The following is a 57,313-nucleotide window of genomic DNA, read 5'->3' on the forward strand; positions in this document are numbered from 1 at the left end:
ATCAGCCTCTTTCATAATTTCTGTTTTGATGTCATCTACTGCACCACGCATTTTTCTTACGCCTGCACCCAGATCACGGGCGATAGACGGAAGTTTATCCGGGCCGAATAAAACCACGATGGCCAGAACGATGAGAGCCATTTCTCCAAAACTTAATTCCATTCTGTAAAAATACAAAAGATTCAATATAAATCTTAAGTTTAGGTATAATTTTAAAAATATTTTAAGATTTCTTTTTTTCGAATGCGTAATAGGTAATTACGACACTTACAGACATCATGATGAATGCCAGAAAAAACGGAGCACCCGGAAATCTGAATTCTGCATTTCTCTCACTGAATTTATAGAAGAGATAAGTCATTAAAGGTGGTCCTATTGCCGCTGTGATACTCATTAAACCCGTTAAAGCACCTTGCAATTCGCCTTGCTCTTTTGCATCAACATTTTTGGAAATGACAGACTGTAAAGCCGGGCCACAAATTCCTCCTAAACAGTAAGGAATCAAAATCACAAACATCATCCATCCTTCTGTAGCGAATGAAAAGAAAAGCATTCCTACTGCATAAAAAGCAAGTCCGAGATAAATACTTTTGTATTCACCCAATTTGGGAGTTGTATATCTTATCAAAACTCCTTGTACCAAAGCTACTAGAACCCCGACGACAGCCAGCGAAAAGCCAACCATTGCTGTGCTCCATTTGAATTCGCTTTGTGTGAAATAAGTCCAGTTGGTCTGCACGGCATGACCTGCAATGTAAATTAAAAAAAGACTGAGAACCAAACCGGAAAGTTCACGGTGTTTTAATAAAAATTTTAACGAGCCAATCGGATTAGCACGCTTCCAGTCAAACTCACGTCTTTTGTCTTTATCTAAACTTTCAGGAAGAATAAAATATCCGTAGAGAAAATTAACCAAACATAAAACTGCTGCTGCATAAAAGGGAACTCTCGGTCCGAAATGCCCTAAAACACCTCCAAATAAAGGTCCGATGATAAAGCCTAATCCAAAAGCAGCCCCGATCATCCCAAAGTTTTTTGCACGGTCTGTGTCTGTAGATATATCGGCAATGTAAGCACTCGCCGTGGTAAAGCTCGCTCCTGTAATTCCGGCAATCACCCTTCCGACAAACAAAAGCCAGATGGTAGGCGCCAAAGCAAGGAAAACGTAATCAACGGCAAAACCAAACAAAGAAATCAGAATTACTGGTCTTCGTCCGTATTTATCACTTAAATTTCCAATAACAGGCGAAAAGATGAATTGGGTAAATGCATACGCAAAGCCCAACCAGCCACCGTATTTTGCGGCTTCATTTACACTTCCATGGATGAGTTCTTCAATAAGTTTTGGTATCACGGGGAGAATGATTCCTATCCCGATTACATCGATTAAAAGTGTGATAAAGATAAAGCCGATGGCTGCGCTTTTCCTTGATTTTTCCATACCTGCAAAATTACTGAAAACTGAAAATGTGCGGTGTTTAATTTTGCATTTAGATTCAATTTAAATAAAAAAAAGACTGCCTTTAAAAAAAGACAGTCTGTATAACTTAATTGTAGTTAAATTTATTTTGAAGTCAATACTTCTTTATCAGAAGTAGATTTTCCTTTTACATCTTCTTCCTTACCTGTTTTCAGGAAGTCGTAAGCGATTGCTGATGCAATGAATACTGATGAGTAAGCACCGAAACCGATACCGATCAACAAGGCAAACATGAATCCTTTAAGGTTATCTCCACCAAAGATGAAGATCGCAAGAATTACCAATAATACAGTGAAAGTTGTATTGAACGTTCTACCTAAAGTACTTGAGATAGAGTCATCAAACAAACCTGCCAATGTAACTGATTTTTTCTCTCTTAAATATTCCCTGATTCTGTCGAAGATAATTACCGTATCGTTGATTGAATAACCCAATACTGTAAGAATTGCTGCAACAAAATCCTGATTGATTTCCATGTTGAAAGGCATAATATTGTGAAGCAATGAATACGCTCCCAAAATAATTACCGCATCGTGGAAAAGGGCAACAACTGCTCCCAAAGAGAACTGCCACTTTCTGAATCTGATTAAAATATAAATAAAGATACCTGCCAATGCAGCAACAACTGCTAAAATACCGTGTGTTTTGATATCGTCAGCTACAGTAGGCCCTACTTTTTCTGATGAAACAATTCCTGCGTGATCTTTATCTGCAGATTTGAATTCTTCTAAAGTAAGGTTAGCAGGAAGATTTGCTTTTAAACCTTCATATAATTTATTTTCCACAGTCTGATCTGCTTTCAGAGATTCGTCTTCGAAAAGATAATCTGTAGAAATTTTCAACTGTCTGTCGTTACCGAAAGTTTTTGCCTCAACAGAAGAATTTTTCCCGTCTTCAGTTTTGAAAAGTTTCACTAAACTTTCTTCAGCATCTTCAGCACTCACGTTTTTATCAAATCTTACCACATAATTTCTACCTCCAGTAAAGTCGATTCCGTATTTAAAACCGTTGGTAAAGATTGAAACTAAGCTGACAATTGTTAAAATAACTGAAACTGAATAAGCAATTTTTCTCTTTCCAATAAAGTCAATCCACGTATTTCTGAATAGATTTTTCGTAGGAGCCGTCCAAACTGAAAGTCCTTTCCCTTTTTCAAGTCTTGAGAAAATCATTACTCTTGATAATGCTACCGACGTGAATAAAGTCATGATGATACCAATACCTAAAGTGATCGCAAATCCTTTGATAGGACCCGTTCCGAAGAAGAATAAAACTGCTGCCGTAAGTAAAGTGGTAAGGTGACCATCGATAATTGCGTTTAATGCATGTTTAAATCCGTCTTTATAGGCCTGAAGAATACCTTTTCCGGCGAAAAGTTCTTCTTTCGTTCTTTCATAAATAATTACGTTCGTATCCACGGCCATCGCCATAGTAAGTACCATACCTGCGATACCTGGAAGCGTTAACGTGAAGTCACCGGAATCCATAATTCCGAAAATGTAGAATAAGTTGATGATCATCGCGATAACCGCATAAACACCAGCTCCACCGTAATAGAAAATAATATAAACGATGATAATAAGGAATGCAATTCCAAAAGACATCATCCCCGCATCAATAGATTCCTGACCCAATGAAGGACCAACAACCGTATCCTGAACCACTTTCGCACCTGCAGGAAGTTTACCTGCTCCCAAAACGTCAACCAATTCTTTGGCTTCTTCCTGAGAGAAGTTTCCTGAGATCTGAGTTCTACCGTTTGGAATAGCATTTACAACATTTGGTGCTGTATATACATTTCCGTCAAGCGTTACTGCTACCGGTCTTCCAACGTTTTTCTCGGTTAAAGTTTTCCATTCTTTAGCACCTTTAGAATCCATCTGCATATCTACTACTACTCTTCCAAGATCATCGTAGCTGATTTTTGCTGTTTCCACTGCTCCGTCTACCGGTGCTTTCTGGTTAATATTTCCTCTGATAGCATAAAGCACAAGATCATCCGGAGATGTAGCTTCAGGCTTATATCCCCAAAGGAACTGAGTATATTTAAGGTTGGCAGGTCTTAAAGACTGCGCCACTTTGCTTCTTAAAATTTTGTTTACAGTCGCAGTATCAGAAATTTTGATGTTTCCCACTCCGTTAGACTGAAGTTTTTCGAACTGTAAAAGTTTCATTAAATCGGTTTTCTTAGAAATCCCGATAGAATCACCTTTAGCAGAGATCATTGTGCTTAATGACTGGAAATAAGGAACAACTTCCTGAGCCTGCTGCACTTCCCAAAACTGAAGCTTTGCAGAAGTCTGAAGCATTTTCTTCACTTTATCTCTGTCTTTCATACCTGGCATTTCAACAGAAATTCTGGCTGTACCAGGCACTCTCTGAACGTTTGGCTGAATAGCACCAACCTTATCAATTCTCGTTCTGATTACCTCAAAAGCGGCATCTACAGAAAGATCAATTCTCTTTTTTACGATGCTTTTTACCTGATCGTCTGTAGTATTGTGCTTGATTTCCTGAAGATTTGTATTTCCGAAAATTTCTGCGTCTGCAAGTTTCAGATTTGCGCCTCTTGCTTTGTTTACAGCCTCAAACTGATCAAAAAAGTTGTCGATGTAAGATTTTGTAGAGTTTTTCTGCGCTTCATCTGTCTTGTTCAAAGCTTCGATCAGCACAGCATTTGTAGAATAGTTGGTTAAATCATTTACCAGATCTCTCTGATTGATTTCCAAAAGAACGTTGATCCCACCTTTAAGGTCGAGACCCAATTTCATCTCCTTGTCTTTGGCTTTAGCGTACGTAAGCTCTGTGTAACCAAGATTCAGAGTCTGCTCTTTCAGTCTCTTGATTTCCTTCTCGTTCCCATTCGCAGCTTCGATCTGCGATTCAATTTTACTGGCGTACCAGGTTGGTATTAGCTCATTTAAGCAAATCAACCCGAGGACAATAGCAATAATTGTAATAAGTCCTTTTCCTTGCATTTTATTGTAACTACGTTAAATTAAGTCGGCAAATATAACAATTTAATTGTATTTTTTTTGACTTTTTAACAACAGAAATCGTTTATTTTCAGATAAATTGACAGTATTCTGAGCCTCTTAAAAATACTTTCTATATTATTTTCTTTAAATAATTCAAATGGTACAGATTTTTCATCAATAATTTAACACACTAAAATCCAAATTATTATGAAAAAACTACTTTTTGCGGCGGGCATTATTTGTTTGTCACTTATATCTGCACAAAGTATCACTTTGCAGGAGTTTGCTACAGGTTTCACTGCCCCTGTGGAGATTGTAAATGCTAATGACACCAGGCTGTTTGTCGTTCAGCAGGATGGTATCATCAAAATACTTCAACCTAATGGAGTTACAAACGGTACGAACTTTCTCAATATCGGTTCGAAAATCACTTATGGTGGTGAGCGGGGACTTTTGGGACTCGCCTTTCACCCGCAGTATGCCACCAACGGTTTTTTCTTTGTTTTTTACAATGATACTGCCGGTAATCTTACTGTTGCGAGATACACGGTAAGTTCAAATCCGGATGTTGCAAATGCCTCGACAGAGAAAATTATAATCAGTATTCCAAAACCTTTTGATAATCATAATGGTGGAAGCATTCACTTTGCTCCGGATGGATACCTTTGGGTTGTAACAGGCGATGGCGGTAGTGGCGGCGACCCGAATAATAATGCCCAGAATAAGAATTCGTTACTGGGAAAAATGTTGAGATTAGACATTAATTCAACGGGGCCATACAATATTCCTCCGGGAAATCCTTTTGTTGGAATTGATGGTGCAGATGAAGTCTGGTCTTACGGATTGAGAAATGCATGGAAATTCTCATTTGATCTGACCACGGGAAATGCGATGATTGCCGATGTTGGACAGGGTGTTTTCGAAGAAATAAATTCGATGCCGATTACCCAGGCGGGAATCAATTATGGCTGGAGATGTTATGAAGGTAATGGTAATTTCAACACTGGAGGATGCGACCCACAGAGTTCAATGACTTTCCCGGTTGCTGTCTATGATCATACAGGCGGAAAATGCTCTATTACTGGAGGATATGTCTACCGCGGAACTGCCAATCCTGCATTGCAGGGAAAATACTTTTTTGCAGATTACTGCTCTACTCAAATTGGAATGCTGAATTCTGATAATTCTATCACATGGACGCCAGCTTTTACAGGAAATAATTTTTCAACATTCGGGCAGGATTCACAAAAAGAGCTTTACGTAGCTGCGGTAACCAGCGGAAAAATTTTTAAAATACAGTCAGGAACTTTAGCAACGGATGAAAATATGTTATATGATGAAGGAATTAAAGTTTATCCGAATCCTGCATCAGAAAGGATATTTGTAAACGCCTATAATCTTCAGAATATGAGTGCCGAACTGATGAGCAGCGAAGGAATAAAAGTTTTGGAACAGAAAGTTATCGACCACGAAAATGGGATCGACATTTCAGGAATTCCTGCGGGAGTTTATTATTTAATCTTGAAAAATGGCGATTTGAAATCTCACAGTCAGAGAATCATCATTAAATAAAATGAATGTAAAAAGCGATTCTTTCAGGAATCGCTTTTTATTTATATCGTCATTGAAAAAATTCTTGTTTCAGGTTTGTTTCTCATCATTCTGAGATCAAAAACCATCGCAACATTTCTTGTGAAAGCACGGCCTTTTTCAGTTATTTTCACTCTGGTGTCGTATACTTCAACCAAACCGTCATTCTGCATTTCAGAAAGCATATGCAGCGAATTTTTGAGTTCTGGGAAAGAATTCGTGTCGGTAAATTCAGTTTCGAGCTGACACATTAAATTTAAAATATGACGCCTCACCGAAAGATCCTCCTGATTCAGAATATGGCCTTTCACCACCGGAATTTCACCTTCCCCGACCATTTTCTGATACTCTTCCACTGTCTTTACATTCTGGGCAAAGGCATACCACGAATCTGAAATGGCAGACATCCCCAAACCAACCATCAGAAGTGTTTTGCTTGAAGTATAACCCATGAAATTCCTGTGAAGCTTACCCTGTTTCATCGACTGATAGAGATCGTCGTGTTCCAGAGCAAAATGATCCATTCCAACTTCGATGTAGCCTAAATCTTCAAGTAATTTTTTCCCATTTTCATACAGACGTCTTTTCTCATCACCGCTCGGTAGGTCATTTTCGTCAAAACCTCTCTGGCCCACACCTTTTATCCATGGCACATGTGCGTAGGAATAAAAAGCAAGTCTGTCCGGTTTCAGTTCCATTGTTTTACGGATGGTATTTTCCATCACTTCCCAGTTTTGATGCGGAAGACCGAACACCAAATCATGACTTATTCCACGATAACCAATTTCCCTTGCAAATTCTGTTACTTCTTTTACTTTTTCGTAGGACTGAATTCTATTGATGGCTTTTTGTACCTTCGGATCATAATCCTGAACACCAAAGCTCACTCTTCTGAAACCGAGATCGTACAAAGTCTGCAAATGCTCGCGTGTTGTATTATTCGGATGACCTTCAAAAGAAAACTCAGGATCTTCGGCAATCTCTACAGTTTCAAATATACCCTGAAGCATCGTTTTCAGATTTGCCGGAGAAAAAAATGTAGGAGTTCCGCCACCCAGGTGAAGTTCTTTAAGTTTTGGTTTTTCACTGAAAAGTTTTAAATACAAATTCCATTCTTTTAAAACCGATTCCAGATACGGAATTTCAACGCTGTGCTGCTTTGTAATCCTCTTGTGGCAGGCACAAAATGTACATAAAGCCTCACAAAAAGGAAGGTGAATGTAAATGGAAATCCCTTCTTCAGAATTGGATTCGTTAAAAGATCTGATCACCGTTTCCTTATACGTTTCCGGCGAAAAACTGCTCTCATCCCAATAAGGAACGGTAGGATAAGAAGTATAACGGGGTCCGGGAATATTATATTTATCGACTAAAGAATTCATGTAAAAAAAATTTGCACACCTGTCATCAAAACAGATATGCAAAATTACTCATTAATGCCGATATACAAAGAATGACAGTTGTTAGCCTTTCACCGAAATCTTATTTTGTAATCAGTCTAAATACTTCTTCGGCGAATTTTTCTCCCAAATCCAGATATCCTGCGCTGTTATAATGCCAGGTATCGCTGTATAGATATTTTTTTGTGGAACGAACAATGGCTGCTTTTTTATCAGTTTTTACAAATTTTTCTTGAGCTTCCTGAATGATTTCACCAAAAGCCCAAACTTTGCCATTTTCATTTTTCCCAGAGTCTGAAATTTTTCCAATCACAACAGCAATGTCATCTTTTCGCAACGAAGCGCGCATCAAATTCATAAGATCGTGAAGGTGACCGTAATATTTTTCTGCAACCTCTTTGGAAAGACCTCCGTCACTTTCGCCTTGCATCCACAAAATTCCTGAAGAAATGATCTCATCTTTTTTACCATCTTTATCAATATCCGATTCTTCCAAAGCCAAACTCAGCGTTTTTAGAAAATGATCGTACTGATTAATTCCATTCCTACCATTGAAATCTGCGTCCCAACACCCAAAATTTCCTGCTGCAAGACTGTCGATGGAAGTCCCTTCCCTGGCATACTTTACCAGTGCGATTTTATCATTTGGGAAAAGTTCTTTCATCTTTTTCGCAAAAGTAAGTTCTAAACCAAATCTGTCTGAAAGTAAATTGGTTTTTCCATCTGATATAAATCCTGTTCCGTGGCCGGGTTTCAGGACTTCCCATTTTCCCAGACCTCCATTTATTTCACCATCAGGAACCGAATTTCCATGAAAAATATAAACGTCTTTGAAAGTTTTTAAATCGTTCGGTAAATCTTTATTGTAACCGAAACCGTTCATATTAGATTGACCTGCCAAAACAAAAACCCTGATTTTTTGAGCCTGAAAAACGGTGGGAATTATTAAAAGAAGAAATATTTTGAGTCTGCCCATTGAAATTTAATTGAATGAAAAATTTAGCATTGATTTCACTTTGCGAAAATCTGAAATGATTGTTTCTTCTGGATTGGATTTTTGTGAAAAAATAAAAATCTCCCGATCACATTAATATTATTTAAACATTTTAAAATTTAAGCTTCATTAAAGAAATTTTATCTTTTCCCGCGAAAACAACTGTATTTTGATCTACCCATTTGCAGACAAAAAAACCTTTTTCATCTGAAATCTTCTTCCATGTTTTTCCGAAGTCTGATGAATATGAAATATGCTGATCACCAACGGAAATAATTTCTTTTCCTTTTGAATTGGGTTTAATTTTCACACAGGTGGTGTAGCCTGCGTTGTTTCCTGAAGCCTGAATCTGCCATGTTTTCCCTGCATCGGGGGAGGTCGCAATGTTGTTGATGTTTTCATTTTGTTTTGTGTAATCTCCTCCGACAGCAATGCCAAATTTATCTCCTGCAAAATCTATTGAGTAAATCCCCTGAGAAGAAATCCCCTGAACAAAAGGTGTTTCGAAGGCTTCCAGTTTATCGTTTTTGAGATTTAATCTTAAAACTCTTGATGAATTTCCGCCTGTTGCTACCCAAAGAAAATTTTCCCCACCCGAAATGTTGGTATTGCTCGATGCAAAAGCCGCTTCGCCAGTCTTCATCTTCAGGTGCGGATATTTTTTAGTCATAAATTTTCCTTTTACCATTTTAAAATCCATCAGCTTTAAATTTAAATCTTCCGAAGGATCTGAAAATGCATAGAACTTATTCTTATGAAAATACAAAGCATCGTAAAATGCAGTTTTGGCTGTGTCCTTATAAACAACCTGGTACTTCAGCGATTTTTTATCGATTTTAAAAAACTGAGCCGGACTTTCAATATTAATCGTGTAAAACGAATTCTGATCCTGCGCTAAAGTCCGGAACTGAAGTTGTTTTTCTGAAAGGGCAATCTGCTTTTTATTTGCAGGATTTTTCAGATCTACAAAACCAAATTTAGACTCAGTTCCGCTGTACCAGATTTTACCGTCGTAGATTTCCAGCGCTCTGATGCTGATCTCATCGGTTAATATGTTTTCAAAACTTTCGATCTTCTGAGCAGATGAGAACAGAGAAACCGTGAGGAACGTTGTGGTAATTAATTTTTTCATAATACTCAAATTTAGTCAAAAAAAAATTCCGCACTAGGCGGAATTTAAAATTTATTTTTTATTGTCAATATCGATGTCTACATCTTCCAAAGGTTTTTGTTCAGCTTTAAAAGTTTCGCCATAACCGCCATTCTGCAGTTTTGAATTTCTTTTACTATAAAGGAAGTAAATAATAAAACCAATGATCAACCATCCGAAAGAATACATCTGTGCTTCTTTGCTAAGGTTAAAAATAAGGTAAACGTTGATCGCGATTCCCAAACAAGCAATTACAGGCAGTGCAGGAACTTTGAAGCTTCTTACCATATTAGGTTCTTTCACTCTCAAAACCCAAACCGCTACACAAACCATTGTGAATGCGAATAAAGTTCCGAAGCTCGTCATGTGTGCCAGGTCGTTGATTGGAGTAAGTGATGCAACGATTGCAATCACAGTCCCCAAAATCATCAGGTTTTTTCTTGGCACTCCTGAAACAGGATTTACTTTAGAAAAAGTAGCAGGGATAAGACCATCCTTAGACATTCCAAGAAAGATTCTTGACTGTCCCATGATCATTACCATCAATACAGAAATCAAACCTACTGTAGCAGCGATGGTGATGATGTAACCAGCCCATGCCTGACCAGCAATATCGAATGCATAAGCCACAGGTGCTTTAATCGCATCAGGATATTTCCCTAAAGGATTGAAATCTGAGTAATGCATCATTCCCGTAAGAACAAGTGATACCAAAATATATAATACAGTACAGATAATCAGTGAAGTGATAATGGCAAACGGTACATCTTTTTTAGGATTAATCGCTTCCCCAGCCTGCGTAGAAACTGCATCAAACCCAACGTATGCAAAGAAAATTGCAGATGCTCCCGCAACAATTCCGGCAACGCCGTAGGCATTGTGGGTAACTCCGTTTTCAGTGATGGTTGTAGCATCAGGAATAAATGGTGTCCAGTTTTCAACATTGATGAAAAACAATCCGGCTATGATTACAAAGATAATTGCAGAAACCTTTAGAATTACAATAAAGTTGTTTGCTTTTGCAGCTCCTTTTGTTCCTCTTAATAAAATCCAGATTACAAAAAGAACGATTGCTAAAGCCGGAAGATTTAAGAAAAGTTTAAAATTTGCAATCTCTGGTGCAGCGTTGAAATTAGCAATAGTCTCCTTAAAACCTAATAATTTGTCTGCAGGCAGTTTTCCTTCCGCAATCTGTTTTGTAGCTTCACCGAACGCTTTGTGAGCAGTTCCGGGATCGGTAGTCATCCAGTAAGGTAAATGAAGGCCAAACATTTTCAGTAATTTTCCGAAATATCCTGACCATGATACGGCTACCGTCATAGATCCCATGGCATATTCGAGGATCAGTCCCCAGCCGATGATCCATGCAAAAATTTCTCCTACAGTTCCGTAAGCATAAGCGTAAGCAGAACCTTCAACAGGAAGAATAGATGCGAATTCCGCGTAACATAAAGCAGCAAAAACGCAGGCAATACCTGCAATAACGAACGATAGTGCTAAGGCTGGTCCGGCATTGTAGTAAGCACCGGTACCTGTAAGTACGAAAATACCTCCTCCGATAATAGCTCCGATTCCGATGGCAGTAAGGCTCCATTTCCCCAAGACACGCTTGAGCTCGCTCTTCTGAATATCAGCTTCATAAGCACTCATTGGCTTTTTAGCCCAAATTTTAGACATATAATTTAATTTAATTAAAGATTTACGAAAGTATAAAAAATTTAGAGAAATTAACGTTTGTTGCTAATTTTTAGAACAAAAACTTTAATTATCAACCATAAAAAATTGATTTTCACAAGTTTTAAAAATATTTCAACGAATATTTTTTTTGCGTATTTTTGAAGCGATGAATTTCTACGAGCTCTTTCTAAAACCTTATGAGACCTACACTTACGGACAGATTGTATTGGAATCTATTGCCTGTATTTTAGGAATTGTGAGTGTCTACCTATCGGTTAAAAAAAATATATGGCTCTACCCTACGGGAATTATCTCCACAGTCATTTACGTCTACATTCTTTTTAATTTTGGTCTTTTGGGTGACTGCCTCATCAATGTTTATTATACAGTAATGAGTATTTACGGGTGGATTTTATGGTCTAAAAATTCGGATGACCATATCCACGTGGTTGTTCAGAAGGCTACAAAAAGAGATTGGTTGTACAGCGTTATTCTGTTTGCTGTAAGTATGCTGTTGGTTACAGCTGTTTATTATTACAAACCTTTGATAGATAATAATTTCTCTTCTGACGGAATACGTTTTGGTCTTTACCATCTTGACTGGGGCAACTGGCTTGACGTTGTAACAACTTCAGTATTCCTAATTGGAATGTGGCTGATGGCAAAAAGACGCGTCGAAAGCTGGTATTTTTGGATTCTCGGAGATCTCATCTGCATTCCCATGATGCTCTATAAGGAGCTGGGAATTACTTCGGTGCAATATTTGGTATTTACCTTCATGGCAATCAACGGACTGATTGCCTGGAATAAAAGTTTAAAACAGTAAAATTTAAATACGATGAAAAATTTAATAAAAATTTCGCTAAGCGTCTTCGCTTTTATAAGTTTGAGTTCATGTACAGTGTACAGCGACCAGGGTGCCGGATATGGTGATCCTTATATGAATAACGGGGCTTATTATGCGCCGGGAAATTACTACGGAGACGGAGGATATTGGGGTAATGACGGATATTATTACAGAAATGATATTCATTATTATTATGATCAGGGAAGACCATACTATTTCTATGGAAATAACAGACAGAAGGTTTATGTAGAAAGAAATGCAGCTCCGAATACCGGGACGAGATCTGGAAATTACGGTTTCAACAATCCTAACTCCAATACAAATAATAATCCACGACAAAATACCGGAGGCTTCAGAAATAATCGGCAAAACCAGCAGTCGCAGCCAAGAAATAATGGTGGATTCAGAAACAACAGACAACCGCAGCAGAATCAGCAGACACAGCCGAGAAACAATGGCGGTTTCAGAAACAACACGACAACTCCTGCTCCGAATACCAATACGAATCAGAATTCAGGAGGATTCAGAAACGGAACGGACAGTAACCGACAGAATTCGACTCCGAACAACGGAAGTACAAACGGAAACGGATTCAGACGATAATAATTCTAAATAAAAAGCGAACGGTCTTTGGCCGTTCGCTTTTTGTTTTATTATGCGTAATTTTGCAGGCTATCTGAGACTAAAATAATCACGATGAAATTTTACAAATATCAGGGGACAGGAAACGACTTTATTATGCTCGACAACCGTTCGGGAGAATGGAATAATCTTTCTACAGCTGCGATTACCAAACTCTGTGACCGCCGTTTTGGGATTGGTGCAGATGGTTTAATAAAAATTAATACTGCAGAAGATGTAGATTTTGAAGTTGATTATTACAACTCTGACGGATCAAAAAGTTTTTGTGGAAATGGAGCACGTTGCTCAGTGGCATTTGCCCATTTTTTAGGAATATTTAATGATTCTAAAACTGTTTTTACTGCTATCGATGGTATTCACGAAGCTGAAATTAGCGGAGAAATTGTTAAACTGAAAATGAGCGATGTAAAAACGATTTCAAAAGACGGTAATGATTCGGTTTTAAATACCGGTTCACCCCACTACATCACATACGTAAATGACATTGCAGACGTGAATGTTTTTGAAAACGGAAAAGCCATCAGATATTCTGAAAATTATAATAAGGAAGGAATCAACGTTAATTTTGTGGAAGAAATTTCAGATGAACAGATTTTTGTCCGTACTTATGAAAGAGGTGTTGAAGATGAAACCTACAGTTGCGGAACAGGCGTTACTGCAGCAGCCCTGACTTATCTTGACAAAAATTCAGCTCAGGAAATTGCAGTAAAAACTCTGGGTGGTGATCTGAAGGTTTACGCAGAGAAAAACGGAGAATCATTCGAAAATATTTGGCTGGAAGGTCCTGCAAAACAGGTTTTCAGCGGAGAAATTAAATTTTAAAAAATCAAAAACACAATTACCGATTTATTTATTATGAGAAAAGCAGTTATCATCGTTGTACTTCTACTGATTGTTGTCGGTGGATTTTTCGGTTTTAAATTTTACAAAAAAAATTACGGAAACAACATCCAGAAAGATGGCTATGTTTTGATTCCTCATGGAGCAGAATTTAAGCAAATTGTAGATTCTGCTGCAAAATATGTGGATGACAAAGCTGCATTTGAATCGGTTGCAACTGAAAAAGATCTTCCGAAAAATTTCAAACCCGGACGTTATCATTTCAAAAAAGGAATGGGAAATTCAGATTTGGTAAATATGATAAAAGCTGGAAACCAGAGTGAAAACTCTTTCAGAATCGGCGACTTCGGTGATGTTTATCAAATGGTTGGTAAGGTTACCAAAAAAACTGAAACAGATTCTTTAAAATTCGTCAACGAACTTAACAAAATTGCTGTTGATAAGGGCTATACATCTGCGGAAGATTTGAAAAAACATTTTTTTATTGATACCTACAACTTTTACTGGACGGTAACGCCTGCCGAGTTTTTTAAAAAATTTGATGATCAGTATAAAGAATTCTGGAATGCCGAACGAAAAGCAAAGGAAGCTCAGTCGGGATTGAGCAGAGATCAGATTTATGCTTTGGCATCTATCGTTTTTAAAGAATCAGGAGGGAAACCGGATGAGATGAAAACCATTGCAGGCCTTTATCTTAACCGTTATAAGAAAGATATGAAACTGCAGAGTGACCCAACGGTTATTTATGCGATGAACAAGCAGAATAATTTTAAGGAATCTATTAAAAGAGTTTTGTATAAACACCTATCTACTCCATCGCCGTTTAATACATATGCTAACAAAGGAATTCCTCCGGGACCGATTTGTATTACAGACAAAAATTCTGTCGACGCTGTGCTGAATGCCGAAAAAAACGATTTCATTTTTATGTGTGCTGATCCTTCAAGACCCGGACTTCACAAATTCACCGACAATGCCGAAGAACATGCTGCAAACGCGAAAGTGTATCAGGATTGGCTAAACTCGAGAAATATCAAATAAGAAAAATTTTTAACCTTTTTTTAACAATTTTTAATTTAACAATTTGGGTTAAAATCCGTCTAATAGACTATAATAATAAACTAACTAAGCAGGTCTGCATTAATTTTTTTTTCTGACAATAATTTTTATTTTGACTGAAATTTTTGCATTCTGTATACAATTAAAATTTTATGAATCAAACTGAAATCATCAGTCTGTTTACAAAAAAGACTCTGGGACTGACCTTCGTTCTGTCTGCAGCGGCGCTTGCCTTTGCACAGGATAAAGTAAACGTGACAGGATCTGTTGTAAGCAAAGATAATCAACCTGTGCCTTATGCTTCGGTCACATTTGTTCACAAAACAAATAAGGCGCTGAGCGAAGGAGCACTAACCGACGAAAAAGGACAATACGTAATGGATATTACGCCCGGTAATTATGACATTACCATCGAGGCAATAGATTATAAGAAAGGTACCTTCAACAAACAGATTGCTACAGCAGGAAATGTGGGCGCTCTTTCTATCGAGCCTGAAGCAACATCTACCAACGCAAAAACACAGGACATTCAGGGAGTTGTGATAACAGCAACTACAAAACCTTATAAAGTTGAACTGGACAAAAGAACTTACGATCCATCTCAGGACATCGTAAGCAAAGGGGGAAGTTTGCAGGATGTATTATCAAACGTTCCTTCCGTTTCTGTGGATACAGACGGTACCGTATCGATGAGAGGAAGCTCCAACGTCCGTTTTTTAATTAACGGAAAACCTTCTGCCCTTCTCGGAATTGATGACGGTGCAAATGCTTTACAAAGTATTCCTGCAGATCAGATTGAAAGAATTGAGGTGATTACCAATCCTTCTTCTAAATTTGAAGCCAGCGGAACAGCCGGTATTTTAAATATTATTTTAAAGAAATCCAAAAAAACCGGTTTCAACGGAAGCGTAATCGGTACTTTGGGATATCTTCCTCAGACAAACCTAAATACCAATCTAAGTTGGAGAAAAGGAAATTTCACATGGTTTCTGAATGGTGGCGGTGGTTACAGAGAATCTAAGAATACCCAAAGAAACAATGCATATCTTACAACCGGTGATTTCAGAGAAACTCACAATGAATCTATTTCAAAAAGTAAAAACGACAACTATAATGCAACAGCAGGACTTGTTGTTGATCTAACCGAAAAAACATCCATCAATGCATCAGGTACATTACGAACTTTTGATGGCACTAACATTGGAAATATTGATTATGTAAATTACGGGTTTGACAACGCTATCACAACACGTAACAGAACGAGCAACGGAACCAATAACAATTTAGCATTTCAGGGGGATTTTGGTTTAGACCATAAATTTGATGATAAAGGACAGAATTTAGCTTTATCTCTAAGCTTACAGAGCAACAGATCAAACAACGACAGCGACATTTTTCAGACGCAAAACAATAACTTCGATTTACAGAATATTATTGGGCAGAAAACAAGAAATAAAACTTTAATAGGTAAAGCTGATTATGAATTACCAATTGGTGAAAATTCTAAGCTGGAAGCAGGGTACAGAATTGATATCAACGCAAACAATTATCAGAATCTGGTTACCCAAAGTACTTCTTCACTGCCTTTTATGCTTTATCTTGATGATTACACATATACAGCCAAATATGAGGAGATGTTTAATGCTGGTTATTTGCAATTTAAAAGTAAGATTGGCAAATTGGGGTATCAGTTAGGGGTAAGAAATGAAAATTCGAGAATTGATATCGATTATCTGAATTTAGCAAACAACGGTAAGACGACTGTAAAAAATTACAATAATCTTTTCCCAAGTGTATTCCTGAGCTACGAGATTTCTAAAGACAACCAATTTTTGCTAAACTATTCACGAAGAATTGACAGACCAAGATCATTCTTTTTGATTCCAAATCCGAGCTACAGTGATAATCAGAATATATTTGACGGAAACATAGATTTAAATCCTTCTTATGTAGATTCTTATGAATTGGGTTACAGTATCTCGAAAAGTAAATTTACCATCAACCCTACATTATATTTCAGACATCAGACTGATGATGTAAAGATGATTACCTACAGCCAGCAAGAGCCGATCAATGGAGTTCCAACAACGGTTTTTCATACAAAACCAGTGAATATTGGTAGCGATGACAGATTTGGTTTAGATTTAAACTTTAACTGGGATGCCACAAAATGGTTGAAATTCCTGGGAAATGTTGACTTATTTGGTTACAATACAAAAGGAAATTATTTTGATCCTTCTATTATGACCAAAGCGCAGTCTTTCGAAGGTAATGGTTTTGCAGTGAGAGCAAGGCTTACTTCTACAGTAAAAATAGATAAAACATTAAGTTTCCAGTTTCAGGGATTCTACAGAGGCGGACAGAAAACGCAGAGTGTTGACAGAAAAGATATGTACGCTCTTAATTTCGGAGCTTCAAAAACAATCTGGAAAGGTGACGGAACCATTTCATTCAATATCCAGGATATTTTCAATACAAGAGCAATGCAGTCTACCACTTACGGACCTGATTTCACAAGAGATTCTTACATGCAGTGGCAGCCAAGACAGTTTGCGCTTTCACTCACTTACAGATTCAAACAGGGTAACGAAAAAGTTGATCAGCCTAAACGTAAAAAAGACATCAACTCCAATGCTCAGGGTGATGACCAGCAGGGACCAATGTAAAAATTGGTTTTGACAATAATAAAAAAGAGTTCAGCAACATAAGTTACCGAACTCTTTTTTTGTCTAAAATCTGAAGATTATTTTGTTTCAAATTCGTTTTTTAATGCTTTAGCTTTTTCTGCTTCGTAGATTCTTTTTCTTAAATCACTCGTCGAAAATCTGTGATCCCTTTTGTTGTAGAAAATTTCAATTCCATTGTCAAGACAGTACTGTTTTCCTGTGAAATCTCTGTCTGCATAGTCATCTCCAATGATTCTTACATCAACTACAAAAGACTGTAAAATATCTTCAAGATCTTCTTCTGTATAATAAGGAATAATCTCGTCCACAGCGCTAACGCCTTTTAATTGAATATACCTTTCTACAATTGTCTGCGTAGGTTTGTTTTTGTTTGGTCTGTCGTGCGATGGGTCAATCTGAAGCCCAACAATAAGGTAGTCGCATACAGTTTTCGCTTCTTCCAGCATCTTAATGTGTCCTGCGTGAAGTAAATCAAATGAGGAAAATGTAATGCCTATTCTTTCCGTTTTCATGTATTTATATTATATTTTAATTTGTTCGTGATTCTAAATATTTTTGCCATTCCCAAACCGTTTTCAACGATTCTTCGAGCGGAGTTTCTGCTTTCCAATTGAGTTCTTCTTCTGCTTTATCGGCGTTAGCGTAAGCAATGGTAATGTCTCCTTCCCTTCGGTCGCAGATCTGATAAGGAACTGAAACGTCGTTCGCTGCTTCAAATGCTGTTACAACTTCTAAAACAGACGAGCCTCTGCCGGTGCCCAGGTTAAAAATATCAATAACCGAACCATCTGAATCATCATTTAAAAGTTTTTTCAATGCAGCTACATGCGCCTTCGCCAAATCGGTGATGTGAATGTAATCCCGCACTGCCGTTCCGTCTTCTGTTGGGTAATCATTTCCCCAGATGCTCAGTTTTTCTCTAACGCCCGCTGCTGTCTGCATTACGTAAGGAACCAGATTATTGGGAACTCCAATCGGCAGTTCACCTAAAATACCACTTTCATGAGCACCAATCGGGTTAAAATATCTGAGAAGTGAAATTTTTCTGTTATACGCTTTCGCAAAATCAACGAGAATTTCTTCTCCCATCTGTTTTGTTTTGCCATAAACACTTTCAGGCATTTTCAAAGGTGTATTTTCATTGATGGGCATCTCATCTGCCTGTCCGTAAACAGTACATGATGAACTGAAAATAAAATTTGAAAGGTTTCTTTCCTTAAATTCCTGAAGAATATTAATTAACGAAAACAAATTGTTTTCGTAGTAGTCAACCGGCTTCTGCTGACTTTCTCCCACTGCCTTAAATGCCGCAAAATTGATGCACCCATCAATAATGTGTGCATCAAAAACCTGATTGAGAAGTTCTTTTCTCTTTAAGTCGAAAGGATAAAAGATCGGTCTTTTGCCTGTAATTTCTTCAATATTATTTAAAATAAATTTTTCCGAGTGCGAAAGGTCATCTACGATAATGACTTCAAAATTATTATTAATAAGTTCTACAACGGTGTGAGAACCAATATATCCAAGTCCGCCGGTAACAAGTATTGCCATTTATATTTTTTATTTTACTACTTTGTCAAAGCTTGAAGCAGTTTTTGTCTGCTTTGACAAAGTTTTTTATTTATTATGATTTAATCTAAAATTTTCTGGATCTCCAAATAACTCTATTACACCTCCTGGATTTATCAGGAAATTATTTTTCAATACAATATCTCTGTATGAACAATATTTATATTTTTCTAATTCAGGACTGATACTCAGACAATTCTGATGAATATAAACAATCGTATTTCTTAACTGATCCTCCCCTGAAATCTTCAATCTTTTAAATGGTGATTCAAATAAATTTCCTGTTCTAACCTTATTAAAACGGTTAAACGCCTGCGAGTAAGAACTTATTAATTTACTGAACTGTTTGCTTATTAATGAATCATGCGAATGTAAACCTGTATCCTTAAAATTTTTTATTTTCAGTTCGTCAGGGAAATCGCTCTCAGATTTTATTTTAACTAAAAGATGAAAATGATTAGACATCAGACAATATGCGTAAATATGACAGACAGGTCTGAGGAAAAAATTTACTTTAGACAGAAAAAATCTATAATTTTCATCTGACAAAAAAGTTTTTTCACCATTTACTCCTTTGTTATAAATATGATAAAAACAATCCGGTTCCAGATTTTGGTTTCTGATTTCCATTTTTCAACATTTGTGTTTGTTCATTTTTATCTAAAAACTTTGTCAAAGCAACATCTCACGCTTTAAAGCTTTGACAAAGTAGCTTATTCTTTCACTCCAATTTCATCAATCTCAATCATTCTGAAATCATCAACCGCTTTACATCTGTTTGCCATCCATAAAAATCCAAAGGTTATCAAATATATTAAGAATATTACATTACCGGTCAGAGCATCATAATCAAAATCTTTTCTTACCAATACCGAATCAACGATTCCCAATGTGAATGTTGAGAGCAGAAAGATCAGCATTACAGAAAAAGCTTTAACTGCTTTTCTGTTTTTTATGATCAGAAAAATCAGCGAAACAGCAGAGGAAACCGCAATTGAAAATGTAGTTGCCGAAAATAAAATATCTCTGAAATTTGAAAATGCATTTGCGGAAGCTCTGTTAACCACGGAAAAGCTGAAAATACTTACCGTGACAAGATTGATGCAGAGACTTATCCAATAGACTGTTTTATACTTAAAAACTTTATTTTTCATTTATTCATAAACTCCAAAACAGCGTCCGTAATATACTTCAGCTGCTCATCATCCAATTCTGTATGCATTGGAAGAGAAATTACCTGATCTAGAAGTTTGTCTGTATTTACAAAATCGGCGTCGTTGCTTTCCTGATAATAAGCTTTCTGCTTTCTCAAAGCTACAGGATAGTAGATCATTGCAGGAATTTCCTTTTCAGTCAGAAATTTCTGAAGATCGTTACGTTGTCCGTTCAGAATTCTTAAAGTATACTGATGAAAAACATGACTTGAATGCTCTGCTCTTTTCGGAGTAAGAATATTTTCGTTTCCTGCAAAAGCTTCGTCGTAATAGTCAGCGGCTTTTCTTCTTGCATCGTTGTAGGTATCCAGATGTGGAAGTTTCTTTCTTAAAATTGCAGCCTGTACACTGTCTAATCTTGAATTAACGCCGACCTCATCGTGATAGTATCTTTCGTACATTCCATGATTCACAATACCTCTCAATCGGTGTGCAAGCTCGTCATTATTGGTGAAGATAGCACCACCATCGCCGTAGCATCCTAAATTTTTGGATGGAAAAAAAGAAGTGGTTCCCACAGTTGACATTGTTCCTGTTTTCTTAACGGAACCGTCTGAAAAAGTAAAATCGGAACCGATTGCCTGAGCGTTATCTTCAATTACAAAAAGATTGTTTTCTTCAGCAATTTTCAGAATCTCTTCCATATTGGCAGCCTGACCGAAAATATGAACAGGAATAATCGCTTTTGTTCTTGGGGTAATTGCTTTTTTTATGGCTTCGGGAGAAATATTAAAAGTATCGTAATCCACATCTACTAACACAGACTTCAGTTTCAAAAGATGAATCACCTCCACTGTTGCAGCAAAAGTAAAATCTGCGGTGATGATTTCGTCGCCTTCCTGCAGGTCTAAAGCCATCAATGCAATCTGAAGGGCATCGGTTCCGTTGGCACAGGGGATTACGTGTTTTACGTCAAGATAAGATTCCAGTTCGGTCTGGAAAGATTTTACTTCCGGACCGTTAATGAAAGCTGCAGAATCCATTACATTAAGTACAGCGTTGTCTACTTCGTTCTTTATTTTATAATACTGGCTTTGCAGATCAACCATCTGAATCTTTTTCATATGTAGATTTTTATTGTTTTTTAAAGGTCTTATAGAATCGCCGAATTACGTTGGATATGATTAAATGTAAGTTTCTGCGATTTTGTATAAAATATTTTCGTAAAAATACGGATTTTAATATCCTGTCAAAAATTTTATCCATTTTGTTTTATCTTTACTAAAAATAAATACATGAAAAAATCTATACTTGTTTTGGTTTTTGGACTTTCAGTTACGGTTTCGGCACAAACGGAGCTTGTTTTTGTGTATTTTAACGGCAAACCGAATAAGGCAGCATTCTATGCCAACCCTTTATCCGAACTCACCCAAAAATCAATTAACAGAAGAGCCGCTTTGGGTGTTCCGCTTAATGATCACGATGCACCTTTGGAAATCACATATGTGCAGGCTATCCAAAATCTTGGTGTTACAGTAACAGATAAATCCAAATGGCTGAATGGTGTTGCAGTAACAGTCGATCAGGCACAGGTCAATCAGATCAAAGCTTTGCCTTTCGTGCAGTCGGTGGAAAGTTTTGCTAAAAATTCTTCGCTTACCTTAAAAGTTCAGCAACAAAATAAATTTCAGGAAACAGAAAATATCAATACTGTTTTTAATTACGGTTCCGGACTGGATCAGATTGATCAGATCAACTTAAAACCGCTTCATCTAGCAGGCTATACAGGAACAGGAATTTCTGTAGCCGTTATCGATTCCGGATTTCCGAGTGTAGATAACGGAACTACATTTTCCAGACTTTGGACGAATAATCAAATAAAAGCGGGTTATGACTTTGTGACCAAGACCCCAAATATCTATGAACCCACCCTTAACGCGCACGGAACTGTAGTTTTGGGAGCAATCGGTGGCTTTGTTCAGGATCAGTTCGTTGGTTCTGCACCAGATGCTGATTTTTATCTCTACCGAAGTGAAAACGCTGCAGTAGAAATTCCTGAAGAGGAAATGTACTGGATTGAGGCTGCGGAAGAAGCCGACAGACAGGGAGTAGATTTAATTACAACTTCTTTGGGGTATGCTATTTTCGACGATCCGAAATACAGTTACACCTACCCACAAATGAATGGCACAACCTCCTTTATCGCAAGAGGAGCAGAAATCGCAGTAAATAAAGGGATTTTTGTGCTTTTTGCGGCAGGAAACTCAGGCGAACAGCCTTGGCATTATATCGTTACTCCGGCTGATAATTCCAAAGTTTTCACCATTGGAAGTGTGGACGGAGCAGGAACTTCATCGCCATTTTCTTCGTACGGACCCAATGCTGCCGGTGTTATTAAACCAGATGCTGCGGCAAGAGGAATGGCTACAGTTACCGTAAACGGAAGCACAACTATAACTGTAACAGGGACATCAATTGCTGCGCCCGTTGCTGCCGGTGGCGTTGCATGTCTCATTCAGGCATTCCCCACGATGAACAGAGATACGATGAGAAATTCATTACGCTCAACAGCATCACTTGCACCCAATTACACAGATCAGATGGGTTACGGAATTTTAAATTTTGGAAGCCTTTTTAATACGACTCTCAGCAGTTCTGAACTTGTAAAGATAAACAAACTGGCCATCTTCCCGAATCCTGTGAAGGATATACTGAATATCGCCTCAGAAAAAGAGGTTTTGTCTGTGCAGGTTTACGATAATTTAGGCAGAATTATTTCTACTGAAAAGGATAAAAAATCAATCAGAGTAGCTGACTTTTCTAAAGGCACTTACTATTTAAAAATTCAAACCGAGGATGGTGTTTTCTACGAGAAGTTTTTGAAGGAGTAGAAATATTTTTTTAACTTAAAATTTCACATATTTTAAATGAAGTTCAAGATTTTAATGTTTTTATTTATAATAATTTTTTCTGATGCTTATTCGCAACGGAAAGATACTGTATTTATAATTCTTCAGGATTCATTCTTTTCCCACAGTATAAATGATACTTTGGTAATTGATAAAAGATTGGGATGGATCGATAAAAAAAACATTGGAAAAATCTATTATCCAAATCTGGAAAATCTGCGTTGCCTCACAGGAGCAATTACAGATACAATTGTTATGGGAAAAGATATCGAAAGCGGTAAGTATATGATATCAAAGTCTATTTATCCTACACATATCGAGTCTGAAAAAGAAAACCTTCGAAATTACTTAAAGGTTGTTGACAGTTGCGATAATTTATATAAGACAGACGAATATCTAACAGATAAAACAGGTAGAATCTACATTGATTTTAATAAAGAAAGCCTTAGTAAAACAAAAATGTACAAATGCTATCATCAGAACCTGGCGAAAAGAAACATCAATTTATCACCCTACAGCTTTTGGCGAAACGATTCCATGTCAGACAAAACTATTGTTATGGACAGTGTGAAAACTAAAAATAAAATTACAGTCATTAAATCAGATGCAAGGATTTATAAAACACTTTCAGAAATTGAGAAAATTTGTAATTCAAAAGATCAGAGTCAAATAAAATGTTTCAGACTCTCTTCCGGAATCTATCCAAATATTGGACTTTCAGATTTTGAAAAACTGAATATGAGAAATTATGAAATTTACATCAATGAATCATTTGTTCCGGGGCATTTTCCTAAAAACAGTGATGGAGAGGAAAAGATTATGTTAAATCAGTACCATTTCAGAGAAAATTATAATCAGTACAGATAAAATTATTCTGAATCCCTTTAAATCAATTGATAGTTCGCCACCCAATCCGTATCAAAATAAATCCACCTATTTTGTACATGAAAGTTCCAGATAAAAAACCAACAGCCGGACAAATTTAATTCCTGACATTCAGACAAAAATTTTAACATTATTTTTAATGTAAAAGAGAGTTTAAACTCCTTCCCCAAACGTCAGCAGATTAGAATCAGGATCCAGAAGCGAAAATTCTCTTTGCCCCCAAGGTTTTGTCTGCAAATTTCCGTTAGGATGAATTTCTACATGATCATCTAACAGAGACTGGTAAAATGTATCAATATCAGACACTCTGATGTAAATCATGCCGTAATTTCCCTTTGGATCAATATCTACATAAAGAAAGAAGTGAATTTCAATCTGATCTTTCTTCAACATTAAATAATCAGGAAAATCATCAGATCCCAACTGTTCAAAACCCAATTTATCAATATAATATTTTTTAGTTTCGGCTTTATTGCGCATCGGAAGTTTTGGGTGAATCTGTGTGAGCATAATTTTTAAATTTAATTAAATGAAGTTCGGAATTCTAAAGGTGTCTGACTGGTTTTACTTTTAAACAGTTTGCTGAAAGACTGCGGATGTTCAAATCCCATTTCAAAAGCAATCTCACTCACCGACAGTTGTGTTGTAGAAAGCCTTTCCTTTGCCTTATCAATCAGTTTCTGATGGATATGTTGCTGTGTGCTTTGTCCTGTAAGAGATTTTAAAAGACTTCCGAGATAGTTCGGTGACATATTGAGTGATTCTGCAATTTCCTGCGCGGTTGGAAGCCCGTTTTCCAATAGTTTTCCGCTGTTGAAATAGGTTTCTATTTCATCTTCAAAGCGTTCCAGGATCTGGTGATTTCCTTTTTTGCGGGTGATAAACTGTCTTTTATAAAATCTTTCGAAATAATTCAGCATCACCTCGATCTGAGAAACAATAATATTTTGCGTAAAATCGTCGATATTGCTGTGATATTCCCGCTGAATATTTTTGAAAATGTTTAAAATAATTTCCTCCTCTTTTTCAGAAACAAAAAGTGCTTCATTTACGGCATATCCGAAGAATTCATAGTCTTTAATTTTTCTGGCTAAAGAAGTATTCCAAAGGAAATCGGGGTGCAGACACATAATGATTCCCGTGGGTTTCTCTTCATTTTTTGCAGGAACTTTGATCTCAACAATCTGTCCCGGAGAAACCATAGAGGCAATTCCTGAATCAAAATCGTACTGCTGCTGACCATACCTGAATTTCCCTGAGAGATCTCGTTTAAGACCAATACAGTAAAAATGCTGCAGCCAGGTAATGCTTTTTTCATCAGTCTGATAAGTAACATCAGTGTAATCAAACACGCTGATCAGAGGATGCTCAGGCTTTGGCAGACCACCAATTTCATGGAATTCTGCAATGGTATTTAAAGTAAGTATTTTCTTATTTTTCATAATAAAATAATATCAAAGATAGAGCAAATCTTCTCAGACTGCTCTATCTTTTGGTTTAAATTAAGCTTTAAAAATCAGTAGAATTACTTAAATCCAAATTAGAATTAATATCTGCATCCAGCATATTCATTTTTTCTTTGGCTAAACCTACAGCGTCAGTTCCCATTACAAAATGAACAGGTGGTTTCTGCATTTCGGCCAGTTGAATGAAAGCAGAAGCTGCTTTATCAGGATCTCCAGGCTGATTTCCATTAATTTCTTCTTTGTGTTTTGCCTCCACAGTTCTTGCCGCCGTATATTCCAAAATTGGATTTTCAGGTGTTGTCATCGACCCCGAATCAAGGAAATTTGTTCTGAAATAACCGGGATAGACAACGGTTGCATTGATCCCGAATTCTGCAACTTCATACGCAAGAGATTCAGTGAAACCGGCCACTGCAAATTTCGTTGCGCAATACACGCCCCACCCCGGAAAAGCTCCTGTAATTCCACCAATAGATGCAACGTTGATAATGTAACCTGAATTCTGATTTCTCAGGAAAGGCATTGCCTGACGGATTACATTCAGCGAACCGAAAACGTTGGTGTCAAAATTTTTACGGCTTTCTTCATCTGTTAATTCTTCCAGAGTTCCGAGCTGTCCGTATCCGGCGTTGTTGACGATAACGTCTACCCTTCCAAATTTCTCAACCGTTTCTGTTAATGCTTTTTTCACATTTTTTTCATCCAAAAGATCCATTTCCAAAGGAAGAAACTTTTCTGAGGACTGAATACTGTTTTCAAAACTTTTCAGTGATCTTGACGTTGCGGCTACGCTGTAACCTTCAGCTAACAGTTTCTGAACCAAAGCCAAACCTAATCCTTTTGAAGCTCCTGTAACGAACCATACTTTTTTTGTGCTCATAATAATTGTATTTGTTGTTAAATATTTACAGGACAAAGTTGAGATTATCGGTAAAGAAAAAATAAACCGATTCAACGGATTTTGTAGCCAAAATAATGCTGAAACTATATCCATTCAGAAAGAAATAAAATCTGCGGAATTTTATATATTCGTATGCAAAACATATTCGATGAAATATCTTTATTTTGATTTTAAATTATTTTTAATTCTCGCCTTCACGTTTATCATCATGACTGTGGCAGGAACTTTAAGTCATGAACTGGGACATTACGCTGTTGCAGAATATTTGGGATATGATGCAAGGATAGATTATCAAAGTATGCACACCGAAAATGATGTCAGGAGAAAATACCTTGATTCTACTTTTGAAAAATACTCTTTCGAAATTAAAAATAATCTGAGTTTTCCCGGGAAACAAAATTATGATACCAAAAGAAAAGAATACAGAAGTGACAGAATAAAAATCCTCGCAGGCGGACCTCTTCAAACTATGATTACCGGAACTATAGGATTTGTACTGCTGTTAGCATATAGAAAAAAAATTTTTTCTGTGAATAAAACAACTGTTACAGGTTGGCTTCTGGTGTTTTGCTCACTGTTTTGGTTGAGACAAACTGCTAACTCTTTTATGTGGACTGCTGGCTACATTTTTACAGGTGAAAAATCCATGAGAGCTGATGAGTTGCGACTTGCGAGGTATTTAGATTTTAATATCTGGACAATTCACAGCATTACCGGAATTCTTGGTCTGATCGTGTTGTTTACCATTCTCAGTCTGTTTCCTAAAAATCAGGTTTTAACTTTTATTTCGGCAGGTTTAGTGGGAGGTATTTTGGGATTTTATTTATGGCTTATGAAATTTGGACAATACATTTTACCTTAAAAAAATTAAACAGTCTGAAAATTTCAGAAATATTTCGCATTAATTCGGTATAGGATCGCTATATCATCGGTATATGATCGCTATATGCTTATCAAAGCTCAAAAAAATGTCGGAAAAAAATTAAACAGTGTTGTAGTATTGTTTTGCGTAATCAACCTCGTCAAGGTTATTTTCATATTGATTCTTTACCTCGCCAATATAAGAAATTATTACAAGTTCTCTTCTTTCACAGTTTTTCTTTTTCGCAAAAACATCCCATAAAAAAATGTTATAAGAGGCAAAATTATCGATGGGATTGTATATTTTGGCTCGTCTGCTAAATATTGAAAATATCCCCCAAAAGTATTTTTGACAGACACATTCACATCGACATCAAACTGCTGTTCAAAAAGCACTTCGTCATTATCTACTGACTGAAAAATAAAAATTAGTGGTGATTTGGAAGTATAGTTTTTTGCTTTAATATTCCATTTCCAAAAAATCTCATCATCATTTTCATCTATAGCCTTTATAATTCCGTCGTCTGAATCTATAATTTTAAAAACTTCATCATCATATTTTAATGACACCTTGATTTTATTTGTCGAAAATTTTGTTTTTGCATATTTGATATCACTCTCTAAAATTTTTTGATTATTTAATTTTTGTACCTGTTTGATTAAGCGTTTCTTAACTAAAGCAATTTCTTTTAAACTGACCATTGCAAACACGGTGTAAGTTTGATTTTTTGTCATTTCCTGCGGAGCATATACTGCTGTGTTTGTTCTAATATCATTTAGTAAAGATATTTTGTTCTCAATACTTTTATTGGTAATTAAAGAATCAGTATTCATTGCTAATGTATCCAGACTTGTCTGAGATGAATCTATTCCACTACTATCTGCAGAGTCTGCTAAAGATTCCACAGAATCATAAGACATGGTTGCAGAATCACCATTTTTGCATTCTGTGACCGCTAAAATAATTAGAACTATAAAAAGCGCTTTACGGATCAAGGCAATTAAAGTTTTCATAAATATTAGTTTTTGAGGTATTTATCAAATTTACATAGTTTTAAACCTCCAGACAATCGTCATTTTGTGGTATTTTGAAATAAAAAAACCCTTCAAGATTAATTGAAAAGTTTTTTACATAATAGTATCTGTCTGTGGTAAGTATACTATGAATTTCCTGCAAATACAGATTTAAAATTTAGATACGTTCCGATCTTAATCCGTAATAAAATTCTTCCTTGCCAGTTCCTTTCTCACACGGCTCAGACTTTCGGGGGTGATGCCAAGATATGATGCGATCATCCACTGCGGAACTCTCAACATCAGATCCGGATACATTTTTGTGAATTTCATATAACGTTCTTCAGCGGTTTCGCCCAAAAGAGAATTGATTCTGTCCTGCAGACTTTTTACATGCTTCTGTATGATGAGATCGTTTCTTTCAATGCTGTTGGGGAACTCTTCCAAAAGCTTGCTGAAAAAGTCAGGATTTAAAAATAAAACTTCAGAATCTTCTACCGCTTCAATAAAATACCTTGATTTTTCATTGAAATAAAGACTGCTTCTGTCTCCGATAAGCCAGTTCTCCGGAGCAAACTGTATGATGTGCTCTTTGCCGTTTTTATCGATGGAAAACATTCTCAGCAAACCTTTTTCTACAAAAAAAGTATTGCGGCAAACTTCACCTTCCTGCAATAAAAATTCGTGCTTACCTACTTTTCTGGATTCGTACTGAATGCTGCAGAGATTCACTTTCTCGGCAGGTACTTCGAATACATTGGCTAAATAATTCTGTATATTGCTCATGCTGTGATTTGGCTTATGGAAATATCCTGGTGTGAAGCTGAATTTTTTACTGTACCGTTCTGTAATACGAGGAGCTGAGGACTTTCATGTCTTACTCCCAAATCTTCTGCAATTTTATTGGAAACAGCACGGTGGGCAATCAGGTCTAAAAAATACAATTCGGCATCCAAATTTGTGTTTTCACGAAGTTCAGCTTCAAAATTTTTCAGCACAGTTTTGCTGATGAAACACCTTGTGGAATGTTTAAAAATGGCAACTGTTTTGTTTTGTGAAACTTCAATTGCTTTCTCTAAATCACTTTCGCTTTCAATTAATTTCCATAAAGGCAAACTGCTGTCGTTATCCTCTTTTTTATCGCCGAATATTTTACCGAATAAACTCATACACTAAATTGTTTTAAATGATGATTAAGATGTTTGTACTCCAGAAATCCCCAGTTTTCATCGGTCATTTTTCCAAATAACTCATGCTTTGAAAGCATTTTCCGGTGGCGCCTGAATTCTTCATACTCATCAAGCGTCTTCAGAAGCTCTCTTTTTGAAACATCAAAATCACAGTCAAAATTAATGATTAGTTTTTTAAAAGTAGGCATATTCGGTGGAATTCCGTTGTTGAAGGTTTTCATTTCGTATTTTGTAAGAATTCCTACCCAGCGAAAAAGGAAAAATGTTTTGGGAAGCACTGTTCTTTTCATCGGAACTTTAAGCACCTGACTGCAGTGCGTAAGCATCTGGGCAGCGGTCATCCTGCCCCATTTTCGTTCAGCGTCTGGTTTTAAAATTGAAATCCTCTGTTTAATCTCCAGAAAATCTTCCTGATTGTGCAGACTTTTTCTTACCACCCTTCTGTGTTTTTCAGATTTTCTATATGTGCAAAATGATGGTGGCAATGCCATGAATACATAGCCAGACAAATTCTCAAATTGTAATTCCTGCCCTGTTCAGGATGATGAAAAGTACGTTCAAACTGTCTGTTGGTGAGAGATCTCAAAAGATGATACCATCGCTGATGTATTCCTTTCAGCATTCTCATCGCCGGTTTGATGCTTAGTGATGCGCTGTCCTGAAGTTCTGCCCATTTGGCTTCGTGATACGTTTTGATCACAGGATTTTCTTCCGTTAAAGCAAGTTTAAATCTTATGAAAGCGTTGGCATGGCTGTCGGCAAGGTGATTGACCAGCTGTCGCACAGTCCAGCCTTTTTCACGGTATGGTGTATCGAGCTGCTCATCAGAGAAATCCTCAATCAGAGTTTTCAGTTTTGACGGAAAATTTTTGATTATTTTGATGTGTTCTTCCAGTTGGGTATCCGGAATTTCTTCAGGCTCATCAAATTGTCCGATTGGGAATCTTTTTAATTCAGGAATGCTCATGTGTTCGGTAATTTCAGTTTTTACAGTTTGAATTTGAATTCTGTGCTGTCATGTTTAAAAGCATCAGCCTTCTATTTTTATTTGAATAATTGACGAGTAGTACGACTCCGGTCAAAGTACAGTTTTAAAATTTCAGTGTACAGTGTCTATTTGTCCGATAAATATTATTTGGATAAATTTTTGAGTTTAGTCTGCTGTAAATTTATCAAAAATAAGAGGAGCTTTACAATGAATTTTGCAGTATTTTTATGCTTAAATATTAAATCTCCCATTTAAAAAATTATTAAATATGAAAAAAGCTCTGATCGTTGTAGATGTACAGAATGATTTCTGCGAAGGCGGCTCTCTTGCGGTTCCGAATGCCGGTGAAATTATTCCTTATATCAATTTGCTTATGGAGGAAAATCAGTATGACCAGATTGTTTTTACTCAGGATTTTCATCCGGCAAATCACAAAAGTTTTGCGTCGAACAACAACAGAAAAGTGGGTGAAAGCATTATCCTGAACAGTGTTCCTCAGTTCATGTGGCCGGATCACTGCGTCCAGGGAACTCAAGGTGCAGAATTTCACCCTAAATTAAATATCGAAAAAGCCACGCACACCGTTCAGAAAGGTACCAATTCTGAGATCGACAGCTACAGCGGTTTTCAGGACAACAATCACTTTATGAAAACGGGACTCGATGATTTCCTGAAATATCACGACATAAAACTGGTTGAAATTGTTGGACTTGCTTTAGATTACTGTGTGAAATTTACTGCAATGGATGCTGTTGCCAACGGATACGTTACCTGCGTTCATTTTAACGGTACCCGAGCCGTGAATGTAAGACCGGACAACGGTAAAGATGCAATCTACGAACTGCTCCAGAAAGGCGTGACCATTTTAGGTTAAAATAAAAAAAAATCTCCACTTCGGAGATTTTTTTTGGTCTATTGTTTTGATATTTTATAAAGCCTGCCGCCATCTGTAATGGCATATAAAGAACCGTCAATACCTTGGGTAACGTCTCTGAAACGCTGGTCTTCTGTAGCCAGAAGTCTTTCTTCACCATAGATTTTGTTGTCTTTTATGACGAGTCTCACAATGTGTTTACCTGATAAAGCTGCCACAAAAAGATTGTTTTGCCACTCCGGAATAAGGTTTCCTCTGTAGAACGTCATACCGCTTGGCGAAATTACAGGATCCCAGTAGTAAACGGGTTGCTGCATCCCAGCCTGCTGCTGAATTCCCGATCCGATGGTTCCGCCGTCGTATTCAATTCCGTAGGTTATCGTTGGCCAGCCGTAGTTGGCTCCTGCAGTAACTTTATTGATTTCATCACCACCTCTCGGGCCATGCTCACTCTGCCACAGTTCGCCCGTTGTAGGATGAATCGCCATCCCCTGAGGATTTCTGTGACCAATACTGTACAGTTCCGGTAACGAACCGCTTCCGGCAAAAGTTGGATTTCCTGCCGCCGGCTGGCCGTCTTTTGTAATTCTGATAATTTTACCGATTGCTGCACTTACCGATTGTGCCAAAGGTCTTGTAGATATGTCTGAACGTTCACCCGTACTCACAAGCAGATTTCCTGTGGAATCAAATAAAATTCTTCCTCCGTAATGCAGATTTCCGGCTGAAGCTGATGGATTTGCTCTGTAGATTACCGTTGGATTTTCGATAGCTGTTTCACTGGCTGAAAGTTTTCCTTTTGCTACAGCAGTCACAGTTCCTCCCGTTACATTTTCAGAAAACACCCAGTAAATCATTTTATTGCTTCCGAACTGAGGATCAAGACACAGTCCCAAAAGTCCTCCCTGCCCATTTGAATTAACAGAAGGAATACCTGTAATGGCTGCTCCCACTGTACCTGCGCTTGAAACAATACGCATCGTACCGGCTTTCTGGGTGATCAGCAATCTTCCGTCCGGCATTGAAGTGATTCCCCACGGCGCTGTTAAGGCTGACGAAATAACTTCTGTTTTTACAGGTGTAACTGTTTTTACACTGTTGGCTCTGGTCTGTCCTGTGAAGGCCGGTGCATAACCTGTATTTGCAGGATTGGTTTCTATAGGCGGATAAAGTGTTTCCATAACCTGATCCTCAGGATCCGGAAGATTTTCTTCCATTTCCGAAGTACAACTGAATGTGAAAAATGCGGCTGCAACCCAAAGGTGATTGGTTTGTAATTTCATAATAAATTGTTTTACGTGTTGGTTTAAATACCCCAACAGGTCAACAAAATTTAAGCCATTGAAATTTGAATTTCATTTAAATTAAAAAAACCTCCCAAAAAATGAGAGGTTTGTATTCATAAATCTAAAAAGTGTTTATACCAATAAAGATAAAGGACTTTCTAAATATGTTCTTAATGTCTGTAAGAATTGAGCTCCGGTAGCACCGTCCACTACTCTGTGGTCACATGCTAATGAAAGTTTCATTGTATTTCCTACCACGATCTGACCGTCTTTTACGATAGGTTTCTCAATAATTGCGCCTACTGAAAGGATTGCAGAGTTCGGCTGATTAATGATACTTGTGAAAGTTTCAATACCGAACATTCCAAGGTTTGAAATAGAGAAAGTAGAACCTTCCATTTCGTTCGCCTTAAGACCTTTGCTTTTCGCTCTACCTGCCATGTCTTTTACGCCTGCAGAAATCTGAGTGTAAGACATCTGATCTGTATTTTTCAGTACCGGAACTACAAGACCGTCAGGAATTGCTACTGCCACGCCAATATTGATGTTTCCTCTGTGAATGATCTTATCACCTGCCCAGCTTGAATTTACCTGCGGATGTTTTCTCAAAGCGATTGCTGTCGCTTTAATAATCATATCGTTGAAAGAAATTTTAGTGTCAGGAAGTGCATTGATTTCTTTTCTTGCCTCAATTGCTTTATCCATATTGATCTCCACCATTAAATAATAGTGAGGAGCAGTAAATTTGCTTTCAGAAAGACGTTTTGCGATGATATTTCTTACCTGTGAATTTGGAGTTTCAGAATCTTCACCCTGTACAAAGTTTACTGCAACCTGTGCAGCTGCGCTTGGTGCAGATGTAGATTGTGAGGCTGAAGCTTTTTCAGCAGGCTTGTAATTTTCTATATCTTTCTTAACGATTCTACCGTTTTCGCCAGAACCCTGAAGTGCATTAATGTCAACTCCTTTATCCTGAGCCATTTTTTTAGCTAAAGGCGAAATTGCCACTCTGTCTGAAGAAGAAGCGGAAGCCTGTGCAGCCGGTTTTTCCTCAGTTTTTGTTTCAGATTTTTGTTCTGCTGGTTTCTCAGAAGATTTTTCTGATGATTTCTCAGCTGGCTTTGAAGATCCAACGGCAGAAACATCAGTACCTTCAGGACCGATAATTGCCAACACGCTGTCAACAGGAGCTGCGCCACCTTCTTCTACACCTTGCTTTAAAAGAACACCATTAAATTCAGATTCAAAATCCTGAACAGCTTTATCTGTTTCGATTTCAGCAAGAAGGTCACCTTCTTTTACTGTATCCCCTACGTTTTTGTGCCATTTAGCCACCTTACCTTCAGTCATTGTATCTGAAAGTCTCGGCATTGTGATTACTTCTACGCCTGCAGGAACTTCTGCTGAAGTCTGCTCTACGCTTGTATCTTCGTTTTCAGTTTTAGATTCTTCTTCAGATTTTTTCTCTTCAGAAGCACCTTCAGCTGCAGGAGCACTTCCTCCCGTCAGTGAAGAAATATCTTCACCTTCTTTACCGATAATGGCCAAAACAGAATCTACAGCTGCACCATTTCCTTCTTCTACACCTACAAATAAGAGTGTTCCTTCGATTTCAGATTCAAAATCCTGTACTGCTTTGTCGGTTTCAATTTCGGCTAAGATATCTCCTTCCTTTACCTTATCGCCTACTTTCTTATGCCATTTTGCCACTTTTCCTTCCGTCATTGTATCGGAAAGACGTGGCATTGTAATTACTTCTGCCATGATCTATATTGATTTGAATTTTGAGATTCGAGATTTGAGATTAGGGAAACTCAAATTTCAGATTTCAAATTAATTTAATTTTATTGATTTTCAAATTTATCTAAAAACGGATAATTCTCCTGAGCGTAAACGTACTCGTAGATTTTTTCAGTATCAGGATATGGAGAGTTTTCCATAAACTCAATACATTCTTCCACGAAATCTCTTGATTTGTTATCCAAAGCCTCCAATTCCTCTTCTGTAGCCCAGCTGTTTGATAAAATTCTTGCTTTGATCAACTCGATAGGGTCATCGCCTTTAGCAATAGCAACTTCTTCTTTAGATCTGTATGGTTCAGCATCAGACATCGAGTGCCCTCTGAAACGGTAAGTTCTTGCTTCGATGAAAGTAGGTCCGTCTCCTCTTCTTGCTCTTTCGATAGCTTCGTAAGCAGCTTCAGCCACTTTTTCAGGATCCATCGCGTCTACAGCAAGACATGGCATTTCATAACCTAAACCTAATTTATAGATATCTTCGTGGTTGGCTGTTCTTTTTACAGAAGTTCCCATCGCATACTGGTTGTTTTCAACAACGAAAATTACCGGAAGTTTCCAGTTCATTGCCATGTTGAAAGTTTCGTGAAGAGATCCCTGTCTTGCAGCACCATCTCCGAAGAAACAGATGTTTACAGCTTTTCTGTCGAAATACTGATCTGCGAAAGCAATACCTGCTCCCAAAGGAATCTGGCCTCCTACAATACCGTGACCTCCGTAGAATCTGTGTTCTTTACTGAAAATGTGCATAGAACCACCCATTCCTCCTGAAGTACCTGTAGCCTTGCCACAAAGTTCTGCCATGATTCTTTTAGGGTCTACTCCCATTGCCATCGGGTGGATATGACATCTGTATGCGGTAATCATACTGTCTTTTGTTAAATCCATTGCATGCGTAAAACCTGCAGGAATAGCCTCCTGACCGTTGTACAAATGTAAAAAACCTCTGATTTTTTGTTTTAGATAGAGAGAACGGCATTTGTCTTCAAACCTTCTCCACATAGTCATATCTTCATACCACTTCAGGTACACCTCTTTAGAAAATTCCTTCATGCGTTAGCTTTTGCTTATATTTTACAAATAGTTGAGCAAAAATATAAAAAAAACTTTGTTTTTATTACATACACAGCAATTGTTTTTTTTGTTATAATATTATATTTACATTATCAAATTTTAAAATGGAAGAAAAACAAGCTTCACCTTTGCACAAAATATCCAGAATCATTTCCGATTTTTTTAATCCGCTGGTCTCCCTTATCATATTTTTCGTCTACATGAGCGTTCATAAGTACAGTCTGAATCAGGCGCTGAAACATTTTCTTCCTATTTTACTGATGGTAATAATCCCAGTAATAGCGTGGATTACCTACAATGTGAAAACAGGAAAATACACCAACATGGATGTATCCAACCGTGTGCAGCGCAAGACCCTTTACATATTTATCGGCATCTGTGTAGCGGCGTACTTATTTTATTCTTATCTGAAACATGGAAGATTTGATTTTGTAATGCTGTTTATTTTGGTTTTACTTCTTGCGTTACAGGTCAGTAATTATTTTATTAAAAGTTCAATGCACACTGCTTTCAACATTTTTGTAGCAGCGTTGTTTTTTAATATTGACACTTCAATGGGAATTGCATGGCTATTTGTAGCTGCTTTGGTAGGTTTAACGAGAATTATTTTGAAGAGACACACGCCAAAAGAGGTTGTTTTAGGCGCTCTTATCGCTTTTTTGGTTTCTTTTCTTTATCTTTATTGCGATATTCAATTCAGAACCTAAATATTTTTTATGAAAATCAATCACCTTACTTCTGCGGAAGAAAATCTGATGAAGCTTTTCTGGAAGCTTAATTCTTTTTATCTAAAAGATGTGATGGAGCATCATACTGAACCCAAACCGCATCAGAACACCGTTTCTACCTACCTGAAAATTTTGGTTGAAAAAGGCTATCTGAAAACAGAAAAAGAGGGAAGAATTTTTAAATACAGCGTTCTTGTACCTTTTGAAGATTACAGAAATTTTTTAATGAGGGAAATTGCCAACAACTTTTTCGACGGTTCCGGAAAAGAAATTCTGGCTTTCCTTTTCAGAGAGAACCTTGTTGCAAAGGATGATTTTAAAGAATATCTCGGAGAAGATATAGAAATAAAACCTCCAAAAATCAAAGAACCCAAACTGGAGATTGCAGAAGAAATTCTCAATCCTAAAAAAGATAAAAAAGCAAAGGATAAAAAGAAGAAAAAGAAAAAAGACTGACTGTAAGTTTTTGCAGTTGAAATCGAAGTGAAATTACTCCTGAATGATTCGTGATGATTTTAATTTAAAAAAATTCAAATATTCTGTTTAATCATAAAATTAAATTCAGTATTTATTATCAATCCTAAAAATACTGTTTATTTCAGCGTGCTGAGAATCCATTCCTGCTGACTGATAAAAACCCCGTTAAAACTATGGTAACAGTAACTACGGATATTCATTAAAAAAAAATGACAGACTTTATCAGCCTGTCATTTTTTATAAATCTTTATATTCTGGAGATAAAAAAAAAGCGGCTTAAAAGCCGCTTCTATATTTTACCAACGATTTCCGCCACGGTCGTTTCCACCACCGTAACTTCCACCTCCGTTACCTCTATTATTTCCGTAACCGCCGCCACCGCCGCTTCTGTTACCGCCACCGTAGCCACCGCCACCGCTTCTGTTGTTATCAAAACTTCTTCTTGGTTTATCTTCTCTTGGCTTAGCCTCAGAAACGTTTAACGCTTTTCCGTTAAATTCTTTCTCGTGCAAAGCTTCGATAGCCTGTTGTCCTTCCTCGTCACCCATTTCGATAAAACCGAAACCTCTTGAGCGACCAGTTTCTCTGTCTGTGATGATTTTAGCTGAAGAAACTTCTCCAAACTCTGAAAATAGATCTTGCAACTCATGTTCTTTAGTTGCGTAATTGATGTTTGAAACAAAAATGTTCATTGTAAAAAAAATTAAATTAGTAAAGATTTGGTATATAAAAGAAAAACAACATACAGTAATGAACAAATATTGATTCCAAATATAAACGTCTGCAAGATACAATTAAAAATTTCAAAACCAAATATTTTTTTATGGATTTGATATTATGTTAAAATTAGCATGTAATGCCTTATGTTCAGACTGTTTTGGTAAAGTTTTCAGCCTCTTTTTTAAATTGTTTTTCGTAAATTCGAAGTTATAATTGAGATTTAAGGATGAAAATTCATACTACAAACTATCAAAACACTTTTATTGAGGTTGCGGAAGACTGTCCTGTATCTGTTTCTCAGATCCCGCCTGCTAAAAAGATTGAAACCGCCGCTGAAATTCAATATAATTTAATAAAAAACAATCCTTACCTCTTTACTTCCGACGAAATCATTTTTGAAACTTTTGCACTGAAGAACAATTTGACTGATGCAGAAAAGCCAGATGAGCGCAACAAATTTTTCTCAAAAGGTCAGCCTTGTCTGAGATCATCTGCCCTTTCCAAAAGATATGGTTTTGGGATTCATCACGATCAAAACAGTAAAATCGCACTCGTTCCTGTGGAATCTGACGATTACAAAGAGCTTTGCGAAGACGCATCTGTAAAAAAAGTGAAAGCCATGCGCTCAAAAAAAATTATTTAAATCATTTTTAGCAATCATCAAAATTTTCAAAACTATTTACTAAACTATTAAACAACAATCGATAAAAAAATGAACTATCATACCAGAAAATGGGTGAAACCCGAAGACCTTAATCCCAACCAATCGCTTTTTGGAGGAAGACTTTTGCAGTGGATTGATGAAGAAGCCGCTTTGTACGCCGTAATTCAGCTTGAAAATAAGAAAATCGTAACAAAATTTATTTCAGAAATCAACTTTGTAAGTTCTGCAAAGCAGGGAGATATTATTGAAATCGGTATTGAAGTAACAAGATTTGGTTCTACATCGGTGACATTAGCCTGCCAGGTAAGAAATAAAATGACACACCAGACGATCATTACCGTAGACAGAATTGTAATGGTAAACCTCGATGAAGACGGAAATCCGGCACCTCACGGCAAAACCAAAGTAGAATTTGTAAAAGACAGGCTCAAGCCAAAGGAAAGTGATGAAGATTTTCATTAAAAATATGGTTTGCAACCGTTGTATTTCGGCAGTTTCGAAAATTTTTGAAGATGCCGGAATTGCCACCGTTTCAATCAAACTCGGTGAACTGGAAACTGAATTACCCGTCACCGAGGAAAATTTAAAAATAATAGAAAAGAATTTACAGCAAACCGGTTTTGAAAGAATAAAAGACTCCACACAGCAGATTATTGAAAAAATTAAAAATCTGATCATTACAAAAATCAGCAGTCTCGATATTGCAGACGATTTTGTGCTGTCTGAGTTTCTTTCATCCTCTCTGCACAAAGATTACAGTTTAATTTCAAAAACTTTTTCTCAGCATGAGAATGTGACTTTAGAACAGTTTTTTATTCTTCAGAAAATAGAAAAGGTTAAAGAATTACTGCTTTACAATGAATTTACACTCACAGAAATCTCGTCAAAGCTTGGCTACAAAAGTGTTCAGCACCTTTCTGCACAATTCAGAAGCATTACAGGCTTCACTCCTACTGAATTTAAAAAACTGAAAGTTCACAACCGACAAGCTTTGGATTTGATTTAAAATTAAAACTTTAATTCTGTAAACATAATCCTCAATTCTGTAACAGAATCCCATTTGCTTTCCTGAAATTTGTATTGTAAATTCAAAAAATGGAAAACAAATCTCATCAACATAAAAAACCGCATCCCAGCGAAAGAATTTCACCGAGCTCAGTCTACTACTGCCCGATGGAATGTGAAGGCGAAAAGGTTTATTTTCAGCAGGGAAAAAGGTGTCCGGTATGCAATATGTTTCTGGTTCCGGTTGAGGAAAAACTGGAAAAAGATCCCAATTACAAGCCTCAGTTTTCTTCAACAAATCTTCCCGAAAATTTTAAAGACAATATCGGGAAATACTACTGCCCGATGTTCTGCGAAAGCGACAAAGTGTACGACAGCGACATTGGCTGCCCAGTCTGCCACATGCATCTTGAAGAAATAACTGAGGAATTGGTTGAAATCGGTATGTCAGATGCTGGAAGTGATCAGTCATCAGAACACGAAACACGAAACACGAAACACGAAACTGACAATGCGGGAAAATACTACTGTCCCATGTTTTGTGAGGGCGATAAAGTCTATGATTCCAACGTTGGATGTCCGGTTTGCGGTATGGATCTCGTAAAATATCCTGATAAAGATGGCGATGATTCAGATGATACTTATTCTGTTTTAAAACGGAAACTTTTTATTTCTCTGGCATTTACAATTCCTGTTTTTATTCTTTCAATGGGTGCAATGCTGATTGACTTTCATTTTTCACACACCGTTCAGGGCTGGATTGAATTGCTTCTGACACTTCCGGTTTTGTTTTATTCTGGATGGTTTCTGATGAAAAGAGGTTGGATTTCTTTTAAAACATGGAATTTAAACATGTTCAGCCTGATTGCGCTGGGCGTCTCTGCAGCTTTTCTGTTCAGTATTATTGCATTGATTTTTCCGGATAGTATTCCTCATGAAATCCGTGGTCACAATCATGCAATTCCTCTGTATTTTGAAGCCGTTTGTGTGATTTTAACTTTGGTTATTTTAGGTCAGCTGATGGAAGCTCTGGCTCATAAAAAAACAGGTAATGCCATCCGCGAACTAATGAGTTTATCGCCTGATGAAGCCAATTTAATGATGAATGGTGAAGAAAAAAAAGTCCCTCTTTCCGAAATAAAAATCGGGGATATTCTTAAAGTAAAACCAGGTGAGAAAATTCCGGTGGATGGGAAAATTATTGAAGGAAATTCAGTGATAGACGAAAGTATGATCACGGGTGAACCAGTTCCTGTCGAAAAAAGTACAGATGCGAAAGTAAGTGCAGGTACCATCAACGGAAATCGGGTTTTTATGATGAAAGCTGAAAAAGTGGGTGATGAAACGCTGCTTGCAAAAATCATTAAAATGGTCAACGATGCCAGCCGAAGCAGAGCTCCGATTCAGAAACTGACTGATAAAGTGGCGAAAGTTTTTGTACCTGCTGTTATTTTAATCTCGGTTTTAACCTTTGTTTTGTGGCAGATTTTCGGACCTGAAGATCAGAAAACTCTGTTTGCTTTTGTAAATGCTGTCGCTGTTTTAATTGTTGCATGTCCTTGTGCTTTAGGTCTGGCAACGCCGATGTCTTTGATGGTTGGCATTGGTAAAGGAGCTAAAAATGGTATTTTGATTAAAAATGCCGAAGCACTTGAACAGATGAATAAAGTAAATGTCCTGATCACCGATAAAACAGGAACTTTAACCAAAGGAAAACCATCACTTGAACATATTGAAACGTTGAATAATAATGCAGATTTAATTTTAAATTTAGCGTATTCACTCAACCAAAATTCAGAACACCCTTTGTCGGATGCTGTAATCAAAAAGGCAAAGGATAAAAATATTGCTGCGGAAAAAGTCAGCAGTTTTGAAAATATTTCCGGCAAGGGCGTGAAAGGAATTATCAATGGAAAAACGGTTTATCTCGGCAACGAAAAACTTTTGAGTTCAAACCAAATTTCTGTTCCTGAAAATCTAAAATTGAATGCAGACGAAATTCAGTCGAAAGCACATACAATCTCTTTTCTGGCTCAGGAAAATGAAGTTTTAGGGTTCATCAGTTTCACAGATAAAATAAAAGAATCATCTAAAAAAGCTGTACGGCAATTGCAGGATGAAGGTATTGAAATCATCATGATGACCGGCGACAATGAAAATACAGCAAAAGCAGTTGCGGATGCATTAGGAATTAAAAATTTTAAAGCCAACTGTCTTCCCGAAGATAAGTTGAATGAGGTGAAAAAACTTCAGTCTCAGGGAAAAATAATAGCAATGACTGGCGACGGCATCAACGACTCTCCTGCTCTTGCCCAGGCAAACATTGGAATTGCCATGGGAACAGGAACTGATGTTGCCATAGAAAGTGCTGAAATCACTTTGTTGAAAGGCGATCTTCTGGGTGTTGCTCAGGCAAAATTGCTGAGTGAAAAACTGCTTAAAAACATTAAGGAAAATCTGTTTTTTGCCTTTGTTTATAATATTTTGGGAATTCCTGTTGCAGCAGGACTTCTTTACCCAATTTTTGGAATTCTTCTGTCTCCGATGATTGCGGCGGCGGCAATGAGTGTAAGTTCTCTGTCTGTGATTTTAAATTCATTAAGATTAAATGCTGTTGATCTGAAAATTAAATGATTTAAGTTCACAGATATCTAACGGAATTGCAGATATTTTCCAGACAAAAAAAGGCAATGAATCATTTGAAATTAAAATAAAAATGGAAAAAGAAAGGATTTATATCGGCTGCTCAGGTTTTTACAACAATGATTGGAAGGGTTCTCTGTTTCCTGAGGACGCCAAAAGCAAGGATTTTCTTACACTTTATTCGAAAGAATTTAACTGTGTGGAAATCAATTCTACATTTTACAGAAAACCAACAGCAAAAACATTATTAAAATGGTTTGACGAAACTCCTGATGATTTTAAATTCTTTATTAAAATTCCAAAGACAATTTCTCATGAAAAACGGCTGAAAGACTGCAGAGAAGAAATCCTTAATTTCTGCAATCATATTCAAAGTGGTTTAAAAAATAAGCTTGCGGGATTCTTATATCAGTTTCCACCGTCGTTCAAAAATTCCGGAGAAAATTCAGATTTAATAAAAGATAATTTAGATCCGAATTTTTTGAATGTCATTGAGTTCAGGCACGAATCGTGGTGGGAAAATGAAGTTTTCGAAACTTTAAAACTAAACAATATTGTTTTTTCCGGCGTGAGCTTTCCCTCTAAGCTTCCCGATGAAATAATTATCAATAGTTCTGATGTTCTGTACTACAGACTTCACGGAAAGCCAGTACTCTATAAATCTGAATACACAGAGGAATTTCTTGAGAATCTGGCAGCGAAATTTAGAGATAACAGTCTTAAATCTTATGTGTTTTTCAATAATACATGGGGAACAGCTGCTATAAAAAATGCTTTGTATCTGAAAAGAATTTTGGAAGAATAAAGCTGTATTTAAACTTAAATTCCAACAAAAAATCAGAAATTTGCAGTTATGAGTTTACAGGTAAATTACCAAAACATAAAAAGTCAGCTTCCCGATACTGTGGAATTGGTTGCTGTTTCAAAAACACATCCGGTGGCGGCTATTCAGGAAGTTTATGATTTCGGACAGAAGGTATTCGGTGAAAATAAAGTTCAGGAGCTGACAGAAAAATATCCGCTTCTTCCGAAAGATATTCAATGGCATCTGATAGGACATTTGCAGACCAACAAAGTAAAATATATTGCGGAATTTATCGACACCATCCAAAGTGTGGATTCTGAGAAACTTTTGAAGGAAATCAATAAAGAAGCTGCCAAAAATAACCGCACAATCAAGGTTTTGTTGCAGGTAAAAATCGCAGAGGAAGATTCAAAATTTGGTCTTAACATTTCAGAAGCTGAAAATCTGTTTCAAAAATTCATCAGCGGAGATTTTGCGAACATTGAAATTAATGGACTGATGGGTATGGCCACTTTTACAGAAGACGAAGATCAGATTAAAAAAGAATTTTCAGTTTTAAAAAACCTCTTCGATAAACTTAATGAAAAACATACTTTAAAAACCCTTTCAATGGGAATGAGCGATGATTTCCCTATTGCAATTGAATGCGGTGCCAATTCTGTACGTGTAGGTTCAGCGATTTTTGGAAGAAGGGATTATTCACAGTAAATCTTTTTGCTTATGTGTGTTTCAGTTTGAATTTTCCCGCAGATTTTCGGAGATTTAATGCGCAGATTTCCGCAGAAGTTTAACGATAGAGGTGTTACAATAATTTTCGGTGTTCATAATTTTTCAGTTCAGCGCTCTCTTTCTCAAAGGTAATTTCCAGAATATCTTCTGTTAAGATTGACAGATACCAGCGTTTTACATCAAAAGACTATTTAGGAACAATATTTGCTGATAATCCGGCAAAAATTAATTAAATTGCGACTATGCAAAAAATCCTTATCGTAGAAGACGAAAAAGCTATTTCCGGAGTACTTCACAGTATTCTTTCTGATGAACTGACCGAATATGAATTTGTGATTGCCGAAGACGGTCTCGAAGGAATTAAACATATTGAAAAAGAAGATTTTGCGCTGGTAATTTCTGATATCAAAATGCCGAAATTATCAGGAACGGAACTTCTGAAGCAAAGCATGGCGCTGAAACCTGAAAGCACTTTTATCATGATTTCCGGTCACGCCGACATCGATTCTGCGGTTTCCTGTCTGAAAGACGGAGCTTACGATTTTATCTCAAAGCCAATCGACATCAACAGACTGATTACGAGTGTGAAGAATGCTCTGGTAAAAGAAACACTTAAAAAAGAAAATAAAAATCTACAGAACGAAAATAAGACGCTCAAGAAGAAGGTTAATAAAAAATACCAGATGATCGGTGAGTCTGAACCTTTAAAAAAGATTCAGGAGATGATCGAAAAGGTGGCAGTTTCTGATGCAAGAGTTTTAATTACAGGTCCCAACGGCGCCGGAAAAGAACTTGTGGCTCACGCTATTCACAATTTGAGTGAAAGATCAAGAGGTCCGATGGTGGAAGTAAACTGTGCCGCTATCCCTTCTGAACTGATTGAATCTGAACTTTTCGGTCACGTAAAAGGTTCGTTTACAGGAGCAATTAAAGATAAGCAGGGAAAATTTGAACAGGCCAACAACGGAACTATCTTTTTAGATGAAATCGGTGATATGAGTCTGATTGCTCAGGCTAAAGTATTGAGAGCGTTGCAGGAAAGCAAAGTTTCACCGGTAGGAAGCGACAAAGAAATCAAGGTTGATGTGAGAGTTCTTGCAGCAACCAATAAAAATATGGCTAAGGAAATCGAAGCCGGAAGATTCAGAGAAGATTTGTACCACAGACTTTCTGTAATTGAAATCTATGTACCGCCGTTGGATGAAAGAAAAGCAGATATCAAGCTTTTAGTAGATCACTTCTCAGGACTGATCTCCGACGAGCACGGAACTGCACTTAAAAAATTCGATGATTCGGCTATCAAGGCTCTGGAAGCACTTTCATGGACAGGAAACATCCGTGAGCTGAGAAACGTAGTGGAAAGATTAATCATTCTTGGTGGAGCTACTGTTTCGCAGGAAGACGTTGCAAGTTTTGTGAGAAAATAAATTAATACTTAATTCTCTTAAATTATAAAAATTTGCAGTATTTATGCTGCAGATTTTTTTTTGTTATTATTATGAACTTTTTAAATAAAAATTACACGAAAGAAGCCCTCACACTGGCTCTTCCGGTAATGCTTACACAGGTCGGGCAGGTTTCTGTAAACCTATTTGACAACATTATTGTTGGTCGCCTTTTGGGAGCAGATGCACTGGCGTCTGTTTCTTTGGGTAACGCCGTATTTTTCTCAATGTTTGTTTTGGCATTGGGTTTTTCGTTTGCCATTCCGCCTTTGGTTTCAGAGGCGCATTCTCAGCATGATCACAAGACCATCAATTCGGTATTCAGTCATGGTTTTGTGATTAATATGACTGTCGGAATTATTCTGATGCTGGTTTTGTTTGCAGGCCTGCCTCTACTCTATCATTCGGGTCAGCCGGCAAAAATTATTCCTGATACGGTAGACTTTTTATGGATTATGGCAATCAGCATCGTGCCCTTCATGGCATTTCAGACTTTGAGAGAGGTTTCTGAAGGTCTGTCGTACACCATCGGGGTAACAAAGGCGACTATTATTGCCAATGTAATCAACATCGCTTTAAATTACGTTTTCATCAAAGGACTTTGGATTTTCCCCGAAATGGGAGTAAAAGGTTCTGCACTGGCGAGTCTAATTGCCAGAATATTCATGGTGGTTTTTCTGTATTTCGTCCTGATTAAAGAACCGAAAACCAGACAGTACATCAAAGATTTCTCATTGAAAGTAAGTGTATTTTCAAAGAATATGTTTGAAAAAATGGTTAGACTGGGTTTTCCGACTGCTCTGCAGATGTTTTTTGAGGTGACGGCTTTTGCAGCTGCGGCTTTTATTTGTGGACTGGTTTCCGCTCACGATATCGCTTCGCATCAGATTGCACTGAGCATGGCGTCGTTTACTTTTAATCTCTGTATCGGTTTCAGTGTAGCGTCAACCGTGATGATCGGAAGAAAACTGGGCGAACAGAATTTTATTGAATTAAGAAAAATAGGAATCAATAATATTAAAATTGCATTTCTCTTCATGTGTCTTTGTGGATTGTTTTTTATTTTCGGAAGAAATATTCTTCCCACATTTTTCACAAAACCTGAAGAAACTGAAGTTATTTTGCTGGCATCAAAATTACTGATTATCGCCGCTCTTTTCCAGTTATCAGACGGAATTCAGGTGACGGCTCTGGGAATGCTGAGAGGTTTGCAGGATGTGAAAGTTCCTTCCATTTACACCTTTATCGCTTATTGGCTGATTACAATTCCGTTAGGATATTTCCTTTGTGTAACAATGAAAATGGGTGCTTTCGGGATGTGGATTGCGCTCGGATTGGGTTTAACAATTTCCGCAGCAATGCTCGTGAAACGTTTTCTCAATTTATCTGCAAAGCGGATTAAACAGAATAAATTATAAAATGAAAGGCGGTCTTTGGATCGCTTTTTTTTTGCATACATTTTAATATATCTATGAATAAAAGTATTCACAGTAGTTTGGCATCAATTTAGACAGGCAGAGTTTAAATTATATTTATGAAAAAATTACTTTTAAGATTTGTCCTTGTATTTGGATTATTGGGAACAACTACACTTTCGCTTACAAGCTGCGATAAAGATGATATTGAAGTTCCGGTACCATTTGATATCCCTTTAACGCTTGAAAAGGATTTACCATTTGCAACTGTCAACACAAGTTCTTATCTGCGTTATCCGGAAATTCCTCTTAACATCGATGTAGATGCACAGATCAAGGAGAAGAATTCTAAATTATCTGTAGAAAATCTGAAATCTGTGAAGCTTACCGGTTTTACTATTGATTACATAAGCTCTACATTAGGAAATAAACTGAATATCATCAATGGGGCAAAAGTATTTATCAAAGCTCCAAATCTTCCGGAAGTTTTAGTTGGAACAGTTGAAAACAACACCAATCCCAATACTCTTACTATCAATACTACTGATACAGAACTGATTGACTATTTAAAATCAAAACAAAATTCTTTATTTTTAGAAATTAAAGGAGCTCAGACTAGTCTTGATGAATTGAAGGTTAATTTAAAACCAGTTTTTAAAATCACCGTCGGATTATAAAAGAATTGGAAATTAAAATTTATTAATAATTATAAAGAGTTGCAGTAATGTGACTCTTTTTTTGTTTAATACCTATGGGGAACATTATGTATAACTTTTTTGAATTGACAATATGGAAAATCAACCACCAGCATTAAAAATCTCTTTTTGTGAAATACCTTTTTACTACTTTTACTTAAACGTTTTATAATAGCCAGATCCGCAGGGTGACAATCAAAAATGGTATTAAATTTACAGCTTATGAAAACTATACTCGAAACAAAACGCCTTGCCCTCCGCGAATTCAATATTGATGATGCCAAACATTTTTACCATTTAAATTTAAATCCTAATGTCATTCGATACACCGGAAATTCAGCTTTTAAAAATATTGAAGAGGCTCGGTCTTTTCTTAAAAATTATTCAGATTATCAGAAAAACGGTTTCGGAAGATGGGCGGTTATCGAAAAATCGAGTGGCGAATTTCTGGGTTGGTGTGGCTTGAAATACGATGAAAAATTGGATGAGACAGATATTGGCTTTAGGTTTTTTGAGCATTTCTGGAATAAAGGTTTTGCCACAGAAAGTTCTATAGCCTGCATTGATTATGGTTTTAAAGAATTAAATTTAAACAAGATCGTTGGAAGAGCGATGAAAGAAAATACAGCTTCCATTAAAGTTTTACAGAAAACCGGACTTGAATATGAAAAAGATTTTGATTTTGATGGAAATAAAGGTGTAATTTATTCAGTTATAAATAGAAATATTAAATAAATCATGCAGGAAATTATATTAAAACAAGTTGGAATTGAAGACGTTGCACCACTGCAGAAAATTGCAGAGGAAACATTCTTCGATACATTTGCGCCACACAACACAACAGAAAATATGGAGCAATACATGACCACAGGTTTCACTACAGAAAAGTTAACGGCTGAACTTCAAAACCAAAACTCCGAATTCTATTTTGCCGTTTTACAGGATGAAGTGGTTGGTTATTTAAAAGTGAATTTCGGAAATGCGCAAACCGAGCTGCAGGATTCCAACTCGCTTGAAATTGAAAGAATTTATGTTTCAAAAGATTTTCACGGTAAGAAGGTAGGACAGATTCTCTATGATAAAGCGCTGGAGATTGCGAATAAGGTAGCCTTGAAGTACGTCTGGCTGGGAGTCTGGGAAGAAAATTCCAGAGCCGTGCAGTTTTATAAGAAAAACGGATTTGTAGAATTCGGCAGGCATATTTTCAGATTCGGAAATGAAGATCAGACCGATCTGATGATGAAAAAAATGCTGTCATAACAGGATTACTCATTCAGGTATAAAAAAAGCAACCCAAATCAGGTTGCTTTCATTTATAATCCAAAAGTATTTTACTTCAAATACTTCACAATCGCCTCATCCGTAGGCTTCACATCACTTTTAAAAGAACCGATAAGCTTACCGTTTTCATCCAAAAGAAACTTGGTGAAATTCCAGAGAATATCGCTGTCTTTTACACCGTTTAAATCTTTTTCTGTAAGATATTTGAAGATTGGCGCAGTGTCGTCACCTTTCACAGAAACTTTTGCAGCTAATGGAAAAGTTACACCATAGTTTTTCTCGCAGAAAGCACCGATTTCAACATTTGAACCGGGTTCCTGTCCGCCGAAATTGTTGGCCGGAAAACCTACCACTACAAGTTTATCACCATATTCTTTTGAGATCTGCTCCAGATCTTTGTACTGAGGAGTGAAACCGCACTCTGACGCAGTGTTGACAATAAGAATTTTCTTTCCTTTAAAATCTGCAAAGTTGATGGTTTTGCCTTCTTCAAGAGCATCTACTTTATAGTCGTAAATTGATTTTCCCATAAGTTCTTTGGTTTTGGTTTTTGAAGTCTCAGATTTTTTCTGAGCACAGCTGTTGATAAATGCCACGAAAGAAAGCAACATAATAAACAATTTTTTCATATTGATTCAGGTATTTTAAAATTTAAAAGTATTGGCTGGGAAGACCTTGTTAATCTCCACTTTGTTGAGAATCATCACGTAGTCACCGTCTTTTTTGGCGCTCGATGATTCAATTCTGAAAGGCATCATCAAATTTCCGACCTTTTTGTAATCTGAATACAGTAAAGTATCATCTTTTTTTATTTCTTTTAAAAGCATAAAGTTTTTGGTGTCGAAATAATAGATGTTTTTGTTCACGTTTTTGGTAAGTTCCACTTTATGACAATAGATATTCCCGATTTTTTCTTTGCCTAAATACTGTGCTTCAAAACCTTTGTTTTCCCAGTCGATAAAGTCGTTGTCGAAACTTTCAGCTACATATTCTTTGTACTCCTGAAGTTTGTTAGCTGCATAATTCATCGCGTACCCTTTATTTCCGTCGTATCCTTCTATAGCTGTTTCTTTTCCGCTGATGGTGATGACGGTTTTGGTTAAATTGGGACGTGTCTGATAAATCTTTATGGGATATTCATCTTTCACTCCCAAAATCACTTTACCCTGCAGCAAAACTGAATTTAAAAGCTTCCACTGCGTTAAACCACCCGACAGTTCGATGTTTTTATCAATGATTTCCTTCGCGGTCTGCGCAAAAATCTGTTGTGAAAATATCAGGACGAATATTAAAAGGAGTTTCTTCATTAAATCAATTTTATCAAGTCAAATATAAGTCTTTCTTGGATAATGTGGCAATGTATCAATCTAACAGTGTAACAAAATATTTAGAATTTAGAATTTGTAATGAGAGATTGATACTTGGCTCTTTTTACTTTTATCTTGGCTCTTTAAATTAATTTCCTTGCTTTCTCCAGATCTTCCGGCGTATCAATGCCTACTCCCACAAAATTGGTTTCGATTAATTTAATTTTCATTCCATATTCCAGATAGCGGATGCATTCTATTTTTTCGGAAATTTCAAGAGGTTTCATTTCGAGTTTTGAAAACTGAATCAAAGCATGTTTTCTGAAAGCGTAAACGCCGATGTGCTTGAAGTAATCTACTTTGTAAGTAATCTCCCGGTGAAAAGGAATCACAGAACGGCTGAAATAAAGGGCAAAACCGTTATTGTCGGTGATCACTTTTACATTATTTGGGTTTTCAATTTCCTCTTTTTCATGAAGTTTTATTTTTAATGAAGCCAGAGAAATTTCCTGATTTTCATCTTCTTTGAAGACTTCAATCAATTGCTGCAGCGGTTCAAGTTTTAGAAAAGGTTCATCGCCCTGAACGTTGATGACGATATCGCAGTCAATATTCTGAACGGCTTCAGCAATACGGTCGCTGCCGGTTTCGTGTTGCCCTGTCATCACTGCTTTTCCGCCATTACTTTCAATTTCATTAAAAATCAATTCAGAATCTGTGGCGACGAAAACTTCATCAAACAAACCTGTTTCCACAACATTCTGATAAGTAGTTGTAATGACCGTTTTTTCTCCTAAAATCTGCATCAGTTTTGCAGGAAAACGACTTGCTTCGTAACGCGCGGGAATGACAGCTATAATTTTCATAAATCTAGTTTAAAATGAGAGACAAAAGTCGCAAAAGTTTTTGAGATGACGTTGCAAACGGTAGATTTTGTCTGCAGGCGGAATGACTAATTTAAAAAGTTACTTTTTCAGAATGCTGTAAAAAATGAAGCAGGAAAATGATTCCATAAATCCATGATATATATAAGAATGAATAAAAAATCCCAAACCCGAAGCTTTTTACTAAATCATCTTTACAATGTTTTGAATTTTTAAAGACTAAACGTAATGCACGGAAGAAAATCCAGTAAAGCATTGCTATCAGGATAAGAACTGTAGCCCAAATAAAAATCCCCAAAAAATAAAGAAGAAATACAGCAACCAAACCTATAAAAAACCACAAAACAACTGACAAAATAACTCCGGCACAGCCGTCTCCATCGCCAATATCGGGTAAACCTCCATCGAAACCTTCAAACTTTGGTCTTTTGTCGGCAATACTTTTCAGCTTCTCTCTGTTGACGATAGCTCCTACATTCTCTTTTAATTTTAAACCAAAATACAGTCCCAAACTCACAAAAAGAAAGAAGGCTCCAGCCAAAATAGAAGTAGAAATGATTGAATTCTGAAACAGTGTTCTGTGCGAATGAATACCTGAAATCCAGACACAAAGAATGACCAAAGTGATAATTCCGATTGTGAGAAAACTCAACATTTTGGTTTCTACTGTAAATCTGTTCTTCAAATTCATCAGAAAGTTTTAAAACTAAAATTCAGGCTAAATATCAAATCAACTACTTTAAATTTTATCTAAAATTTTCTTCGGTAAAACTTTATTCAACTGAGATTTCATTTCCTTTTCCACCAAGACATATTTCCAGTTTTTTCTGTCTTTGGAGATAGCGCAGGCTTTCGTTTTTGCATTGATGTAATAAGCCATTTCATTGGGATAATAGACCACACTTCCTTTTCCGTATTTCTGAACCAGCATATCTTTAATCTTATTTCTCATTTCGTCCTGCATCCCTTCAGCATTGCAACGGATTCTTGTAGAGTAATTTACAATAGAAAAATGTTCCCCGTTCACAAATTCAGAATTTCCAACCTGCGTTACTTTATAGTTGATGATTTCAACCTTCATGATCGGATTGTTGTAGGTCATATTTAAAATCATTGTCATCTGATCTTTTGGCACAACAGTAAAAAACTTTGGATAAATACCTTCGACGGCCTTATCAATATCTTTTGATTTCAGATTTCCCAGAAAAGAGGAAAATGATTTCGAAATGATTTGCTGATCATTATTCTGCGCAGAAAAACACACGCTCATCAGTACGAAAAGGCTTAATAAAAATTTTGTTTTCATAATTTTTTCAGTAAAAATATAAAAAAAGCCACTCTTGCGAATGGCTATATGATTATTTGTTGGTGATTATTTAATTTTAACCAATTCTACGTCGAAAACCAACCACGCATTTGGCGGGATAACACCTCCTGCACCATTTGCTCCGTAACCCATCGCTGGTGGAATCAGTAATGTAGCGGTTTCACCTTCTTTAAGTAACAGAATTCCTTCGTCCCAACCTTTGATTACTCTGCCCATTCCTATAGGAATTTCGATAGGCTCATTTCTCTTGAAAGAAGAATCGAATTCTGTACCGTCAACCAGTTTTCCTGCATAATGCACAGAAACATTGTCACCTACTTTTGGAGAAGCTCCGGTTGTAGTTTTTGTGATTTTATAGTAAAGACCAGACTCAGTTTTCTGCATTCCAACTTTCAGATCTTCCATTTTTTTATTTGCTTCAGCTTCAGCTTTTTCAGCCATCGCTTTGTTGTTGGCAGCGATTTTAGCTTTCCCTTCAGTGAAAGTTTTCGCAGCGTCATAGTTTTTATACTCATCACCTTTGCTGAAAATACCCACTTTTTCAAGTACTACATCAGTTTTTGGTTTATCCTGAGGACCTTTTTCTACGTTTGCAATTGCATCTACAGTCTCCAGACCTTTTACCACTTTACCGAAAATTGTGTGTCTTCCGTCTAACCAAGGTGTTGCCACTTCAGTGATGAAAAACTGAGAACCGTTGGTGTTAGGACCTGAGTTTGCCATAGAAAGAACACCTTTCCCTGTGTGTTTAAGGTCGTTTTTTTCGTCTTCAAACTTGTAACCCGGATCTCCCATTCCTGTTCCCTGAGGATCACCTCCCTGGATCATAAAATCTTTGATTACTCTGTGGAAAATAGTTCCGTCATAATAAGGAACACCTTTCGCTTTCGCTTTGTTGTCGATTTTTCCTTCTGCAAGACCAACAAAGTTGGCTACAGTTACAGGTGCTTTTTTATCTTCCAACTTCACGATCATGTTTCCTTTCGTTGTCTGAAGATTAGCATAAAGTCCGTCATTAAGACCTTCGTAAGTTTCTTTGTCTACGTTCATTTTTTTATAGATTGGAGTGCAGCTCATCAGCGAAACGCTTGCCGCTGCAAGAATTATATTTTTATTAAAAAGTTTCATTTATATTAATTTGAGTTTTATGATTAAAGGAACATCGTTATCAATTTTGTTTTCGTCCCCGAAGGTGCCGTAAGCCAGTGATGAAGGCACAAGCAGCGTAATCTCCTCTCCCGCTTTCATGTATCTGAGAGCGTTCTCCACGGCTTTCAGTTCATCAAAATGACCGAATTTTGCATTTTCTCTGGCGAATGATTTTTCATAAATTTTAGTCATATCAAAATCGTAGAGTTCGTAGGAATAGGAAACCGGAGCGTCATCCATCTGCTTCTGTCTGTCATCGAAACCGGCAACATCTACCCAGTAATTCAGCTTTGTAGGATAAAACTTTGTCTGTTGACCAGAAATCCAGTCCTGAATCTGCTGTCTTTCCAGAGTATTGAGATTTTTGGTTCTCTCTTTAGAAGTTTTAAGGTCAGACTGACTCAGCACTCCGCCTACCGGAGGATAAACTGTAGTATTTCTTTTGCAGCCAACAAAAGCCAAAACCGATAGAATAACTAATTTTTTCAAAAGCAGAATGTTTAAACCGTTGCGAAAATACGCAATTATGCGAACATATAAAAACAAAAAAAGCCAGGAAAAATCCTGACTTTATATTTATTACTGAGTTTCTTAAACAGTCTCAAGAATATTTTTCTCTACCAAAACTCTCCATCCGAAAGGATCTTCGGTAAGATTGGTCTGAAGATTTACCAAATCATTCTTAAGGGTTACAGCGAAACTTTCTTCATCTGAAAGTGCCGGCAATTCCAGTTTTTCACCCTGATACCCCAATGCCTGGAACACCGTGGTTACTACAGCAGTTCCTACACCCCAAACTTCTTTTAAAGAGCCGTCTTTCTGTGCAGCAACTACATCTTTTACTTTAATTGGCTCAACTTTTACTTCAAAGCCTCTCTTTTTAGCCAACTGAATGAAACTGTCTCTGGTAACACCATCTAAAATTTTCTCTGATGTTGGTGGAGTGTAAATTGTATCGTTGATTCTTACAAAAACATTCATTGTTCCGCTTTCCTCAAAATATTCGTGGGTCGCGTCGTCTGTCCAGATAATCTGATCGTAACCTTCTTCAATTGCCAACTGCGTTGGGTAGAATGACGCTGCATAGTTTCCTGCTGCTTTTGCAGAACCTACACCGCCGCTTGCCGCTCTCGAGTAATGATCTGAAATTTTTACAGAAACCGGTTCTGTGTAATACATTTTTGCAGGAGTGGTCACAATTGCAAACATATATTTATTGGCAACTCTTGCTTTCAAAGCTTCTTCCGTTGCGAAAATCAAAGGTCTTATGTATAAAGAATTTCCTTCGCCCTGCGGAATCCATTCTCTGTCGATATTTACAAGGGCTTTTAAACCTTCAATAAACATTTCCTCAGTTACTTCCGGCATTGCAAGACGCTTCGCAGATTTATTGATACGCTCAAAATTCTTTTCAGGCCTGAAAAGGAAAACCTGTCCGTCTTTGTCTTTGTAGGCTTTCATACCTTCAAAACAAGCCTGTCCGTAATTTACTCCCATCATCGCCGGAGTAAAAGGAATCGGACCGTAAGGAACCACTTTCACATCACCCCATTTCCCATTCTCATACTCACAGATCACCATGTGATCAGCAAAAGTATTTCCGAAGGAAAAGTTGTTAGGGTCGAATGTAGAAATTCTGGAGTTTTCTGTCTTTTGAATTATCATTTCTTAAATTTTTTATGATGTTCTACAAATTTAATATAATTTTTTAAATATAAAAATTTTACGTTAAATTTGACAAAAAAAGCATGAAAAGGGAGATAAAAACAACAAACGACGGAAGTAAAACATTATACATCAATGACTTAAATGAAAACTACCATTCACACCACGGTGCGTTGCAGGAAGCAGAACACGTGTTTGTCAAAAATGGACTGAATTTAATAAATGATTGCGAAATTAATATTTTAGAACTCGGTTTTGGAACAGGTTTGAATGTTTTGGTAACAATTAATGAATATTTAAAAACTGACAAAAATCATAAGATTAATTATTTTTCGCTTGAAAAATATCCGATAAATGAATCAGAAATAAATGATTTAGCTTATTTTGAACTTTTTGATAACGCAGAATTAAAAAATATTTATCAGAAAATTCACAGTACAGATTGGGAAAATCTCCAAGAAATTGTTCCGGGTTTCAGTTTAAAAAAGATTCAGTGTGACTTCTTTGATCTGAAAAACACAGACTTACCTGAAATAAATCTCGTCTATTTCGATTGCTTTGGGGCAAGAGTGCAGCCCGACCTGTGGGAGATGCCCCTTTTTGAGATGGTTTCAGATAAAATGAGTGTAAACGGATTGTTAACAACATATTCATCTAAAGGCAGTGTCCGAAGGATTTTAAAGGAACTCAACTTCAACGTGAAAAAAATGCAGGGACCTCCGGGAAAACGGGAAATGATTAATGCGTGGAAGCTTTAGATTTAAAATTCATGATTCAAGTTTTAAGATTTGAGATTTGAGATTTGAGATTTAAAAATTAAGATTTTAGAATGAGAAGATGATTAATATGGTTTTTTCTCTTTCAGGCAAAACAAAATCTTTAAATTAGCATTACAAATATTATATATGGTAGATAAAATCAATGTAAGAGTATATGCATGTGCTGTAAAAGATAAAAAAGTGCTTACCTTATTCGAAGAATACGCCGGCGAACCCTTGATGAAACTTCCCGGAGGAGGACTTGAATTAGGAGAAGGTCTTACAGACTGTCTTCACAGAGAATTTGACGAAGAGTTAAACGTCAAAATTGAAATCCTTGAACACTTTTATACTCAGGAGCATTTTCTCACTTCAAGATTTCGTGATAACGAACAGTTGCTTACGATATACTATTTAGTAAAAATTACCAACGAAGAAGATTTCCTCATCATGGATCCCTGCATCGAAAGAACCGAATGGGTTAATATTGACAGACCGGACAACCCTTTTCCTTTACCGGTTGACAAAATTGTCTTCGATAAATTAAAAGAAAAATTCCTGTAAAATTTTACAGGAATTTATTTTTATCGCGGAGACTTAAAATCTTTGGCACCTGGATAAGGCTGCAGATAGCCGGAGTTCCAGTTGGACTGCAAAAGTGATTCTAAAAATTCGTCAGTTCTGTTTTTATGAGGATTGTATTTTTCCTTAAGATCAATATCTGCCACTTTTCCTTTCACATTCCACCAGAATGCGCTCCAGCCTCCACGAAGTTCTTTGATCACTTCAAAAACGTTCTTACCGGTTGCGCGGCTCATCAGTTTCGCAAAGACCTGACCTTCTGTTGTCGTTAAATCGCGTAACTGTTTTTCATACTGGTCTGCAAGCATATTCTGCCGGTCTTTCACAAATTTCCGTTTGGCAGCAGAATCCATATCCTGCATATCTGCCTGAATATCGCGATACTGCTGTAGAGCTGTGAGAAAGAGAGGATAAACGCGGTATAGCTTCTTATTAAGGAAAAGATAGAAATTTTTATCAAGCTGATTATTGAATTTTGGTCTGTTTACCAATCTCAATTCATCCATTATAACAACTGTTTCCCCATTGATCTCGTAAATTTTTGCCTTTTGTCTTTCGTCATAAAAATATTTCTGACCATATTCATCCACTTTCAACTGATCCTGTGGATACTGACTTAAAGGTCTGATTCCGAGCGAATCAACAATTTGAGCGTGGGCAGATATCGCAAAAAAAATAAGAAAAGGGAAGAAAACTTTATTTAAAATCATTATTTTTACACTTCGTATCAAAAAAAATCAACGCAAAAATCATTCCTTTCTATATGAAATTCGAAAAGAAGTCTCTAAAGTTTTTAGAACAGTATCTTAACACTTCATCCCCTACCGGATATGAACACAAAGGCCAGGAAGTCTGGATGAATTACATCAAACCATATGTAGATAAAATTGAAGTCGATCACTACGGAACATGCTACGGCATTATAAATCCTGAAGCTGAATTCAAAGTGGTAATTGAAGCCCATGCCGATGAAATATCATGGTATGTAAATTATATCACAGATGACGGATTAATTTACGTGATCAGAAACGGTGGTTCAGACCAAACGATAGCCCCCTCAAAAGTGGTTAGCATCCATGGTGAAAAAGGTATTGTAAAAGGAGTTTTTGGCTGGCCGGCAATTCACACAAGAAGCGCAAACCAAAACGAACCAACTCCAAAAATTGAAAATATTTTTATCGACTGTGGTGCAATTTCAAAGGAGGAAGTTGAAGAGCTCGGAATTCACGTGGGCTGTATGATCACTTACCCTGACGAGTTTTTTGAAATGAATGACCGTTATTTCGTTTGCCGGGCTTTAGATAACAGAATCGGTGGTTTTATGATTGCTGAAGTGGCAAGACTTTTAAAGGAAAATAAAAAAACAATTCCGTTCGGTTTGTATATCACCAACTCTGTACAGGAGGAAGTTGGACTTTATGGCGCTGACATGATTGCAGATACCATCAAACCTAACATCGCCATTGTAACCGACGTCACCCATGATACCACGACCCCGATGATTGAAAAGAAAAAAGAAGGCGATCAGAAATGTGGTGATGGACCGGTGGTGTTTTTTGCTCCAAGTGTACATCATAAAATAAGAGAACTGATTATTGATACCGCGAAGTCGAAAAACATTCCTTACCAAAGAGCTGCAGCCAGCCGTGCTACAGGAACCGATACGGATGCATTTGCTCATTCCAATGGCGGCGTACCGAGCGCATTAATTTCCCTGCCTCTA

59 protein-coding genes (2 of these 59 running past the window's edge) are annotated in these 57,313 nt (G+C 36.9%); 26 read left to right on the forward strand and 33 right to left on the reverse strand.

Annotation, left to right across the window (positions count from 1 at the left end):
- The 3 genes from ASG21_RS11945 to ASG21_RS11955 form a co-directional block, all read right to left on the reverse strand.
- Positions 1-162, reverse strand: the beginning of a protein-coding gene (locus ASG21_RS11945; RefSeq protein WP_056080201.1) for a twin-arginine translocase TatA/TatE family subunit. Its footprint begins 180 nt before the window's first position; 162 of the gene's 342 nt are visible here — the first part of the coding sequence; it begins with the start codon at positions 160-162; the stop codon falls past the left edge of the window.
- 61 nt (positions 163-223) lie between these two features.
- Entirely contained in the window at positions 224-1,441 is a 1,218-nt protein-coding gene (locus ASG21_RS11950) for a TCR/Tet family MFS transporter (protein WP_056080204.1), read from the reverse strand.
- 122 nt (positions 1,442-1,563) lie between these two features.
- Complete coding sequence (locus ASG21_RS11955; protein WP_056080207.1) at positions 1,564-4,458, reverse strand: protein translocase subunit SecDF; 2,895 nt, start codon at positions 4,456-4,458, stop codon at positions 1,564-1,566.
- Positions 4,459-4,665: 207 nt separating this feature from the next.
- On the opposite strand from ASG21_RS11955, the gene ASG21_RS11960 reads away from it, so the two are divergent.
- On the forward strand, positions 4,666-6,030 hold the full coding sequence (locus ASG21_RS11960; RefSeq protein ID WP_056080210.1) for a PQQ-dependent sugar dehydrogenase: 1,365 nt from the start codon (positions 4,666-4,668) through the stop codon (positions 6,028-6,030).
- Positions 6,031-6,071: 41 nt separating this feature from the next.
- Here the strand turns inward: ASG21_RS11960 and hemN are convergent, their stop codons facing one another.
- The 4 genes from hemN to ASG21_RS11980 form a co-directional block, all read right to left on the reverse strand.
- Positions 6,072-7,430, reverse strand: coding sequence for an oxygen-independent coproporphyrinogen III oxidase (hemN, locus tag ASG21_RS11965; RefSeq protein WP_056080212.1), 1,359 nt, complete (start codon positions 7,428-7,430; stop codon positions 6,072-6,074).
- Between the two features lie 100 nt (positions 7,431-7,530).
- Positions 7,531-8,424, reverse strand: a complete 894-nt coding sequence (locus ASG21_RS11970; RefSeq protein ID WP_056080214.1) for a sialate O-acetylesterase — start codon at positions 8,422-8,424, stop codon at positions 7,531-7,533.
- A gap of 130 nt (positions 8,425-8,554) precedes the next feature.
- Entirely contained in the window at positions 8,555-9,574 is a 1,020-nt protein-coding gene (locus tag ASG21_RS11975) for a hypothetical protein (protein ID WP_056080216.1), read from the reverse strand.
- Between the two features lie 51 nt (positions 9,575-9,625).
- Entirely contained in the window at positions 9,626-11,269 is a 1,644-nt protein-coding gene (locus ASG21_RS11980) for an amino acid permease (RefSeq protein WP_056080218.1), read from the reverse strand.
- 166 nt (positions 11,270-11,435) lie between these two features.
- Between ASG21_RS11980 and pnuC the strand changes: the two genes are divergently transcribed.
- From pnuC to ASG21_RS12005, 5 genes are all read left to right on the forward strand, one after another.
- Complete coding sequence (gene pnuC, locus ASG21_RS11985) at positions 11,436-12,095, forward strand: nicotinamide riboside transporter PnuC (protein WP_056080221.1); 660 nt, start codon at positions 11,436-11,438, stop codon at positions 12,093-12,095.
- A 12-nt stretch (positions 12,096-12,107) separates the two neighbouring features.
- Positions 12,108-12,719: a hypothetical protein gene (locus tag ASG21_RS11990; RefSeq protein WP_056080224.1), complete on the forward strand. Its 612-nt coding sequence runs from the start codon at positions 12,108-12,110 to the stop codon at positions 12,717-12,719.
- A gap of 93 nt (positions 12,720-12,812) precedes the next feature.
- Positions 12,813-13,580, forward strand: a complete 768-nt coding sequence (gene dapF / locus ASG21_RS11995; protein WP_056080226.1) for a diaminopimelate epimerase — start codon at positions 12,813-12,815, stop codon at positions 13,578-13,580.
- A gap of 33 nt (positions 13,581-13,613) precedes the next feature.
- A complete protein-coding gene (mltG, locus tag ASG21_RS12000) occupies positions 13,614-14,639 on the forward strand; it encodes an endolytic transglycosylase MltG (protein WP_056080228.1) in 1,026 nt (341 codons plus the stop codon).
- Between the two features lie 170 nt (positions 14,640-14,809).
- Positions 14,810-17,323: a TonB-dependent receptor gene (locus ASG21_RS12005; RefSeq protein WP_056080231.1), complete on the forward strand. Its 2,514-nt coding sequence runs from the start codon at positions 14,810-14,812 to the stop codon at positions 17,321-17,323.
- A gap of 77 nt (positions 17,324-17,400) precedes the next feature.
- Here the strand turns inward: ASG21_RS12005 and ASG21_RS12010 are convergent, their stop codons facing one another.
- The 5 genes from ASG21_RS12010 to ASG21_RS12030 all read right to left on the reverse strand — a co-directional run bounded on the left by ASG21_RS12010 (position 17,401) and on the right by ASG21_RS12030 (position 21,191).
- A complete protein-coding gene (locus tag ASG21_RS12010; protein ID WP_056080233.1) occupies positions 17,401-17,856 on the reverse strand; it encodes an adenylyltransferase/cytidyltransferase family protein in 456 nt (151 codons plus the stop codon).
- A 16-nt stretch (positions 17,857-17,872) separates the two neighbouring features.
- The gene (gene galE / locus ASG21_RS12015; protein ID WP_056080236.1) at positions 17,873-18,895 is read right to left on the reverse strand and encodes a UDP-glucose 4-epimerase GalE; all 1,023 of its coding nucleotides are present in this window, start codon (positions 18,893-18,895) and stop codon (positions 17,873-17,875) included.
- A gap of 66 nt (positions 18,896-18,961) precedes the next feature.
- Positions 18,962-19,378 carry a hypothetical protein gene (locus tag ASG21_RS12020; RefSeq protein ID WP_128414291.1) on the reverse strand — a complete coding sequence of 139 codons (417 nt, stop codon included), beginning with the start codon at positions 19,376-19,378 and terminating at the stop codon, positions 18,962-18,964.
- 248 nt (positions 19,379-19,626) lie between these two features.
- Complete coding sequence (locus ASG21_RS12025) at positions 19,627-20,067, reverse strand: hypothetical protein (RefSeq protein ID WP_056080243.1); 441 nt, start codon at positions 20,065-20,067, stop codon at positions 19,627-19,629.
- The gene (locus ASG21_RS12030; protein ID WP_056080246.1) at positions 20,064-21,191 is read right to left on the reverse strand and encodes a DegT/DnrJ/EryC1/StrS family aminotransferase; all 1,128 of its coding nucleotides are present in this window, start codon (positions 21,189-21,191) and stop codon (positions 20,064-20,066) included. The genes ASG21_RS12025 and ASG21_RS12030 overlap by 4 nt, the downstream gene beginning before the upstream one ends.
- 171 nt (positions 21,192-21,362) lie before the next feature.
- Between ASG21_RS12030 and ASG21_RS12035 the strand changes: the two genes are divergently transcribed.
- Together ASG21_RS12035 and ASG21_RS12040 are read left to right on the forward strand one after the other, a co-directional pair.
- On the forward strand, positions 21,363-22,958 hold the full coding sequence (locus ASG21_RS12035; RefSeq protein ID WP_056080248.1) for a S8/S53 family peptidase: 1,596 nt from the start codon (positions 21,363-21,365) through the stop codon (positions 22,956-22,958).
- Between the two features lie 36 nt (positions 22,959-22,994).
- Positions 22,995-23,843: a hypothetical protein gene (locus ASG21_RS12040; RefSeq protein WP_128414292.1), complete on the forward strand. Its 849-nt coding sequence runs from the start codon at positions 22,995-22,997 to the stop codon at positions 23,841-23,843.
- A gap of 171 nt (positions 23,844-24,014) precedes the next feature.
- Here ASG21_RS12040 and ASG21_RS12045 read toward each other — a convergent pair whose 3' ends face one another.
- From ASG21_RS12045 to ASG21_RS12055, 3 genes are all read right to left on the reverse strand, one after another.
- Positions 24,015-24,371, reverse strand: a complete 357-nt coding sequence (locus ASG21_RS12045; RefSeq protein ID WP_056080253.1) for a VOC family protein — start codon at positions 24,369-24,371, stop codon at positions 24,015-24,017.
- 11 nt (positions 24,372-24,382) lie between these two features.
- Positions 24,383-25,303, reverse strand: coding sequence for a response regulator transcription factor (locus tag ASG21_RS12050; protein ID WP_056080256.1), 921 nt, complete (start codon positions 25,301-25,303; stop codon positions 24,383-24,385).
- Positions 25,304-25,370: 67 nt separating this feature from the next.
- Positions 25,371-26,207 carry an SDR family NAD(P)-dependent oxidoreductase gene (locus ASG21_RS12055; RefSeq protein WP_056080260.1) on the reverse strand — a complete coding sequence of 279 codons (837 nt, stop codon included), beginning with the start codon at positions 26,205-26,207 and terminating at the stop codon, positions 25,371-25,373.
- Between the two features lie 169 nt (positions 26,208-26,376).
- On the opposite strand from ASG21_RS12055, the gene ASG21_RS12060 reads away from it, so the two are divergent.
- Positions 26,377-27,090, forward strand: a complete 714-nt coding sequence (locus ASG21_RS12060; protein WP_128414293.1) for a hypothetical protein — start codon at positions 26,377-26,379, stop codon at positions 27,088-27,090.
- Between the two features lie 209 nt (positions 27,091-27,299).
- On the opposite strand, the gene ASG21_RS12065 is transcribed toward ASG21_RS12060, so the two are convergent.
- The 5 genes from ASG21_RS12065 to ASG21_RS12085 all read right to left on the reverse strand — a co-directional run bounded on the left by ASG21_RS12065 (position 27,300) and on the right by ASG21_RS12085 (position 30,260).
- On the reverse strand, positions 27,300-28,103 hold the full coding sequence (locus ASG21_RS12065; protein WP_056080266.1) for a hypothetical protein: 804 nt from the start codon (positions 28,101-28,103) through the stop codon (positions 27,300-27,302).
- A 195-nt stretch (positions 28,104-28,298) separates the two neighbouring features.
- Complete coding sequence (locus ASG21_RS12070) at positions 28,299-28,889, reverse strand: Crp/Fnr family transcriptional regulator (protein WP_056080269.1); 591 nt, start codon at positions 28,887-28,889, stop codon at positions 28,299-28,301.
- Positions 28,886-29,272, reverse strand: coding sequence for a bacillithiol system redox-active protein YtxJ (ytxJ, locus tag ASG21_RS12075; protein WP_056080272.1), 387 nt, complete (start codon positions 29,270-29,272; stop codon positions 28,886-28,888). The genes ASG21_RS12070 and ytxJ overlap by 4 nt, the downstream gene beginning before the upstream one ends.
- Positions 29,269-29,730 carry a DUF1569 domain-containing protein gene (locus ASG21_RS12080; protein ID WP_241773490.1) on the reverse strand — a complete coding sequence of 154 codons (462 nt, stop codon included), beginning with the start codon at positions 29,728-29,730 and terminating at the stop codon, positions 29,269-29,271. The genes ytxJ and ASG21_RS12080 overlap by 4 nt, the downstream gene beginning before the upstream one ends.
- Complete coding sequence (locus ASG21_RS12085) at positions 29,724-30,260, reverse strand: YfiT family bacillithiol transferase (protein ID WP_056080275.1); 537 nt, start codon at positions 30,258-30,260, stop codon at positions 29,724-29,726. The genes ASG21_RS12080 and ASG21_RS12085 overlap by 7 nt, the downstream gene beginning before the upstream one ends.
- Before the next feature lie 289 nt (positions 30,261-30,549).
- Here ASG21_RS12085 and pncA point away from each other — a divergent pair, with 289 nt between their 5' ends.
- Complete coding sequence (gene pncA, locus ASG21_RS12090) at positions 30,550-31,155, forward strand: bifunctional nicotinamidase/pyrazinamidase (protein ID WP_056080278.1); 606 nt, start codon at positions 30,550-30,552, stop codon at positions 31,153-31,155.
- A gap of 38 nt (positions 31,156-31,193) precedes the next feature.
- Here the strand turns inward: pncA and ASG21_RS12095 are convergent, their stop codons facing one another.
- From ASG21_RS12095 to pdhA, 3 genes are all read right to left on the reverse strand, one after another.
- Positions 31,194-32,438 carry a PQQ-dependent sugar dehydrogenase gene (locus ASG21_RS12095; protein WP_056080281.1) on the reverse strand — a complete coding sequence of 415 codons (1,245 nt, stop codon included), beginning with the start codon at positions 32,436-32,438 and terminating at the stop codon, positions 31,194-31,196.
- Between the two features lie 135 nt (positions 32,439-32,573).
- On the reverse strand, positions 32,574-34,205 hold the full coding sequence (locus ASG21_RS12100) for a pyruvate dehydrogenase complex dihydrolipoamide acetyltransferase (protein ID WP_056080284.1): 1,632 nt from the start codon (positions 34,203-34,205) through the stop codon (positions 32,574-32,576).
- An 80-nt stretch (positions 34,206-34,285) separates the two neighbouring features.
- Positions 34,286-35,290 carry a pyruvate dehydrogenase (acetyl-transferring) E1 component subunit alpha gene (pdhA, locus tag ASG21_RS12105; RefSeq protein WP_056080287.1) on the reverse strand — a complete coding sequence of 335 codons (1,005 nt, stop codon included), beginning with the start codon at positions 35,288-35,290 and terminating at the stop codon, positions 34,286-34,288.
- A gap of 125 nt (positions 35,291-35,415) precedes the next feature.
- Between pdhA and ASG21_RS12110 the strand changes: the two genes are divergently transcribed.
- The gene (locus tag ASG21_RS12110; protein WP_056080290.1) at positions 35,416-36,018 is read left to right on the forward strand and encodes a phosphatase PAP2 family protein; all 603 of its coding nucleotides are present in this window, start codon (positions 35,416-35,418) and stop codon (positions 36,016-36,018) included.
- Between the two features lie 9 nt (positions 36,019-36,027).
- The gene (locus tag ASG21_RS12115) at positions 36,028-36,495 is read left to right on the forward strand and encodes a BlaI/MecI/CopY family transcriptional regulator (protein WP_056080293.1); all 468 of its coding nucleotides are present in this window, start codon (positions 36,028-36,030) and stop codon (positions 36,493-36,495) included.
- 317 nt (positions 36,496-36,812) lie between these two features.
- Here ASG21_RS12115 and ASG21_RS12120 read toward each other — a convergent pair whose 3' ends face one another.
- Entirely contained in the window at positions 36,813-37,208 is a 396-nt protein-coding gene (locus tag ASG21_RS12120) for an RNA-binding protein (protein ID WP_056080296.1), read from the reverse strand.
- A 254-nt stretch (positions 37,209-37,462) separates the two neighbouring features.
- Between ASG21_RS12120 and ASG21_RS12125 the strand changes: the two genes are divergently transcribed.
- The 11 genes from ASG21_RS12125 (at position 37,463) to ASG21_RS12175 (ending at position 47,897) form a co-directional block, all read left to right on the forward strand.
- Positions 37,463-37,879, forward strand: coding sequence for a DUF6157 family protein (locus ASG21_RS12125; RefSeq protein ID WP_056080299.1), 417 nt, complete (start codon positions 37,463-37,465; stop codon positions 37,877-37,879).
- Between the two features lie 69 nt (positions 37,880-37,948).
- Positions 37,949-38,362 (forward strand): hotdog domain-containing protein, encoded by a 414-nt coding sequence (locus ASG21_RS12130; RefSeq protein ID WP_056080302.1) that lies wholly within the window; start codon positions 37,949-37,951, stop codon positions 38,360-38,362.
- Complete coding sequence (locus ASG21_RS12135; protein ID WP_056080305.1) at positions 38,346-38,906, forward strand: AraC family transcriptional regulator; 561 nt, start codon at positions 38,346-38,348, stop codon at positions 38,904-38,906. The genes ASG21_RS12130 and ASG21_RS12135 overlap by 17 nt, the downstream gene beginning before the upstream one ends.
- Before the next feature lie 89 nt (positions 38,907-38,995).
- The gene (locus tag ASG21_RS12140; protein ID WP_056080308.1) at positions 38,996-41,539 is read left to right on the forward strand and encodes a copper-translocating P-type ATPase; all 2,544 of its coding nucleotides are present in this window, start codon (positions 38,996-38,998) and stop codon (positions 41,537-41,539) included.
- An 82-nt stretch (positions 41,540-41,621) separates the two neighbouring features.
- Positions 41,622-42,353, forward strand: a complete 732-nt coding sequence (locus ASG21_RS12145) for a DUF72 domain-containing protein (protein ID WP_056080312.1) — start codon at positions 41,622-41,624, stop codon at positions 42,351-42,353.
- A gap of 48 nt (positions 42,354-42,401) precedes the next feature.
- On the forward strand, positions 42,402-43,061 hold the full coding sequence (locus ASG21_RS12150; protein WP_056080314.1) for a YggS family pyridoxal phosphate-dependent enzyme: 660 nt from the start codon (positions 42,402-42,404) through the stop codon (positions 43,059-43,061).
- Between the two features lie 263 nt (positions 43,062-43,324).
- Positions 43,325-44,509, forward strand: a complete 1,185-nt coding sequence (locus ASG21_RS12155; RefSeq protein WP_056080317.1) for a sigma-54 dependent transcriptional regulator — start codon at positions 43,325-43,327, stop codon at positions 44,507-44,509.
- 71 nt (positions 44,510-44,580) lie between these two features.
- On the forward strand, positions 44,581-45,945 hold the full coding sequence (locus ASG21_RS12160) for an MATE family efflux transporter (RefSeq protein ID WP_056080320.1): 1,365 nt from the start codon (positions 44,581-44,583) through the stop codon (positions 45,943-45,945).
- A 116-nt stretch (positions 45,946-46,061) separates the two neighbouring features.
- Positions 46,062-46,619, forward strand: a complete 558-nt coding sequence (locus ASG21_RS12165) for a hypothetical protein (protein WP_056080322.1) — start codon at positions 46,062-46,064, stop codon at positions 46,617-46,619.
- Positions 46,620-46,859: 240 nt separating this feature from the next.
- Positions 46,860-47,372: a GNAT family N-acetyltransferase gene (locus ASG21_RS12170; protein ID WP_056082375.1), complete on the forward strand. Its 513-nt coding sequence runs from the start codon at positions 46,860-46,862 to the stop codon at positions 47,370-47,372.
- A 3-nt stretch (positions 47,373-47,375) separates the two neighbouring features.
- Positions 47,376-47,897 (forward strand): N-acetyltransferase, encoded by a 522-nt coding sequence (locus ASG21_RS12175; RefSeq protein ID WP_056080325.1) that lies wholly within the window; start codon positions 47,376-47,378, stop codon positions 47,895-47,897.
- A 71-nt stretch (positions 47,898-47,968) separates the two neighbouring features.
- On the opposite strand, the gene ASG21_RS12180 is transcribed toward ASG21_RS12175, so the two are convergent.
- The 8 genes from ASG21_RS12180 to ASG21_RS12215 form a co-directional block, all read right to left on the reverse strand.
- Positions 47,969-48,547: a glutathione peroxidase gene (locus tag ASG21_RS12180; protein ID WP_056080327.1), complete on the reverse strand. Its 579-nt coding sequence runs from the start codon at positions 48,545-48,547 to the stop codon at positions 47,969-47,971.
- Positions 48,548-48,562: 15 nt separating this feature from the next.
- Positions 48,563-49,225, reverse strand: coding sequence for a hypothetical protein (locus tag ASG21_RS12185; protein WP_056080331.1), 663 nt, complete (start codon positions 49,223-49,225; stop codon positions 48,563-48,565).
- Positions 49,226-49,368: 143 nt separating this feature from the next.
- Positions 49,369-50,091: a 3-deoxy-manno-octulosonate cytidylyltransferase gene (gene kdsB, locus ASG21_RS12190; RefSeq protein ID WP_056080334.1), complete on the reverse strand. Its 723-nt coding sequence runs from the start codon at positions 50,089-50,091 to the stop codon at positions 49,369-49,371.
- A gap of 91 nt (positions 50,092-50,182) precedes the next feature.
- A complete protein-coding gene (locus ASG21_RS12195) occupies positions 50,183-50,800 on the reverse strand; it encodes a hypothetical protein (protein WP_056080337.1) in 618 nt (205 codons plus the stop codon).
- A 48-nt stretch (positions 50,801-50,848) separates the two neighbouring features.
- Entirely contained in the window at positions 50,849-51,415 is a 567-nt protein-coding gene (locus ASG21_RS12200) for a hypothetical protein (protein WP_056080339.1), read from the reverse strand.
- Between the two features lie 66 nt (positions 51,416-51,481).
- On the reverse strand, positions 51,482-52,486 hold the full coding sequence (locus tag ASG21_RS12205; RefSeq protein WP_185113736.1) for a peptidylprolyl isomerase: 1,005 nt from the start codon (positions 52,484-52,486) through the stop codon (positions 51,482-51,484).
- Between the two features lie 78 nt (positions 52,487-52,564).
- Positions 52,565-53,074, reverse strand: coding sequence for an FKBP-type peptidyl-prolyl cis-trans isomerase (locus tag ASG21_RS12210; protein WP_056080345.1), 510 nt, complete (start codon positions 53,072-53,074; stop codon positions 52,565-52,567).
- Positions 53,075-53,176: 102 nt separating this feature from the next.
- Positions 53,177-54,250, reverse strand: a complete 1,074-nt coding sequence (locus ASG21_RS12215; RefSeq protein WP_056080348.1) for a branched-chain amino acid aminotransferase — start codon at positions 54,248-54,250, stop codon at positions 53,177-53,179.
- Between the two features lie 83 nt (positions 54,251-54,333).
- On the opposite strand from ASG21_RS12215, the gene mnmD reads away from it, so the two are divergent.
- Positions 54,334-55,008: a tRNA (5-methylaminomethyl-2-thiouridine)(34)-methyltransferase MnmD gene (mnmD, locus tag ASG21_RS12220; protein WP_056080350.1), complete on the forward strand. Its 675-nt coding sequence runs from the start codon at positions 54,334-54,336 to the stop codon at positions 55,006-55,008.
- Positions 55,009-55,155: 147 nt separating this feature from the next.
- Entirely contained in the window at positions 55,156-55,572 is a 417-nt protein-coding gene (locus ASG21_RS12225) for an NUDIX domain-containing protein (protein WP_056080353.1), read from the forward strand.
- 20 nt (positions 55,573-55,592) lie between these two features.
- Here the strand turns inward: ASG21_RS12225 and ASG21_RS12230 are convergent, their stop codons facing one another.
- Entirely contained in the window at positions 55,593-56,300 is a 708-nt protein-coding gene (locus ASG21_RS12230) for a DUF4294 domain-containing protein (RefSeq protein WP_056080356.1), read from the reverse strand.
- A 53-nt stretch (positions 56,301-56,353) separates the two neighbouring features.
- On the opposite strand from ASG21_RS12230, the gene ASG21_RS12235 reads away from it, so the two are divergent.
- A protein-coding gene (locus ASG21_RS12235) for a M42 family metallopeptidase (RefSeq protein ID WP_056080359.1) crosses the window boundary here: on the forward strand, positions 56,354-57,313 show its 5' portion. 117 nt of this gene lie beyond the right edge of the window; the window shows 960 of its 1,077 coding nt (coding positions 1-960); the start codon lies at positions 56,354-56,356; its stop codon lies beyond the right edge, outside the window.

Source organism: Chryseobacterium sp. Leaf394, assembly GCF_001424105.1.
Lineage (GTDB): Bacteria > Bacteroidota > Bacteroidia > Flavobacteriales > Weeksellaceae > Chryseobacterium.

Excerpts from the sequence above, each read along its gene's own strand:
- ASG21_RS11950 (WP_056080204.1), bottom strand. The coding sequence starts at position 1,441 with ATGGAAAAATCAAGGAAAAGCGCAGCCATCGGCTTTATCTTTATCACA.
- ASG21_RS11955 (WP_056080207.1), bottom strand. The coding sequence starts at position 4,458 with ATGCAAGGAAAAGGACTTATTACAATTATTGCTATTGTCCTCGGGTTG.
- ASG21_RS11960 (WP_056080210.1), top strand. The coding sequence starts at position 4,666 with ATGAAAAAACTACTTTTTGCGGCGGGCATTATTTGTTTGTCACTTATA.
- hemN (WP_056080212.1), bottom strand. The coding sequence starts at position 7,430 with ATGAATTCTTTAGTCGATAAATATAATATTCCCGGACCCCGTTATACT.
- ASG21_RS11970 (WP_056080214.1), bottom strand. The coding sequence starts at position 8,424 with ATGGGCAGACTCAAAATATTTCTTCTTTTAATAATTCCCACCGTTTTT.
- ASG21_RS11975 (WP_056080216.1), bottom strand. The coding sequence starts at position 9,574 with ATGAAAAAATTAATTACCACAACGTTCCTCACGGTTTCTCTGTTCTCA.
- ASG21_RS11980 (WP_056080218.1), bottom strand. The coding sequence starts at position 11,269 with ATGTCTAAAATTTGGGCTAAAAAGCCAATGAGTGCTTATGAAGCTGAT.
- pnuC (WP_056080221.1), top strand. The coding sequence starts at position 11,436 with ATGAATTTCTACGAGCTCTTTCTAAAACCTTATGAGACCTACACTTAC.
- ASG21_RS11990 (WP_056080224.1), top strand. The coding sequence starts at position 12,108 with ATGAAAAATTTAATAAAAATTTCGCTAAGCGTCTTCGCTTTTATAAGT.
- dapF (WP_056080226.1), top strand. The coding sequence starts at position 12,813 with ATGAAATTTTACAAATATCAGGGGACAGGAAACGACTTTATTATGCTC.
- mltG (WP_056080228.1), top strand. The coding sequence starts at position 13,614 with ATGAGAAAAGCAGTTATCATCGTTGTACTTCTACTGATTGTTGTCGGT.
- ASG21_RS12005 (WP_056080231.1), top strand. The coding sequence starts at position 14,810 with ATGAATCAAACTGAAATCATCAGTCTGTTTACAAAAAAGACTCTGGGA.
- ASG21_RS12010 (WP_056080233.1), bottom strand. The coding sequence starts at position 17,856 with ATGAAAACGGAAAGAATAGGCATTACATTTTCCTCATTTGATTTACTT.
- galE (WP_056080236.1), bottom strand. The coding sequence starts at position 18,895 with ATGGCAATACTTGTTACCGGCGGACTTGGATATATTGGTTCTCACACC.
- ASG21_RS12020 (WP_128414291.1), bottom strand. The coding sequence starts at position 19,378 with ATGTCTAATCATTTTCATCTTTTAGTTAAAATAAAATCTGAGAGCGAT.
- ASG21_RS12025 (WP_056080243.1), bottom strand. The coding sequence starts at position 20,067 with ATGAAAAATAAAGTTTTTAAGTATAAAACAGTCTATTGGATAAGTCTC.
- ASG21_RS12030 (WP_056080246.1), bottom strand. The coding sequence starts at position 21,191 with ATGAAAAAGATTCAGATGGTTGATCTGCAAAGCCAGTATTATAAAATA.
- ASG21_RS12035 (WP_056080248.1), top strand. The coding sequence starts at position 21,363 with ATGAAAAAATCTATACTTGTTTTGGTTTTTGGACTTTCAGTTACGGTT.
- ASG21_RS12040 (WP_128414292.1), top strand. The coding sequence starts at position 22,995 with ATGAAGTTCAAGATTTTAATGTTTTTATTTATAATAATTTTTTCTGAT.
- ASG21_RS12045 (WP_056080253.1), bottom strand. The coding sequence starts at position 24,371 with ATGCTCACACAGATTCACCCAAAACTTCCGATGCGCAATAAAGCCGAA.
- ASG21_RS12050 (WP_056080256.1), bottom strand. The coding sequence starts at position 25,303 with ATGAAAAATAAGAAAATACTTACTTTAAATACCATTGCAGAATTCCAT.
- ASG21_RS12055 (WP_056080260.1), bottom strand. The coding sequence starts at position 26,207 with ATGAGCACAAAAAAAGTATGGTTCGTTACAGGAGCTTCAAAAGGATTA.
- ASG21_RS12060 (WP_128414293.1), top strand. The coding sequence starts at position 26,377 with ATGAAATATCTTTATTTTGATTTTAAATTATTTTTAATTCTCGCCTTC.
- ASG21_RS12065 (WP_056080266.1), bottom strand. The coding sequence starts at position 28,103 with ATGAAAACTTTAATTGCCTTGATCCGTAAAGCGCTTTTTATAGTTCTA.
- ASG21_RS12070 (WP_056080269.1), bottom strand. The coding sequence starts at position 28,889 with ATGAGCAATATACAGAATTATTTAGCCAATGTATTCGAAGTACCTGCC.
- ytxJ (WP_056080272.1), bottom strand. The coding sequence starts at position 29,272 with ATGAGTTTATTCGGTAAAATATTCGGCGATAAAAAAGAGGATAACGAC.
- ASG21_RS12085 (WP_056080275.1), bottom strand. The coding sequence starts at position 30,260 with ATGAGCATTCCTGAATTAAAAAGATTCCCAATCGGACAATTTGATGAG.
- pncA (WP_056080278.1), top strand. The coding sequence starts at position 30,550 with ATGAAAAAAGCTCTGATCGTTGTAGATGTACAGAATGATTTCTGCGAA.
- ASG21_RS12095 (WP_056080281.1), bottom strand. The coding sequence starts at position 32,438 with ATGAAATTACAAACCAATCACCTTTGGGTTGCAGCCGCATTTTTCACA.
- ASG21_RS12100 (WP_056080284.1), bottom strand. The coding sequence starts at position 34,205 with ATGGCAGAAGTAATTACAATGCCACGTCTTTCCGATACAATGACGGAA.
- pdhA (WP_056080287.1), bottom strand. The coding sequence starts at position 35,290 with ATGAAGGAATTTTCTAAAGAGGTGTACCTGAAGTGGTATGAAGATATG.
- ASG21_RS12110 (WP_056080290.1), top strand. The coding sequence starts at position 35,416 with ATGGAAGAAAAACAAGCTTCACCTTTGCACAAAATATCCAGAATCATT.
- ASG21_RS12115 (WP_056080293.1), top strand. The coding sequence starts at position 36,028 with ATGAAAATCAATCACCTTACTTCTGCGGAAGAAAATCTGATGAAGCTT.
- ASG21_RS12120 (WP_056080296.1), bottom strand. The coding sequence starts at position 37,208 with ATGAACATTTTTGTTTCAAACATCAATTACGCAACTAAAGAACATGAG.
- ASG21_RS12125 (WP_056080299.1), top strand. The coding sequence starts at position 37,463 with ATGAAAATTCATACTACAAACTATCAAAACACTTTTATTGAGGTTGCG.
- ASG21_RS12130 (WP_056080302.1), top strand. The coding sequence starts at position 37,949 with ATGAACTATCATACCAGAAAATGGGTGAAACCCGAAGACCTTAATCCC.
- ASG21_RS12135 (WP_056080305.1), top strand. The coding sequence starts at position 38,346 with ATGAAGATTTTCATTAAAAATATGGTTTGCAACCGTTGTATTTCGGCA.
- ASG21_RS12140 (WP_056080308.1), top strand. The coding sequence starts at position 38,996 with ATGGAAAACAAATCTCATCAACATAAAAAACCGCATCCCAGCGAAAGA.
- ASG21_RS12145 (WP_056080312.1), top strand. The coding sequence starts at position 41,622 with ATGGAAAAAGAAAGGATTTATATCGGCTGCTCAGGTTTTTACAACAAT.
- ASG21_RS12150 (WP_056080314.1), top strand. The coding sequence starts at position 42,402 with ATGAGTTTACAGGTAAATTACCAAAACATAAAAAGTCAGCTTCCCGAT.
- ASG21_RS12155 (WP_056080317.1), top strand. The coding sequence starts at position 43,325 with ATGCAAAAAATCCTTATCGTAGAAGACGAAAAAGCTATTTCCGGAGTA.
- ASG21_RS12160 (WP_056080320.1), top strand. The coding sequence starts at position 44,581 with ATGAACTTTTTAAATAAAAATTACACGAAAGAAGCCCTCACACTGGCT.
- ASG21_RS12165 (WP_056080322.1), top strand. The coding sequence starts at position 46,062 with ATGAAAAAATTACTTTTAAGATTTGTCCTTGTATTTGGATTATTGGGA.
- ASG21_RS12170 (WP_056082375.1), top strand. The coding sequence starts at position 46,860 with ATGAAAACTATACTCGAAACAAAACGCCTTGCCCTCCGCGAATTCAAT.
- ASG21_RS12175 (WP_056080325.1), top strand. The coding sequence starts at position 47,376 with ATGCAGGAAATTATATTAAAACAAGTTGGAATTGAAGACGTTGCACCA.
- ASG21_RS12180 (WP_056080327.1), bottom strand. The coding sequence starts at position 48,547 with ATGAAAAAATTGTTTATTATGTTGCTTTCTTTCGTGGCATTTATCAAC.
- ASG21_RS12185 (WP_056080331.1), bottom strand. The coding sequence starts at position 49,225 with ATGAAGAAACTCCTTTTAATATTCGTCCTGATATTTTCACAACAGATT.
- kdsB (WP_056080334.1), bottom strand. The coding sequence starts at position 50,091 with ATGAAAATTATAGCTGTCATTCCCGCGCGTTACGAAGCAAGTCGTTTT.
- ASG21_RS12195 (WP_056080337.1), bottom strand. The coding sequence starts at position 50,800 with ATGAATTTGAAGAACAGATTTACAGTAGAAACCAAAATGTTGAGTTTT.
- ASG21_RS12200 (WP_056080339.1), bottom strand. The coding sequence starts at position 51,415 with ATGAAAACAAAATTTTTATTAAGCCTTTTCGTACTGATGAGCGTGTGT.
- ASG21_RS12205 (WP_185113736.1), bottom strand. The coding sequence starts at position 52,486 with ATGAACGTAGACAAAGAAACTTACGAAGGTCTTAATGACGGACTTTAT.
- ASG21_RS12215 (WP_056080348.1), bottom strand. The coding sequence starts at position 54,250 with ATGATAATTCAAAAGACAGAAAACTCCAGAATTTCTACATTCGACCCT.
- mnmD (WP_056080350.1), top strand. The coding sequence starts at position 54,334 with ATGAAAAGGGAGATAAAAACAACAAACGACGGAAGTAAAACATTATAC.
- ASG21_RS12225 (WP_056080353.1), top strand. The coding sequence starts at position 55,156 with ATGGTAGATAAAATCAATGTAAGAGTATATGCATGTGCTGTAAAAGAT.
- ASG21_RS12230 (WP_056080356.1), bottom strand. The coding sequence starts at position 56,300 with ATGATTTTAAATAAAGTTTTCTTCCCTTTTCTTATTTTTTTTGCGATA.